Consider the following 49,443-nt stretch of genomic DNA (forward strand, 5'->3'; position numbering starts at 1 on the left):
TATCAAAATGGCTATATTGAACGATTTAATCGTACCTATCGTACTGAAGTACTCGATTTATATCTTTTTAACAACTTAGCGCAAGCAAGGAGAATAACTGAAGAATGGTTAACGATTTATAACACCGAAAGACCGCATGAGGCATTAAATAACATGACACCGATTGAGTATAAAACACTAAAACAAGCAGCATGATTTTCTACGTGAGTTGTGTAATAAGTTTGGGGTATTTACACAATAAACACACCATTAATAATTTTAACAGGAAGTTCAACCTCTTATTTTCACCATTAATAACAACTGGAACAGAATTAAAATGACTAGATATTAACTTATCGTAAGCTTCATCACTCACATTAGCCGTTGTATAGAAAGTGGTAAATAAATAATAGTTGCTTTGTGTTGGATTAATTAACCCTGAAGTATTAGATATCGAAGGTTTTACAATAAAATTTAATGATTGATCACCATAAGATAACGTATGTTTACCATACTCAAATGTATAATTAACACTTAGTTTTGCAGGAATTGTTAACTCTTTTCTATCAATCGTTATTTTTATTTCATTAACGGTAGGATTGTCAATCATACGATCAATAGAACTAGACAAAAGACTACCCGAATCAAAACAACCCACCAACGCTATGTGGTAAACTGACAATAAAGAATAGTTCGTTTTTTCACCGCATTAATTTTTATAAGCATGTAAAAGGGAAGAGAATATTACCGTAAATGGTATAAAAATCATTTAACTATAAATTTTTTATACCATTTGTCACAAATTTAAAATGAGGATGATGAGTATAAAATCATGTAACACTATCTATAATTAAATAAGCACAGCAGTAATTGATTGATTTTTACGATATAAGTAGAAAGCCCTATACGTATCGCCGACCGGTTTGCACCTAAACAACGCATGTTGCGAACAATTCTAATAAAAATTATAAACCGTGTCTAGTTTTTGAAGACCCTGCCATAATTGCTCATACCCCATTTAAGTGTACTTTACGAGATTAGTGGGCAGGGTGCAGTTGCACGCAATTCTAATATAAAGCTAAACCCTCGTGTCTAGCCGTGTACTAAATCACCCCAAGATTTTTGCTTTTTGCGCTTGAAACTCTTCTTCTGTGATGATACCTTTTTCTTTCAATGTTGCTAATTTTTCTAATCTCTCGTACGGGTCGTTATTTGCGTTTTGTTGTTGTATTTGCTGGGTGTTAGTTCCATTTTGTTTTACGGCTTCCATTGCTTCTTTAACCATGTTTGTAAACGGAATTACATTATCTTTATCTACATTTTCGACTGTGTACGTATGCCCGTCTGCCGCTATTACAATTTGACCAAATAATATTTTTGTTTGTCCGCCAACAGATGAGATGTGGCTTAGGTTTATCGCTATTTGTTTTAAACCAAAAAACATACCTTTATCTAAAAAAATCACTCGGTGATTTGTTAATATAATTAACCACGTTTTGCCATCCATGTGTCCAGACGATATTGCGATAGGCGTTTCATCAGGCATTGCAATTTCTGGAAAATGCAAAAACTCCTTTTTAGTAAAAAAACCACTATCTTTAGATAGCTTTTTTAATCGTTCAAATTCTGCTAATAGTTGCTGTTTTGTTGCTGTTTTATAATCAATCATTTTTTCCCTTTTTCGATGATTAAAGTTAGTTTGTCTTTAAGATACTACCTTGCAATAGCTGATATTCATCATCAGTAATCGCACCCTTTTCTGTCAAGTTTTCCAGCTATTAAAATAAAGCTAGTTTTTAATTAAACTCTCAACTCTTTAACATACTCCAAATCCAACCCAAGGGCTTCGGTTAAAAAGCGGCGTGGGCTGTATTCTTTTTCTGCATATTCAATATAAGATTCCAAGCTGTCTGTTTTAAATGTACGTTGATCGTTGCTGTCAAAACAGTAACCAGAAAAATAAACTTCGTTATATGAGTTTATTTGCACTTTATCTAATAATAATTCTCTTTTGCCATCGGAATATCCAAATGAAATTGAAAATAAGCCTGAACTCCAAATTGTGGTTAAGCTATTTTTAAATTTTTCAAAATCTTGTTCTTTCTGTTCGTATTCATTATTATCGGTATAGTTTGAATCGTTATATGAAGCAGTTTGAACTGAAGCTTTTTTAGTACAACAACAACAAGTCCTACATTTTTCAATTCGTCCATTTCTGTTGCCTTGTCCGAAGATTGCTCGACCTAACAAAATTAAACCACAAATAACAAATGAACAAAGAGAAACACCACCTAAAGTAACCATAATTGAATTAGGTGGTGAATCGTCTTTAGGAAAAGTAATGATATAGATGGCAAAAATTATTAAACTAAAAATAAAAACCTTTTTTACTGTGATCTTAGATTTTTTTGTAGACATTATTTATTTCCTATCAAATCAATTTAGTCTTTAATACATTAGATTTTTTATCAGTAACAATAGCGCCACGGCTTTTTAATGTTGCGATACGTTCTAATTTTTCTAATGCTTCATTTGTAACATCAATTGATTTTTTCTATTTTGATACCGTCAATGTTGGAGCGCCCTCGCCCGTACAAAACCATTGCGGATTTATTCCTGTATCCACAATACAACTCAAGACAAGATCATGTGGAAACGCACTCCTGTGGATTCTGTTCCCTATTACGCTCGCTGAGGCATTCATTAGATCTGCAATTCCTTTTATTGTTTTTTCATAAGCAATCATGATGCGTTCAATAATATTTCGAATATTTGAATCATATTCCATTTATAACCTCAAAAATATTAACAAATTGTTATTGAAACACAACAATGTGCTATGGCAATCCAAAAAACATAACAAATCGGATGGAAAGCAAGCACCAATAAACATCAATAAGTTTAAATATAGGATTATTAACCATAATTCCAAAAATTGCAATAGCACCACAAGTCCCTTTTGTTACTACACAAAAATTTGCTGAACTGACGGGTATACCTATAGCGTCAGTTAAAAACAAAATTCAAAGAGACGAGTTCCCGATCCGCAAAAAAAACAGTAAAGTGGGTAAAACAAGCAGAGAAACGTTTTTGAGTAATATGGTCGCTCTCACTATTGAGGGTTGCCGTGGTTTTAACGGCAATCTAACAAATGACATTAAAGGAGTGGAATAATGAGCTACGCAGTCTATTTAAGTTCGAAATACGCCGGCGTTTCGAAAATAATTTATATTCAAATATAATTGATGTTACTACGTGATATAATAGAGGTGTCAGGCGAAGAACAACAATTTTATTGAATTGAAAAATAAACGAGTCGCATATTGCCGAGTCAATAGAGATTTTTGTAAATTACGAGACGAGTTATTTTTGCTAGAGTACTGGGGAAAATATAACCCGCCCGCTTTTTTTGAAATAAGTCCATTGACAGAAAAATTATACAAACAACAAGGAATCAATACGCAAGCTCTGCTTGTTCACAAATATAGCACAACAACAGAACTTTATAACGATTTGAGGGGGAAGAGAGTGGCAGCATCTACAGATTTAAAAACATACAGAGTCTACGTATTAAAGCAAAGAAGAGGTGGTAGTGAAATTCTTTTAGAAACAAGGACTAATACTACCAACTTTGAGATAGCAAAAGCGGCTTTTTGGCAACTGTATCATCAACATTATGATAACAAACATCTTTTATTAATGACTTATAACAGTAAAAAAATTAATGTATATCGTTATCAATCGAAAACGGGTGACGATTGCTACATTTCTGCAGATGATGCGCTGAATAATGAATAGAGAAAAGCAACGGAAAAACGAACAAGCATATCGATCTCGTAATGCCGGAAGACCACGTCTATCTGGCACGTATTTGACAGAAGAAGAAAGCTTGTTATTAAAAGAATTGGCTGTCATTTGCGGTTCTCAAAAAGCCGCAATATTTGAAGGCCTAAAACTTTTAAAAGAAAAATTAAAAAAGTAAAAATAATAGTTAACCAGTGGCGCACGACATTGTGTCATGTATCCAGAGTTAAGGCATAACTCAACTGAACTGACTGATTCCAGAATTACTTAAAAGATTAATATTATGAAAGGTTTTAAATTCTCACATTACATTTAAAGAATGACTCTCAATGGCGTATCTATCGCTGTCTATTACAATTGCGATAGATCGGCTTATAGGCTGGCTACAAAAAAAGATGGGGCTAAAATTCGCTGCACAATCATAGTTAATTTAACAGCTAAGACATATGATGCTTTGCCGTGCGAGCCTTACAATAACATTGATAGATTTATTGCATGCGCTTCAATGTGCGGAGTTGCTTTTTATTTATCTAAATCAACAGCCATTTTACCGCCACTTATTATTTTTTGATAATTTACAACAGAAGAAAAGTTAAGATGAAATATTGATTTTATTGGTGCCAGTGGTCGGACTCGAACCGACACGCTTTTAAGGGCGGCGGATTTTGAATCCGCTGCGTCTACCAATTTCGCCACACTGGCACTAAACGTGAAAACAAGTAAACGTTGGCATTATACTGAGCTTTACTATATCTGCCAACAGATATTAGCTGTAAGGCATTTCATTTGCCTAAAAAACAAGCTACCACTTACGTTTCCAAGCAGGTAATTTTTTAAGAATGATATAAGCTGTTTGTTTAGCTACGGCTTTATCTACATTGTGATTATTGGCATATTGTAATGCAACTTCATACCATTTTTCGTCAAATGTTTTCATTGTGCCGTCTTTATGAGCACAATGCTTACAATAACTTTTCGACATATCAAGTAGCGGATAGTCACTAATTGCGGTCATTGGCATGCCACAGGCAATACACATTTTCATGTTTTAGATTCCAATTAGATTAAAAAGGTAGTTAAATAATTGCCTGCCTTATCTTGCTAAAAATCCTACGCCTAGTTAAACAAAATTACAAGATAGCATTAAAAATAGATACGTTTATCTTAAAAATTGAGCTCAATTTGTGATGTAACTGGATTTAATTGCTGATGCTGGTGTTGCTGTTGTGATAATAGATAACGTCGTCTTAACGCCCGTTGTTTGCACAAGCGTAAGATTTCTTGTTTTTGCCTATCATTAAAGGTTAACCATTTAAATCTTTCTTCTCTGGAACGATAACAGGTAATACAATAACCTTGTTTATCTGTTTGACAAACACGCTTACAAGGACTTGGAATATCAAAAAATTCTATTTGATCCAACTTATCATTTCCCCTTTAGGCGACACCAAAATTGACTAATGTTCTTTTAACCCTAAACCTTTACTTAGCACTTTAAAACAGCCATCGCAATCGTGTCTCGCAGCATGGAGTAATGTTTGCGTTGGTGCATGAATTAATTTATTGGTTAAACGATGTGAAAACTCAGCAAAAACATCATCAATATTGGCACCTTGTTTGATCGCATTTAAAGCTTTTATTTGTAGCTCACGTTTAATACTTTCAGCATTACTACGATACTGCTTAACATAAGCAACCGCATGTCTAGCCTTAAGCCAACTTATAAAATGTTCTGCTTGCTCTTGAATAAGGTATTGCGCCTCTTTAGCGGCAATGGCTCGTTGCTCTAAATTACTTTCAACTGTTTTTTGTAAATCATCAATAGTATAGAGGTGTACATTATCAAGTTGATTAACCTCTTCTTCAACATCACGGGGAACCGCTAAGTCAATAAATAACATTTGACGATAATTTCTAGCCTTCAAGGTTCGTTCAACCATACCTTTACCAATAATAGGTAGAGGGCTCGCTGTTGAACTAATCACAATATCAACATCCTTAAGTCGATTAGCAATATCAGGCAATGAAATGATTTCTGCATCAATATCAGAAGCAAGTTTCAATGCTTTTTCGCGAGTCCGATTGGCAATAACAACTTGATTAAACCCATGTGGCTTTAAGTAACGAGAGATAAGCTCTATCGTTTCCCCTGCCCCAACAAGCATAATATTTAAACTTGAGGTATCAACAAAAAGATGGCGAGCAACTAAACAAGAAGCATAAGCGACAGATGCAGTATTTGCACCAATATTGGTTTCACTACGAACCATTTTGGCTACATGAAATGTAGTTTGAAAAAGCTTTTTTAATTGAACAGACAAACACGCTTGTTGTTGAGCAAAACGATATGCTTGTTTAACTTGTCCTAAAATTTGTGGCTCACCAATGATCATAGAGTCTAAACCGCTTGCCACCGCCATTAAATGTTCAACAGCACCTTGTCCATCATGCCAATAAAGTGAATCTCGATAAAGATTAATATCAATATGATGAAATTGCCCTAACCAACTTTCGACTGACTGTTTTAATCTTAGATAATCAGTTGGATGTTCATAACTAAGATAAATTTCTGTTCGATTACAGGTAGACAAAATAGCACACCCTTCAACCAAAGGGTGTTGGTATAAGCTGTATAGCGCTTTATCGACAATCTCAGTAGGAAAAGCAAGCTTTTCTCTTAAAGAGACCGGCGCAGTTTTATGATTAACTCCAAAAATTGTAATTGACATTGCATCGCTTCTTTTTATAGGTTCTGTTAGGTATAATTATTTTATTAAGCGTTTCTTTAAAATTTGTATTATACATAAAAAACCACAAAGGTTCTTTTTCTTATTCCGACAATTATCAGTTATAATATTGCAATCTTTGAAACTAACAACTAAAGAGTTATTTCATGTCTAAAATTAAATATGCTTTTATTATCATGTTGCTTTTACTTATCAGCGCATGCCAAGCAACTAAATCACAAAATACGGCATCACTTGAACAACAATGGCAAGCACATCAACAAAATCTCAAGCAAATAAATGCATTCCAAGTTAAAGGCAGTATAGCTCATATAAGTGATAAATCTCGAAATTATGGTCGATTTTTAATTACCCAACAGTCAACAGATAATTACGAAGTCAAATTAACTACACCTGTTGGTACCAACATTTTGACGTTAAGCGTGGAGCCTGACAATGCTCAATTGGTTGATCAAAATGGTGGAAGCTATCAAGATGTCAATATTGAAAATCTTATGAAAAAAATATCTAACGTAAACATTCCGCTGAATTCTTTACATAATTGGCTAAAAGGATTTTCAGACAACGTAAATACAGACAAAATAGATAATGCTGGGCGATTAACTTCAACTGTATTTATGCAAAATAATAACAAATGGGCATTAAAAATTCCAAGTTATGCGACTTACACCTATAAAAATAAAAAGATTGACTTACCTGCAGCGATTGAGCTTACACATGATGATGAAGTTATCCGCTTAAAAATTAGTAACTGGATTTTACGATAACGGGTAATAGTTATGAAAAAATGGTTATCGCCAGCTAAATTAAATTTATTTTTGTATATTACTGGTCGTCGTGCTGATAATTACCATAATTTACAGACATTATTTCAATTTATTGATTACTGTGACAACTTATCATTTACCCTCCGCCAAGATGATCAAGTTAACCTATTGACATCATTTGCAAATATTCCAGATGATAAAAATCTAATCATAATTGCCGCAGAACGATTAAAATCTTATGTCAAACTAACAAAACTGGGAGTAGACATTGCCATTGATAAAAAGATTCCAATGGGTGGTGGTCTTGGCGGTGCCTCATCTAATGCAGCGACGGTATTAGTTGCGCTTAATCAGTTATGGCAATTAAATTTATCACTGGATGAATTAATTGAAATTGGCCGCACAATTGGCGCTGATGTGCCCATTTTTATTTATGGGCATGCTGCGTTTGCCGAGGGGATTGGCGATCAATTTTCCCCTATAGATATTCCTGAATATTGGTATCTAGTTGCTTATCCTAATATTGAAATATCTACAGTTAAGGTATTTAATGATCCTGAATTAACCCGTGATACGCCTATCCAGAATATAACTGATTTGCTTTCTTTACCGTTTAGCGAATTTAAAAATGATTGTGAAAATGTCGTTCGAAAACGTTATCCAAAGGTAGATAATATTATTACTTATCTTTCACAATATGGCACAACTCGATTAACTGGCACTGGAGCATGTGTTTTTACACAATGCGAATCTAAACAACAAGCTTTAGCGATTCAATCAAAGCTTAAAGCACTATCAGTTCATAGTTTTGTAACTAAATCATTAAACGTTTCGCCTTTATATGAAAGTTAAACAAACACTTTAATCAACAAATATCATTAACGGGTAAGGTGTTTTGTTAACAGAATCAAGATTTAAATATCTAGTAAGTCATATGCATTTAATATCCAGACTTCCAACGAAAAACGCTATAATGATAAGTGGTTTTATAAATTTCTTAGTGCTTTTTTATGAACTTTATTCAATTATCTTCTTTTTTCAAATTAAACTACCTACATATTGTATTTATTTGTGAAAATTGAAAGAGCTTACAAAGCATTTTTTACTATATATATTAACTTAACTATTGATGGCTTACATACTTATGACATTAATATATTAAGTTATAAGTATGGCTAGATTTCAGTATGATATTATGGTTTCGTTATTGCAACAAAAAAGATTGCAGGTATATAATGAAACATTGGCAACTCTTATAGAAAAGACTTAGAGAGCATTTAAATGAATCAGTTACAACAAAAACTTTCATTAATTAAAGACAGTATTCTTACCATTCCCAATTACCCAAAAGAAGGGGTATTATTTCGCGATATCACCAGTTTACTTGCTGATCCTATTGCATTTAAAACCAGTGTTGAGTTATTAATTGATCATTATCGTAATAAAAAAATTGATAAAGTCGTTGGTACAGAAGCTCGAGGCTTTATTTTTGCAGCACCAATTGCGCTAGCACTGGGGGTTGGCTTTATTCCCGTTCGTAAGCCTAACAAATTACCTCGTCACGTATTTAAAGAAGAATATCAACTTGAGTATGGTACAGATACTTTAGAAATCCACACTGATGCCATTAAACCCGGTGAACGTGTACTCATTGTTGATGATTTACTGGCTACAGGTGGAACAATAGCTGCAACGGCTAATTTAATTCGTAAGGCAGGGGGTATTGCCGAAAATGCCGCATTTGTAATAAATCTACCTGATTTAGGGGGTGAAACAAAATTAGCTGATATGGGGATTGATTGCTTTACTTTAGTTAATTTTGATGGTGAATAAGAATTATCATTAAGGGCACATTTGGTGCCCTTTTTTCATTTTAAATGCCGTTACCTCTTGTTCTTTCTTAAATAAAAATAATTAGTTAATTTTACTGCATACAAAATAATAAATATGCATTTCTTCCTTTCCTTTCATTTAAATTCAAATTTTCAATTAAAATAAGACATTAACAATAAATATTTAAAAAATGAATATAAATACACTTTTCTACTTGATAAGGTTTTAAAAGTGAATTATTATTCAATAATAAAGCATAATTAATCAATTGATTTAAAGAGGGATGAAATGAAAAAATTTAACCATATTATTGCAAGAACACCTGCCAAATCTCTTATTAATGGTTTAACCTCATCAAATTTAGGTAAGCCTGATTATCAAAAAGCTCTAGAGCAGCATAACAATTATATTCGTGCACTACAGCATTGTGATGTTGATATTACCATTTTGCCTCCTGATGAGCGCTTTCCTGATTCGGTATTTGTTGAAGATACAGTGCTTTGCACACCATATTGTGCCATTATTACAAGACCAGGTGCTGAAAGTCGCCGAGCAGAAACTGAAATCATATCAAGTACAATTGAGCGGTTTTATCCTAATAAAGTTGAACAAATTACCGCACCAGGTACCGTTGAAGCAGGTGATATTATGATGGTGGAAGACCACTATTACATTGGTTTATCAGCAAGAACCAATCAAGTTGGCGCTAATCAAATGATCGCTATTTTAGAAAAATACGGATTAACCGGCTCGGTTGTTGAACTCGAAAAAGTGCTCCATCTAAAAACAGGTTTAGCTTATTTAGAAAATAATAACTTACTAGCAGCAGGCGAATTTATCACTAAACCTGAATTTCAGAAATTTAATATTATTGAGATCCCAGAACAAGAAAGTTATGCCGCTAACTGCATCTGGGTAAATGATCGGGTAATTATGCCTGCTGGCTATCGAATAACTAAAGCTAAAATTGAGCAACTTGGTTATCAGGTTATTGAAGTGGATACCTCGGAATATCAAAAAATTGATGGAGGGGTAAGTTGCATGTCGTTACGATTCTAATCTATCGATATTAATCAAACCTAAAACCACATAATAAGACGACAAGATGAATACACCAGCAAGAAAAAAACTAGGCACCCTCCCCCTTACACTGTTGGTGGTGGGTAGCATTGTAGGAAGTGGGATTTTTAGCCTACCACAAAATATGGCCGAAGGGGCTGGGACTGGAGCTATTTTAATCGCATGGATAATAACCCTATTTGGCATGCTAATGTTAACACGCATATTCCAGTATTTATCGATTCGATTTTACAAAATCAACGATGGTTTATACGGCTATGTGCGAGAAGGCTTTGGTGACTATATCGGTTTTAATGCCGCATGGGGTTATTGGATATCAGCATGGATGTCGTGCACCAGTTACTTAGTTATTTTATTTAGTGCATTAGGATCTTTTGATTGCTTAAGCTTCTTTGGTCACGGCACTACGTTGCCAGCTGTTTTTACTGCTATTTTATTATTATGGATAGTACATTATTTTGTACTAAAAGGAATATATCGAGCTTTTTTATTAAACTGCCTTGTTACACTGGCTAAAATTGTCCCCATCAGTTTATTTATCGTTTGTATTAGCCTTGCATTTAAAATTTCGACATTCAAAATGGACTTTTGGGGAACACCGCAGTTAGGCTCAATGATAAAACAAGTTGAAAACACCATGCTCTACACCGTGTGGGTTTATTTGGGCATTGAAAGCGCAACGGTTTATGCGGCAAGAGCCAAAAATATCATCAGTATTAGCCGTGCAACCTTTTTTGGCTTTGCCATTACTAGCCTATTGCTTGTTTGCGTATCAGTATTATCTCTTGGTATTGTGCCACAACAAGAACTTGCCCAAATGAAAAACCCATCAATGGCTTTAGTGATTGAACGTGTCATTGGTAGCTGGGGAGCAACCCTAATTAATATTGGTTTAATTGTATCGGTTAGTGGTGGATTATTATCGTGGTTAATGCTAGCAGCTGAAATGCTATTTTTAAGTGGTCAGGGCAACCAGCACACCGTGCCAAAATGCTTTGGCAAGCTTAATAAAACCGGCACGCCTGCTAACGCATTATGGTTAACAACGAGCTTCATAACAATTTTGCTGATTCTTTCTCACTTTTACCAATCGGGCTATAATACCTTAATCCAGCTATCAACCTCAATGGTGCTCATCCCTTATTTACTTGCAGCACTTTTTGTTTTCAAATTAGCTATACAAAGGCGTAAAGTCTATTTAATTATAATAGGTGTATTTGGATCGACTTATGGAATATGGCTAATTTATGCTGGCGGTATATCTTACTTATTACTGTCGATGATACTTTATAGTATAGGGCTATTTTTTTACCTCTATGCTAGAAAGCAACGCTCTTTACCCGTATTTAGTTACTTTCACGACAAAGTGTATGCCTTTTTCATCATCACACTTGCGCTAATTGCCATTGTCTATTTTTATATATTACCAAATTAAATGGCCATTGAGATGGCCTCTGGGTGCTATTTTCGAAATAGGTAGAAATCAGCTAACAACTGCCTAAATGATTGCGAATAGCACCCATCATCATCTCGCATACAAAGTTGATCCTCAATGATCAAATCAGCTCGGCTTAATGAAAAAGCCATCAACGCCAACGAAAAATCTTTTTTACTCGAATACCTAACATTCATCACTTGAGTTAAATATAAAAAATTTGATTCACACAAAAATCTAAAATGATTTGATAGATGATAAGGCAAAACTAAGCAAAATTGCCCTTTTGGTGTTAATAATCGTTTAACAGCATTAATCAATTGCTGATAACTCAAACTCTCGGTATAACGAGCTAATTGCCTTTGTATATCTCGGCAATCTACAGCCGATTCAAAATAAGGTGGATTGCTTACAATTAAATCATAACAAGCTGGTTGATCAAGCCGAAATTGATTAATATCTGCGTGCTTGGCACAAATAGAATAAAATGAGGCTTGTTTGCTATTTTCATTACATTGTGCAATAGCATGATGATCAATATCAATTGCGTCAATCTTGCAATGCGTATTTTCTAACCGTTGAGCCAACATCAATGCAATTACACCACACCCCGTGCCAATATCTAACACTTTTTGTGGAATAACATCAATGGGAACCCATGCCCCTAATAAACAACTGTCAGTTGTAACTTTCATTGGGCTTTTATTGTGTGCAACAAAAAAACGTTTAAAGGTAAAACCGTCTTTTCTCAAAGGTGTTTGGTGGCTAGCTATCATGATTAAATTTCTTAAACAGTGGTTTATTTGATGCAATCGCATCAGCCCAACGAGTAGGTTCAGGTAATCGATAACCTCGTAAACATAAATTTACCCATTTTAATGCACTATCTTGACTTATTCGATGGCCAGCCGAAATAAATAAAGGATTACAATTATCTTTACTACACAATACCCAGCCAATTTGTTCTTGCTGATCTTGCAATGGTGTTACACTACCAGCCCGTTTTGACAATGGCTCAAACTGACCACATAATCTTTTTTTAGCTACACCAATTGTTGGCATATCTAGTAATAAACCTAAATGACTTGCAATACCTAAACGTCGAGGATGAGCAAAACCCTGTCCATCAACTAACAATAAATCCGGTTTCTGTGTTATTAGTTGCCATGCCTCAATAAGCGCAGGATATTCACGAAAAGATAAATAACCAGGAATATAAGGAAATTGCGTTTTTATTCGAGCGATATGATATTCCACAACATTAAAATCTGGATAAGTAAGAATAACAATAGCCGCTCGGGTAATATCACCACCATTTTCAAAGCCCACATCGGTTCCACCAATAAATTTAACGGATTGATTAAACGCATCTGTTAATTTAATTTGCTTGGCTAACGTCTGTTGAATTTGTTTTAATTGTTGTAAATTGATAGACATTTTAAATCTGCTGAGTATGATTAACCGCAATGAACCAATTGTAACAAATTAATATGCCATATACATTAGTAAATCCAATCAACTTAACAGAAGAAATCAAAAAAAGCCGTTTTATTGTTAATGCTGCACCAGTTACCACGGCCGAGCAAGCAACCGATTTTATTAATCAAATAAGCGATCTCAATGCAACACATAACTGTTGGGCTTGGAAAATTGGGCAGCAATACCGTTTTAATGATGATGGCGAACCGACAAGCACCGCTGGGCGCCCTATCCTTTCAGCTATTGAAGGACAAGATTGCGATCAAATTGTGGTTGTTGTAACTCGCTACTTTGGCGGAATAAAACTAGGTACTGGAGGGTTAATGCGAGCCTATGGCGGTGCAGCCAGTCACTGCTTACAACAAGGCGAACTTATTGAACTCATTGCCCGTATTACGCTTCAATTTCACTGTTATTATAGCGAATGGCCAATTATTGAAAATCGCCTAAAAGAACTTGGGGCCTTGATTGAACAACAAGATTTTGATGCCGAAGGTGTCAAAGTAGCTATAGGAATAACACAAGACAAGTCCCAATTATTACAAAAAACTCTCTGTGATATCACCCGTGGGCGCGTTATTATCGAGTTATAAAAAAGAGAAAAACTAGCTCACCCTTTCTACCTATACATATAGGTATCATCGAAAAAACGCCATTTTTCATTAACGTTATTGAGCTATTATTGAATTTAGCCAACACCCTCTTATTAAGGTTACTATATGAATAATATATTGTTATTCGATTTATTATCGTATACAGTTTGTTTTTTTAATGGAGAGAAGTCATGCGAAACAAAGGTATTGCTTATTTATTGTAGTTCTTTTTGGTTTTATGGGTATCCATCGTATGTATTGTGGTAAGTGGATAACAGGTTTTGTTTGGTTATTTACTTGTGGGGTTTTTGGAATTGGTTGGTTTTTAGATCTTTTCCTAACTAGTGGTATGGTTGATTATGCTAATTTAATTGATAATTCTAAATTCAATAAATCACAAAATGTTACAGTAAATGCATTCATCAATAGTGATAAATAATATAGGTAATTAAGCCACTCAAAATTGCTATTTTTACGCATTATATTAAATATGTCCCATTAAAACAGCATAACATATTGTATAAAATCGACTTTATGTTGTGTTAATGGTATAAAATCATACTAATAAAAATTTCACCTCTATCATCAAATTTAATTAAAAGCTTTTTTCAAAAATACGTAATAACTTTCTACTGACTATTTTAACTTTCTGTATAAAATTTTTAACAAAAAAATATTGCTTTTATAGATAAAAAGCAACATAAGGCACATTAACATATTTATTTAACATTACAATATTTTATGTTTTCTAATTTAAAGAGAAGATGAATTGACTTAAAAATAATGTGAGTTAACTAACAAAAATAAATATAAAAATTAGTCCATTTTACACATAAAAATCGTTCAGAAAAACCATTGATTTTATTTGATTTTTTAATTAGCGAAATACGGGTATATATTAGCAGGCAGACATGATCTATATAACAATAAAGAAAAATATTTAAACCGCCTACACGGCGGTAAACATGCTGCGTCTCTTGCTGCATGGGAAGAATTGTTTCTAAACCGCCTACACGGCGGTAAACTAGAATCGAATATACTATAAACGTTGTTTAATAAAAGGCAAATAAGATTTTTATCTTCAAAAACCCTTTTATTAGGCATCATTTTAACTATTTGTTTTTATTTACTTTAATTTATTGTTAAAAAAAAGGGTTGGCAAGGATTTTGGTAGGATGATAACAACCCATTTGGTCAGCATCCAGTATTATTAAACAATATTATCCTAATATTATTTGATAAAATAACAAACGATAGGCTTTTATCTTCTTTGTTGAAAAAATATCTTTTATTGCCTAAAACAAATAATAAAACTACAATAAAATTACTTTAATCACTTATAACAAAAGCTATGATTACTTATCAAGATGCCACATTAACCGATTTGCCTTTTATTGTTGATGTTTATAATTCAACAATTGCCGGTAGGCAAGTCACTGCCGACACGGAGCCGGTTTCTGTTGAGAGTCGATTAGACTGGTTTCACCAACATAATCCACATAATCGTCCAATTTGGCTAATAAAATACCAAGATCAACCTTGTGGTTGGATTAGTTTATCTTCGTTTTATGGTCGTCCTGCATTTTATAAAACTGTTGAGATTAGCTTATATCTTCATCAAGATTTTCGTGGTAAAAAAATTGGCCAATTTATGGTAGCTGAAATTGAAAAATTTGCCCAAAAAACTGGAATTGAGGCAATTTTTAGCTACGTTTTTGGGCATAATTTACCTAGCGTTAATTTATTTAAAAAAATGCAATATGAACAATGGGGCTTTCTTCCCAAAATTGCTGAACTTGATAATGTTCAGTGTGATTTGCTGATATTAGGTAAACGACTAAATTAAGCCTGCACATTGTTAATATGCCATTTATTATTAATATACCATTTAATGATACAAAACGATTTAAAAGGATTTTTTGATGAGCGCTTTAAATGACCTTAAATATTACGCAAATCAATCTAAAATCACTTCAACCTTGGTTGTTGTAAACATTTTTTGCTTTTTTGCATTTAGATTGCTTGATAGCCGAGGTTTTTCAACCTTGTATGAAAATCATTTTTTAATTGATTGGGGAGCCGATGTGGCAGAACTGACTTTTTCTGGTCAATATTGGCGTATGTTTACCAATTTATTTATGCACGTGGGTTTTACTCACTTAGCCATGAACATGCTGGCATTATGGAGTATTGGACCGATTTTAGAACAGCGTATACCTCGCATTGCTTTTATTGGTATTTATTTTTTCTCTGGTTTAGTAGGAAGCTTATCAAGCGATATTGCCACAATTCACCATAATGTAATTAGTTGTGGTGCATCAGGTGCTATTTTAGGTGTTATTACTGCATTATTAGCCTATAGCTTAGTGTTTAAAACCAATATACAAGAAATGCCAGTTAAGGCAATGCTACTAAGTTTAATTTTAACCGCTGGATTAGGATTATTGCCTTCAATTGATAATATGGCACATATCGGTGGTGCTTGTACTGGATTTGTTCTTGGTGGGCTAATTTCATTGTGTCTTAAAATTTTTAAATATCCAAGTAAGCTAGCGTTACTTATTATTAGCCTATTATTGATGACTACTGCATTGGCAATATATACAGTATATATGCATTATGCCTTACCTAATGGCTATTATATCTATAATTAATAATAAAAAACGCTGATGATAACCAATCAAACAGCGTTTTATTTAAGCTAACTGTTAAAAGCTATTTAAGATTCGAGCTGGCTCAATTTTACAAGCTCGTTTAGCAGGATAGTAGCTAGCAATTAAGCTAAGTAACATGGCAGTTATAAACACTATCGCCACATCAAAGAAGTTAATTTCAGATGGTAAAAAATCGATAAAATAGATATTACTGTTTAAAATTTTATGCCCCATTAATGATTCAAGGAACCCCATGATGTTGGAAAGTTGCCATGACAATATCACACCTAAAATAACACCAATTAAACTACCAATTAATCCAGAAATTACCCCATACCAAATAAAAATATGTTTGATTAATCGATTAGTTGCACCTAGTGTTTTCAATATGGCGATGTCACGTTGTTTGTCTTTAACAGCAATAACTAACGTTGATACAATATTAAAACAAGCAACACCGATGACCACAATCATTGCCAGATACATAATTTGTCGTATCATCTGAATATCGCGATACATAAAACCAAATGAATTTTCCCAGCTATTAAATGATAAGGTGTCATCTAAGCTCAATGCAGCTTGACCTATAATTTGATTAGCTCGGTATACATCATTGACATTAATCATTATCCCAGTGACACTGTCACCTATATTGAGTAGTTTTTGCGCATCAACTAAAGGCAATAGAGCAACGTTATTACTTAAACTACCACTTAAATCCAAAATACCAATAACCTGTAAGCGAACTCGCTTAGGTGGTTTGAGTTGAGTTGATCCACTTGCTGATACAGGAATTAATAAAGAAACCCAAGCCCCCTCTTTTACCGCTAAAGATTTTGCTAAACCAGAACCAATAATAACTTGTTGATTATCTGCCTTAAATTCTTGCCATTTATGATTGAGCACATAGTTAGGTAATGCACTAATTTGCTGTTCTTGCTCAGGATCAAGCCCTTGTACTTCAACAGCACCGAGTTTACTACCGTTTTCAATAAGCCCAGTAAAACTAACAAATGGAACGGCTGATACAATATTTTTATTTTCTGTAAGCTCTTGCTGTACATGGCGCCAATTCTCTAAATTGCCAGAATCAAGATACAATTGACCATGAGGCACAACAGATAACACGCGGTTATGTAGCTCTCGCTCAAAGCCGTTCATGGCACTTAACCCAATGATTAATGCCGCTATACCAATAGCAATACTTAATGTTGAAATGATAGATATTAATGACACCATGCCACTTTTACGGCGCCCTTTTCGAAATTTGATGGCGGTAATTAAAGATAAATTCATATTAGTTATCCATTAGCTTTTTATCTGATGATACGCTATCTGATGATACGCTATCAGATAGTTTGCCATCTCTCATCACCAACTGTTTATCAAGTTTACTGGCTAACTCTAGATCATGCGTAACAACTAAAAATGCAGTGCCATGTTCACGATTTAATTTAATCAATAGCTCAAAGATAGAATCTGCCGTTGATTTATCAAGATTACCCGTCGGTTCATCAGCCATAACTAAAGCGGGATTATTAATTAATGCTCGCCCTATTGCTACACGTTGGCGTTCACCACCAGACAGTTCAGAAGGACGGTGGTTAGCTCGTTTTACTAAGTTAACGGATTCTAACATTGCCCTAGCACGTTGTTTTGCTTCATTTGGCGAAACACCACCAATTAACAGTGGCATAGCTACATTTTCTAATGCTGTAAAATCAGGTAATAGATGATGGAATTGATAAACAAAGCCAATTTCTTGATTGCGTAATCGCGCTTTTTCTTGTTCAGATAATTGATTTAACTGCTGTGATTTAAAAGTGATATCACCTGAAGTAGGTTTATCAAGCCCACCAAGTAAATGTAATAATGTACTTTTACCTGAGCCTGAGCTACCAATAATGGCAAGTAACGACTTTGGGTAAATATCAAATGAAACATCTTTTAAAACTTCCGTTACCATTTTGCCTTCTTTATAAGTTTTATAAAGATTGTTTGCTGATAGTAATTTTTCAGAATTATTCATAACGTAAAGCCTCAGCAGGTTGAATATTGGCTGCACGGTATGCAGGATAAATAGTTGAAATTAACGATAACATAAGCAATCCAATAATAATTAAAATAATTTGCGATGGCTCAACGAGCGACGGTAGCAAAATACCCGCTAAAGATAAACCCAACGCTTGCATGATTTCATTTAAGTTGACTGCAAGTAACAATCCTAAAACACTCCCTAAGAGCGTGCCAATTATGCCGGAGCTTGCACCTTGAATAATAAAAATGAACATAATTTTAAATCGCGATAGACCTTGCGTTTTCAAAATAGCCACTTCACCTTGCTTTTCCATTACCAGTAAACTTAATGAAGTAATAATATTAAAAGCGGCAACAATAACAATTAAACTAATCAATAATCCCATGACATTTTTTTCCATTTTAATGGCTTGAAACAATTCGCCACGTTTCGCACGCCAATCATTAAACACTAACCCTTCTGGTAATGCGGTATTAGTGACCGATGCAATATCAAGGGGTTTGTCTAAGAATAAGCGCCAGCTAGTGATCATATTGGCAGGATAACGTAACAAATTTCTTGCATCAGATTGATTAACATAAATAAGAGATTGATTAATATCATGATTAACTGAAAACAGTCCAACCACATTAAACAAACGTTGCGAAGGAATGCGCCCAACTGGAGTTATTTGGCTTGCATCTGTCACCATTAATCGAATTTTATCACCTATTGTAACACCTAACTGATTGGCAAGCGTTTGCCCTAAAATAACATTATATTGTCCTGCTTGTAGATCCGACATTGAACCCATGTAAATATAATCACTTATTGGGTCTTCATCTTCCGGTTTTACCCCCATTAAAGTACTGACAGTAATACTTTGTTCGCTTTGTAATACTACATCACTAGTGACTAAAGGCGTAATGCGATTAACACCTGTAATCTTTTCAAAAGGCGAACTTAAAATGACATTGGGATCAATTCTTCCTTGATTAGAGGTAATTTGAGCTTGAGGAAAAAACTTTAAAATACTGTTTTGCATTTGATCTTCTAATCCATTCATCACAGATAGTACAACGATTAGACCAATAGAACCCAGCATAATTCCAATCATTGATAACCATGATACAAAACGACCAAAACCATCGGTTTTTTGCCCATATACATAACGCAAACCGATATAAAACACTAATGGGCGAAATATTTTTGACATAAACGTATATATTACCTGAAACTTTTTGACAAAGTTTTACGAGTTAAATGCAAGGTGCTTATCATACAGGATTAAACAGTTATAGAAAACAACCACGTACTTACGTTATAATCTAACCTATAATCTTGTAGCAATTTCAACGAACTCATCATGCCTAAAACACAAAATATTTCAACGTTAATACCTAAAAAATCAGGTGAAGTAAAACACATTGGGCAACTTGTTGGCTCATCTTTATCACAACTTTGTGCACAAATCGTAAATGTGCATGATGGCTTAGTTGTGATTATTACTGATGATATGCAACAAGCCTCGCGTATTGATGAAGAGCTAAAACAGTTCTCGCCTTTCCCTTCGATCTCTTTTCCCGATTGGGAAACATTACCTTATGATAGCTTTTCGCCACACCAAGACATCATCTCTGAGCGTTTGTCTTGCTTGTATCATTTAGCTCATCTAAAAAAAGGGGCTTTAATTTTACCCATCAATACATTAATGCAAAAAGTCTGCCCTAAAAGCTATTTAAATGGGCATGTGTTTATAATGAAACAAGGCTTACAAATTAGTCGAGAGAACCTACGTTTACAACTTGAAAATGCAGGATATCGTTCAGTAAGCCAAGTTATGGAACATGGTGAATACGCCACTCGCGGTGCCCTATTTGATATCTACCCGATGGGAAGTGATCACCCTTATCGAATTGATTTTTTTGATGATGAGATTGACAGCATTCGCACTTTTAATGCCGAAACTCAACGAACACTTGATGAAATAGAACAAATCCAATTGCTACCTGCTCATGAGTTTCCCTTTGATAAAGCAGCTATTGAGCTATTTCGAAGCCAATGGCGCGAAAAGTTTGAAGTCAGATTAGAGCCAGAAAGTATTTACCAGCAAGTGAGTAAAAATATTTTGCCAACAGGTATTGAGTATTGGCAAGCTCTGTTTTTCAGTGAGCCATTAACCTCGCTTTGTTCTTACTTTCTTGATAAGACACTCATCATCAATACCGCAAATATTGAACAATACGCTAATAAATATTGGCATGATATTCGTCAACGTTTTGATAGCCGTGGTGTTGATCCAATGAGGCCACTTTTAGAGCCTAACTTGATCTGGTCTAAAACTGATGAAATATTTGCTTATTTCAAACAATATCCACGCATGGTTTTAACCCACGAGCCAATTATTGAGTCAAATAGAAACATCAATCTACCTTATTGTGCTTTACCAGAAATAGCCATTCAAAGTCAGCAAAAAGATCCTTATTTACAGTTTGAAAAATTTATTGCAGATTTTACAGGAAAAATCATATTTTCGGTTGAATCAGAAGGACGTAAAGAAGCATTACAAGAAATTTTAGGACGAATTAGAATTCACCCAACACCCCTCAATCAACTTGACGAGCAACAAAGCAACAACAATCGTTTTTACCTAATGATTGGTGCCAGCGAACAAGGTTTTATTAATCAGCAAGATAATTTTGCATTTATTACCGAAAATGAGCTACTAGGCAGACGTATTATTCGTCGTAAAAAAGAACACAAGCAGGCCATTAATACTGACTCACTTATTCGCAGTTTAGCTGAGCTAACACCGGGTAAACCTGTTGTTCATTTGGAACATGGTGTAGGTCGATATGCAGGACTCACCACATTAGAAACAGGTGGCATTACAGCTGAATACCTTATATTACTCTATGCTAACAATACCAAACTTTATGTCCCTGTTGCGTCATTAAATTTAATTAGCCGCTATTCTGGTGGGGATGAAGAAAATGCGCCACTAAATAAATTAGGCACCGATACATGGAGTAAAGCACGGCAAAAAGCGGCCGAAAAAGTGCGAGATGTCGCAGCTGAACTACTGGATATTTATGCTGAACGTGAAAGCAAACCAGGTTTCGAGTTTAAACAAGATCGAGAACACTATGAGTTATTTTGCCAAGGATTCCCTTATCAAGAAACCGACGATCAACAAAATGCTATTGGTGCAGTCATTGGCGATATGTGTTCGCCTTATGCCATGGACAGATTAGTCTGTGGTGATGTTGGATTTGGTAAAACAGAAGTAGCAATTCGTGCTGCTTTTTTAGCGGTAATTAATCATAAACAAACCGCTGTTTTAGTCCCTACAACACTCCTTGCAGAACAACACTATGAAAGCTTTTGCGATCGTTTCGCCAACTGGCCAATTCGCATCGAAAGCCTATCTCGCTTTAAGACCGCCAAACAGCAAAAAGCTATTATTGAAGCACTTGGAGAGGGAAAAATTGATATCGTCATTGGTACACATAAATTATTACAAGAAGATATCAAATGGAAAGATTTAGGTTTATTAATTGTTGATGAAGAACATCGTTTTGGCGTACGTCAAAAAGAACGCATCAAAGCAATGCGAGCAAACATCGATATTTTAACCCTAACAGCCACCCCAATTCCAAGAACGCTCAACATGGCAATGACGGGTATGCGAGATCTTTCTATTATTGCAACACCACCAGCTCGCAGGTTAGCGGTAAAAACCTTTGTTCGAGAATATGATGATCTTGTGATTAGAGAAGCCATTTTGCGTGAGATTTTGCGTGGTGGTCAAATCTATTATTTACATAATGATGTATCAGATATCGAAAAAGTCAGCGAAGAATTAGCAAAATTGGTTCCCGAAGCACGCATTACCATTGGTCATGGACAAATGCATGAACGTGACTTAGAGCGCGTCATGAATGACTTTCATCATCAACGCTATAATGTACTAGTTTGCACAACAATTGTTGAAACAGGTATTGATATTCCTAACGCTAATACCATTATTATTGATCGAGCCGATAAATTTGGTTTAGCTCAGTTGCACCAATTGCGTGGGCGTGTTGGTCGTTCTTATCATCAAGCTTATGCATACTTATTAACACCTCACCCTAAATTGCTCAGCAAAGATGCTAAAAAGCGCCTTGAAGCCATTGCCTCGCTTGAAGATTTAGGTGCAGGATTTGCCCTAGCGACACATGATCTTGAAATTCGTGGTGCAGGCGAACTATTAGGTAGCGATCAAAGTGGACAAATTGAAACCATTGGTTTTAATCTTTATATCGAATTGCTTGAAGACGCCGTTAAATCACTCAAAGAAGGCAAAGAGCCAACCCTTGAATCATTACTCAACAACCAACAAACCGAAATCGAGTTACGTTTACCGACACTCATCCCTGATGATTTTATTCCTGATGTAAATACACGATTATCGCTTTATAAACGTATTGCAAGTATTAATAGCCTTGATGAGCTAACAGAAATTCAAATCGAAATGCGAGATCGCTTTGGTCAATTACCCGATGCGGTACTATTTTTATTGGAAACCACCAAAATTCGTTATCACGCCAATCAATTAGGCATCACAAAAATCGAATTTGGTGAAAAAGGTGGCTATATTGAATTTGGTAGCAATAATAAGGTATCGGTTGATTATTTAATTGAAATCATTCAAAAAGAACCGAAAAATTACCGTTTGGAAAGCGCCAATAGATTAAAATTACTTCGTTCACAATTACAATCAACAGAACGAATAGACTACATTAAAACTTTATTAAAAGCGTTTTCTGAGCATCAAGAACCAGCTCAATAAAACAAATATTAATTAAACCAAATAAGCGGAAAATCATGATAAAAAAAAGCATTATTACCACAGCAATTATTGCTGTATTAGGTTCAGGATACATAGGCGCATCTTGGCACACTGGCAATATGATTGAAGCTAATATCGACAATAAAATACAACAAATCACAAAACAAGTTGATAATTATCAAAATTTGTTTAACGTGGTGATTGAATATAGCGATTACCAAAAAGCTATTTTTTCAACGCAACTTCACCTTACCATTAAATTAGTGCCCAAAGATACCGATTTGCAACTTGAACAAGACAAAAAGCAAGCAGAAACAACTATTTTTAATGATGAAATTACAATTCATCATGGGCCATTTCCTATGATGGCACTAGCTGAAGGAAAATTTACACCACAAATAGCATGGATCAACTATGCAATGCCTGAAAAATCAGCGCCCGAGCTTTGGAAATTAGCGGGTAACCAATCGTTTATCACCGCCAATATGGGGATAAGTTATCACGAATATCTCACCATTAAACTGACTAATAAAGCGCTTAAACTGACTGATTCAGCATTCACTTCACATTTTGATGCTAATTATTTTATTCATGGTGGTTTAGATGTCTCTGATGGCAATGTTATAATTGAAAGCAATGAAGATTTTTCAAGTATCGTTGCCAAAGCCAATATTGATAAATTTAATTATTATGACAATCCTAAAGAACCAATAATTACTTTAAATAAATTCAACTTATTAGCTGAGCCTAGGCCAGAAAAAAAAGGCGTTAATTACACCATAAACGCTAATAAAATAGCCTTTCTGATCGATGAATATTCAGCATCACGCCTTACACTTGATCACCTAAAATACCAAGGGAGTTTAAATAATAAATATCAAGCTCCTAATGCGCATGTCACAATAGATAAAATAACATTTGAGCCTGACATTAACCAGTTTAATGACTCATCAATCATGATTGAAAAACTCACCATTGCAGAAGAAAATACCTTAAGCACGGTTAATACGATAGATGGTTGGTTAAAAGTAGACGCCCAATCAGTATTGTTTGGGCAACAACATTTAGGTAATGGTTCTTTAGATCTTAGCTACCAAGGTATTAATATTGCCATGATATTAAACAATTTTGATATAGACCTTTATGAAGCCGATGTTAACCAACAAGCACCAGCCAACATCAAATTGGCATTAAATAAACTACATTGGCAAAACCCAGCCGGTGATATTAATGCGAATTTTTTCTGTAACATATCTGGTGAATGGGCAGAACTACAACAACTCATGCTAGGTATTGATAACATTGATAGTTTAAAGTTAAAAATTGAGGCGCCATTTAATGTATTAGCCTATTATTTAGCGCAAATAAAAAACCCCAATGCAAACAAAATTACCCAAGAACAGCTAACCAACGCCTTTGCGACATTAAAAACGAATGCAAAAAAGCTATTTGGTAAATCAAAAATGTTTACGTTTAATAAAGATCAAAATGAAGGTTATTATTCTGATATCAAATACACTAAAGGAGATCAGAACGTGACCGTAAATGGACATCTATTAGATAAAAGAGATTTTTTTGAAAATTTTTTATAATTTATTTTTTTAAAACACAATAATAATGAATAAATTAAATTGCTAACGTGATTGCATTGACTGATTGTATCGATATTTAAATGCAAATTTAATCATGCCTATTTAGGCACTTTACATTCGTATATAAACAAGGCATGTAAACTAAATAGAAATAAATATAGAAATAAATATTTTTCAATATATTAAAAAAATATCGCCTATAAGGTATAAATCGATTAAAATTATCAAAATAATATATTAAATTTAGCAAAAATAACTAAGAGACTCATAATGAAAAAAACAACACTTGCAATAGGAATCGTTGCTGTATTAGGCGTTGCCTACGTAGGCATAGCATGGCAAACAGGTAATATCATTGAAAATAATATCGATAATCAATTAGCACAAATAACAGCCAAAATTAACGAATTTCAAGATGATTTTACAGTGTCAGTAATGAAAAGCAATTATGAAAAAAATATATTTTCAACTAAATTACATTTAACTGTAACAGTATCACCTCAAAATACCTTAGATGAAAATGCTAAGCCTAAAACCTTATTTGACGATGATATAACCATCCACCATGGTCCTTTCCCTATTGCAGCGCTTGCTAAAGGGACATTTGCCCCACAAAAAGCTTGGCTAGAATACGAAATGACAGAACAAAGCAATCCAACACTTTGGAAACTTGCTGGTAATCAACCATTTATTGCTGGACATATAGGAATAAGCTATGGCGAATATATCACGCTTAAATTAGCCAATAAAGCAATTCAAGTCACACAAAGCGAAATACCCACCATCGATAATGGCTTACTCAATGTAAGTAATGGGAGTTATACCTTCAGTGGCTATGCGGATGCTACCGACGTGAAAGCTAAAGTGCAATTGGATAAATTAGATTACATTTCAGATGATAACAATTATAGTTTGAAAGATGTTAATGTATCGCTAAAACCACTTAACACACTAGAAGACTTTGAATACCAATTTAATATTGGACATGCTAAATACACGCTAGATGGCATAACAAAAAGTACGGTTAATATTGATAATTTCCAATCAAAAGGTAATTTTAACTACAAAAACCAAAATGGTGATACACAAAGTAGCATCGATAAATTAGCATTCACCTTTGCTATCGCTTCATTTTCAAAAGTTCAACCGGTCGTAATCAATAACATGATTGTAAACCAAAAAAGCACATTAAATAATGCTAATACCGTAGATGTTTCATTATTTAGTAGCATAGATTCAATTCTGTGGGGACAACAAAATCTAGGAAAAGTATCATTAGACTTTAATTTCCAAGGTGCCGATAAAGATCTATTTTCTGATCAATTTAGCCTTGAAGACTTTGATGAAATTATTGATAGCAGTCGCCCAGTTCATACAAAATTTTCACTAAACAAATTTAATTGGCACAACGCGGGTGGAGATATCAATTTCAATTTTGTGATGGATGTAAAAGATATAGGCAAAGATGCATTAGAAAATAATAATGTTGATAAAATAGATCATTTAAAACTACAGCTTAGCGCACCATTTGATGTATTAGGACGTATTTCAGCACAAATAGAACATCCAAATACCGATAACGTCACACCAGAACAAATTAATAAAGCAATCTCGAATCTAGACATGATGAGCATTTTATATAATTCACCAATAGTTAATTTCAGTAAAGACGGTAAACAAGGTATATTCACCGACATTGAATATTCTCGTGCCCTTGACAACGTCAAGGTAAATGATAAGACAATGACTAAAAAAGCATTTTTAAATAGTCTTTAGTAAATTATCAATATAAATTCAATTAACTTCCTAATTATTCCGCCAGTTTTATTGGCGGAATGTGATTTAAACTAACCGAATAAAACATTCTTATGAATACTCAGGTCAACGCATCAAATAAAAACCAGTTCAAACGAACCATGAAAACTAGGCATTTAATTATGCTATCACTCGGTGGTGTAATTGGTACTGGTTTATTTTTTAATACTGGATATATTATTGCAACCGCTGGTGCTATCGGCACAATTATTGCTTATTTAATTGGCGCACTAGTGGTTTATTTAGTTATGTTATGCCTTGGAGAGCTAGCGGTTGCCATGCCCGAAACAGGCGCTTTTCACACTTATGCATCACGTTTTATTAGCCCAGGCACAGGTTATACTGTTGCGTGGCTATATTGGCTAACTTGGACTGTTGCACTGGGCTCAAGCCTAACTGCAGCAGGTTTATGTATGCAATATTGGTTCCCTTCTGTTTCAATCTGGATTTGGTGTTTAATATTTTGCATTGTGATCTTTAAATTAAACATTATAACTGCACAATTTTTTGCTGAAAGTGAATTTTGGTTTTCAATTATCAAAGTGCTTACTATTGTCATTTTTATTATTGCTGGTGCAGCAGCCATTTTTGGCATTATCCCAATGAAAGACAACATGCCAGCCCCATTTTTGCACAATATTACCGATAATGGTTGGTTTCCTAACGGCATCACTCCGATTATTATGACGATGGTATCAGTCAATTTTGCCTTTTCAGGTACTGAATTAATAGGCATTGCAGCAGGCGAAACCCAACAACCAGAAAAAACCATCCCATTAGCTATCAAAACCACTATTTTACGGCTTATTATATTCTTTATTGGCACAATTTTTGTTCTTGCGGCTCTTTTACCAATGGAACAAGCAGGCGTGATAAAAAGCCCTTTTGTCACTGTTTTTGAAAACATTGGCCTGCCTTATGCTGCTGATATGCTTAACTTTGTGATTTTAACTGCAATTTTATCTGCTGCTAATTCAGGCCTTTATGCATCAGGACGTATGCTATGGTCGCTATCCAATCAAGGAACATTACCCAAATGCTTTAGCAAACTGACCAAAGATGGTATTCCCGCATTTGCTATCACAATGAGTATGTTAGGCGGATTACTTGCATTGCTCACAAGCGTTATCGCTCCTAATACCGTATTTGTGGCATTAACAGCTATTTCAGGCTTTGCCGTTGTCGCTGTTTGGTTAAGCATTTGCGCTTCACATTACTTTTTTAGAAAGCAATTATCTACAACCGAACAAAACACACTAAAATATAAAGCACCATTTTATCCACTTGTGCCAATTTTAGGTTTTATTTTATGTTTGATTGCCTGCATTGGCTTAGCTTTCGATCCTCAACAACGCATAGCGCTTTATTGTGGTATTCCATTTGTGATTGTTTGCTTTATTGCCCACCACTTTACCCAAACCTACCAAAAGCGAGTGACAAAATATGACCAATAATAATTTAATTCACTCGCTCTTAAAGCAAAAAAAACACATTATTATTGATGGCGCGCTGGCTAGTGAACTACAACGCCGCGGATGCGATCTTAACGATAGTTTATGGTCGGCAAAAATATTAATTGAAAAACCAGAATTAATCCGCCAAGTCCATTATGATTATTTTAAAGCTGGTGCGAATTGCGCAATCACCGCCAGCTATCAAGCCACGCCATTAGGATTTTCCCAAAAAGGCATTGCGCTTGATGAATCTATCAAACTAATTAAAACCAGCGTTGAACTTGCAAAACAAGCTAAACAACAGTATTTAACGGATACCAAACAAAACAAACTTTTATTAATAGCCGGATCAGTGGGGCCTTACGGCGCATATCTTGCCAATGGTTCAGAATACACAGGCGATTATCATCTTGATAAAGAGGCTTTTATTGCTTTTCATCAAGACAGAATTCAAGCATTGATTGAAGCGAAAGTTGATATTCTTGCTTGTGAAACCCTACCTTCATTTGCAGAAATCAAAGCATTAACTACACTTATCGCACAATTCCCGACAATGGCATGTTGGTTTTCATTAACGCTAAAAGACTCAAAGCACCTTAGTGATGGCACACCATTATCACAAGTTATCAACTATTTAAACAATATCGAGCAAATTGTCAGTATTGGCATTAACTGTATTGCATTAGAAAACGTCACCCCAGCATTAGAGGTACTAAATAAACTTACCACTAAGCCGCTAATAGTCTACCCAAATTCAGGCGAACAATACGATCCAACTACCAAACAATGGCATAAAAACCATCAACATAATTGTACGTTTAGCAATCAATTACCGACTTGGATTAAATTAGGGGCTAAATTAATTGGCGGTTGTTGTCAAACAACACCGAGTGATATTAAGCAAATTGTAGCGTTATTAAAGGGAGATTGATTTTTATAAAAATAAAAAGCTAATAAAATCAATACGTTTTCTGACTGATTTTTTAAGAGTAAAAAGATTTTATTTTGAGAGATAGTGTGGTTTTGAGCAATTTGGTTGCTTACGCAACCAAATGCTTTAGTTTAGTTTACCCGCCCGCTTCGTAAGTTCGGAGTTTACTTTTGACAATGCAATTATTCACTAGCGACTTAACCCTATTTGCGCTATCTCCTCACGTCCAAGGATTAAAAAATAAGGACTAAGGTCTAAGGGACGAAGCGCAAACAACAAAACGATTGCTTTTCGGTTCGCCCTTGCTGACTTCACCAATGTTCGATAACACATCGAACTGAGAGCTACCCGCCGTGTCACTAGTCCAGCAACCGTAGTAGGTAAAACGAGCACTCGGGTAAGAGCCCATGCTACCCCACTCGGTGAAAAAGCCAGCATTAATGTGGCGCTGGTAATAATTATCTGAAGAAGAAGGAGTAGCACCAATGAAGCCATCACCATACAAATCACTCGCATTAGTTAAATCTCTTACCCTAGGCAGACTATAACCTATGCTATTACACCAAGCTTCTTGATTAGAAGCCGAATCATATTTACTTCCACGGTTGACGAACCACTGCTTTAATACAAATCCATACTTGATAACGGCGTTACCACCACTATCTCGGCCGACTAACTCGAATGTTGCAGGTAAAGACGGGCGAAGTATATTACCTGGAGAACTTGAATTCCACTCCGTTGAAGTAGCGTGAGGGCCAATTAAAGTGACGCGTACGCTTGTACCTGATAGATCAGGCGTCATTATTGCAGTAATGCCACTATGGGTGACAGAATCCCATGATAACGGTTCACTACCAACAATATCTAAATCAAAGAACAAATAATGTGCCCCAGTAGTAGGAAAGTTTAAATCATAAGATGATGGGTTAGTAGACTGAACGAGAAAACCCTTCTCAGGATTCCATATGGATGGTGGCCCCGCATTCTCTCCATTACCATATTTTAAATAAGGACGTACAAAGCTCACCTGCGGTGATACCTTTGGGCTAATATAATAGGTTGCGCTACTAGCGTTAAAGGGACTACTATTAGGAACACCGTAGCGTGTACTTAAAGTGCCACTAGTATTGGCTAATGTTACTTTATAAGGAGCATCATGTGCTGTTAATACCTTATTACGCGCTACTAATTGGTTATTTTTATCCGTAATTGAGACGGTTAGCGCTCCAGTCGCACTAACCTCATTAACGCCTTGACCGTCACCATCATCATCACGCCAATAATTATTAGGCGGGCCGATAAGTGAGTTTAAAGCGATTGAATTGGTATTAACTGGCACAAACATGTCAATGTTAGCAAAACTCTCACCAACATTAGGTAACCTGATAGGATTCTTGGCACTTGAAGTATTTGTTTGAGGAGTAAAAACTCGATCGTCTGATAACTTGATACTTAACAACATATCCATATTTGTGGCCTTTGTCCGCCCACCGTCGAATGTCAAATACGGCGCACTACCCTCTATAATGTTCGTGCTTTTTGCCGATAGTGCCTGTGCAGTCAATGAACATAACAACAGCCACGGTAACAATAACCATTTTTGCCTTAACGAAAAGTTTAATGTTGTGGGTTTAATTAAATTGCATATATAAAAGTAATTTTTGAGACTAGCTAAAAGATTGAAGACCAAGAACAGCCAATACTGAGGACTAAAAGAATACTGCATTACGTTTTTCCTATTACATAATGTTTTGTTTTATTTTATATTAATCACTTATTCTGCGTATAATATCGCTTGTTCGATCCGTTTTTTGATCAAATAAATTATAATTACTAAAATTTTTTTCGCTACTTTTTTGTGTATTTTTAGATTGTTTTTTGTAAATTTTGTTTATAAAAACAGCACAAATTTTAGAAAGGTTAAAACGCTAGTGTTTTGTGTTTTGAGTGCATCGACAAATTCTTGGGATGAAGTATTCTATTATCATTATTTTAAGAGCATTTTACATTTGCCAATAAAACTTGTTCTTCTTGCTATTGATGAAAACGCCCGAAAATCTCCCTCAAAATAAACATTTTCCCCTTAAAAAACAGTCAGAAAACCCATTGATTTTATTGAAGTTTTTATTTTATTTTTTTATAAAAATCAACGTTTTTTATCGACAAAGGCTAACGCCCTGCCTTATTCGGTATCAGAATGTGCTACCAGCAAAGCGAGTTTAGCACGCTAAACAAGGATGTTTGGCGAGGATTACTTGATTGGGAATAATTTTGTCAGAAATAAATCAGGGCTGGTGCGTTAACTCAAGTGGCAACGGTGGTCTAAATTCTCCCAAAAAAAGTTGAACATCTGAGTATAACGAAAATGCCCTTGAAAAGCCAAGCATCATGGATGATACGAGTAACTATAAGTAGACCACATTTTGCACCATGTGTGAGTACTGGAGGATTTCGCATAAAATGCCTTGCTAAACGCCATCATCAGTTGCTTATTATATCCTCAAATCTTAAAACATCCGAAACCAAAATCCACCCCAAAAAAGTCTTTTTACCCTTAAAAAATCATTCAGAAAAACCATTGATTTTATTGAAGTTTTTATTTTTATAAAAATCAACAGCTTTTGCCTACAAAGGCTCATGCCGTGCCCTATTCGACATCAAAACATGTCATCGACAGTATAAGAGCTGTTTTGATTGCTTTTTACTCAAACCAAATCATTGATGCCATTCTGCCAGTTCTGTTTTCACGGCGGTACGAAAAGAATTTATCTTGCTCAATATAAGTGCAATAATCGCCACCAAAAATTTGCGTTATTCCCATCATTTGTAAGCGCTGTTTAGCAATTAAATAAAGGTCGGCTAGGTACTTTTGTTCTGTAGGATTGATTAATTTGAACGCAAATTGTGCTTTTTTATCGACTTTTTCAAATTGCTGTTTGACTTCAATACCGACTTCAAACTTTTTGGCACTGATAGTAGGGCCTAACCAAGCAATGATATTTGCTGGCGAGCTGGCAAATTTCTTAACCGTTTCTTCTAATATGCCATTACATAATCCTCGCCAACCTGCATGGGTTGCGGCGACTTCGTCACCATTTGTTGTGCAAAATAATACAGGCATACAGTCTGCGGTTAGTACTACACTAACTTGTTTGGGTTGATTAGTATATGACGCATCGGCTTCAAGTGTTTGATTCAAATCGATGTTAGCTGTTGGCGGTTGTAATGGCATTTGTGAGATATCAAGTACTGTGGTGCTGTGGGTTTGTATTAGCCAATGCGGTTCGCTAGGTATTTGTTCCGCTTGCATAATGCGACGGCGATTTTCCGCAACATCTTCTACGTTATCCCCCGTTCGATCACCCATATTTAAACTTGCAAATGATGCTAAGCTAACACCGCCACTACGTGTTGTAGTAAAGGCACGAATATTTTTTGGCGCCGTCCAATATGGGTAAATCGATTTAATCATATTTATCACCAATCAAGTTCATCTTTATGTTGTTCAGTATCTTGTTGCAATGCTTGAATCAATTTTTGCATATCATCAGGAATAGGCGCATGCCATTCCATCAGTTCACCTGTAATTGGGTGGAATAATCGCAACATGGTAGCATGTAGTGCTTGCCTATCAAAATCACGAAGCGTTTGAATAAATAAGTCGCTAGCACCTTTTGGCGGCCTTGGACGCCCACCATAAAGAGGATCGCCAATTAATGGGTGCGCAATATGGGCCATATGAACTCGGATTTGATGAGTTCGCCCTGTTTCTAGTCTTAAGCGTAAGCGTGTGTGCAAGCGATATTTTTCCATCACTCGATAATGTGTAACAGCGGGTTTGCCAGTTGGAAAAACAGCCATGTGAGTTCGTTTAGTTGGATGACGTGTGATAGGCTGATCCACTGTGCCACCTGCGGTTATAATACCCATAGCAACAGCTTCGTATTCGCGCGTGATTTCGCGTAGTTGGAGCGCTTCAACTAAGTGCGTTTGAGCAGTAATAGTTTTAGCAACAACCATTAAGCCCGTGGTATCTTTATCAAGCCGATGCACTATTCCCGCGCGTGGCACTCGGGATATTTCTGGATAATGGTAGAGCAAGGCATTGAGCACTGTACCATTAGGGTTACCTGCGCCAGGATGTACCACTAAATCTCGAGGTTTGTTGATCACTAAAATATCGTCATCTTCATAAACTACATCGAGTTTTATATTTTCAGGTTGGTGATGGTTTTCTTCTTCAATTTCGGCATTGATTATTATTTTTTCACCACCCAGTACTCTTTCTTTGGGTTTATTGACGATCACATTGTTGACAGTGACTTTATTATTGACAATCCAATCTTTTATTCTAGATCGTGAGTAATCAGGGAAAAGTGCTGATAATGCTTGATCTAAACGCATTCCTAGCTGGTTTTGTTCTATTTCAGTTGATAATTTTAACTCGTGCATGTGTAATTTATCTATTTTAAGCTGTTTTGTTTTAGAGTATTATATACCAATCATAGCTTTTAATGTTTAATTATATTTGGATTAAAACTGAATGAAATTGCGTTTACACTCTTTGTTAGCTATCGCTTTAAGTGGCATGTTAATTGGATGTACATCATCTAAACCTGATGTTGAAAATGTGCCTGAAATTGAGCTTCATAATAAAGCGAAATCAGATCTTGAAAATGGTAATATTAAATCCAGTATTGCTATATTAGAGGCTATGGACAAAAATTATCCATTTGGTCCTTATTCTCAACAAGTACAACTTGATTTAATTTATGCTTACTACAAGTCTGCCGATTTTCCGTTAGCGATTGCCTCAATCGACCGATTTTTAAAATTAAATCCAACGCACCCTAATGTAGATTGGATTATTTATATGCGTGGCATTTCAAATATGGCACAAGACGATAATATGATTCAAGGCTGGTTTAATGTTGATCGCTCAGACCGCGATGCAGATTATGCAGCTGCTGCATTTAAAGACTTTAATTACTTAGTATCTAGTTTTCCAAACAGCCCCTATACTGCCGATGCACAAAAACGCCTTGTATTTTTGAAAAACAGATTAGCCCGCTATCAGTTGAAAATAGCGCAGTTCTATACTAAACGCGGTGCTTATGTAGCGGTAATTAATCGTGTGACAGATATGTTAACGATGTTCCCTGATACCGACTCGACTAAAAAAGCATTGCTATTAATGCGTAATGCTTATAATGAACTAGGCTTAGTGAACGAAACCCAAAAAGTTGATACACTGATCCAAGCAAATCTTCACAACATGCCGAAAGAAGAGCAACGTTCATTCTTATCATATTTTACTAGCATTTTTAATGGCGGTTAGGCTGTTTTGAATTTGACAGCCCACCAATTGATAATTTTACCTAATATTAATTGCTATTTACATTTTATTAAATAGCAATTGTTTTTTCTGGTTATAACCAATCAGCTTAAATGACTATAGCTTATTAATTAGATCTCAGCAAAAATATCTTCTTTAACTTATCACTTATTATTCTAAATTGATTGTAGTGATTTAAATTCATCATGACAAAAATCAATGCACCAATTCATATATCATTTGTAAAACGAATCAATAACCAATACAATTAGCGACATATTTTTATTAGCAATAATAGATAGGACATTAACTCGTCATGCAAGAACAATATCGCCCTGATGAAATCGAAGCCACTGTACAAAAACACTGGCAAGAAAATAAAACCTTTCACGTTACTGAAGATCCATCAAAAGAGAAGTACTACTGCTTATCAATGCTCCCTTACCCTTCTGGGCGCTTGCATCTTGGCCATGTTCGTAACTATACCATTGGTGATACCATTTCACGTTATCAGCGCTTAAACGGAAAAAATGTACTACAACCTATCGGTTGGGATGCGTTTGGTTTGCCTGCTGAAGGTGCTGCTGTTAAAAATAATACTGCACCTGCAAAATGGACTTATGAAAATATTGCTTATATGAAAAAGCAATTACAGCTTTTAGGCTTTGGTTATGATTGGGATCGTGAAGTGACCACTTGTCGTCCCGAATACTATAAATGGGAACAATGGTTCTTCACTAAACTATTTGAAAAAGGCTTAGTTTATAAAAAAACCTCAGCAGTTAACTGGTGCCCTAACGATCAAACGGTTCTTGCTAATGAGCAAGTGGTTGAAGGTTGCTGCTGGCGTTGTAACACCCCTGTTGAGCGTAAAGAGATCCCGCAATGGTTTATTAAAATTACTGCTTATGCCGAAGAATTGCTTAATGATCTAGACACATTAGAAAGTTGGCCAGAGCAAGTTAAAACCATGCAACGCAATTGGATTGGTCGTTCTGAAGGGGTCGAATTTGATTTTGCTGTTGAAAATTACGCTGATAAGTTACGCGTCTACACAACACGCCCTGATACGTTAATGGGCGTTAGCTTTGTCTCCGTTGCCGCAGAGCATCCGCTTGCTCAATTAGCAGCCAAAAACGATCCTAAAATTGCCGAGTTTGTCGCTGAATGTAAAAACACTAAAACAGCCGAAGCCGATATGGCAACCATGGAAAAGAAAGGTATTGCGACTGGTTTTTATGCTATTCACCCTTTAACAGGCAAAAAAGTCCCTGTTTGGATTGCCAATTTTGTGTTAATTGAATATGGCACTGGTGCAGTAATGGCGGTTCCAGCCCATGACGAGCGTGATTATGAGTTTGCTTCTAAATATAACTTGCCAATTAACTCCGTTATTTTAAACCAAGACGGCAATGCACCTGATGTATCTGAGCAAGCCTATACTGAGCATGGGATCCTATTTAATTCTGGTGAGTTTGATGGCCTTAATTTTGAACAAGCATTCAATGCCATTGCTGATAAGCTAATAGGATTGGGTATTGGTCAACGTAAAGTTAACTACCGTTTACGCGACTGGGGTGTTTCACGCCAACGCTATTGGGGGGCGCCAATTCCAATGGTGACACTTGAAGATGGTACAACCATCCCTACTCCAGCAGATCAATTACCAGTTATTTTACCTGAAGATGTCGAAATGAATGGCATTACTAGCCCGATTAAGGCCGATCCTAACTGGGCAAAAACAACTGTAAACGGACAAAACGCACTGCGTGAAACTGATACTTTTGATACTTTTATGGAATCATCTTGGTATTATGCTCGTTATACTTGCCCACACTATGACAAAGGCATGTTAGATGAAAACGCGGCAAACTATTGGTTACCTGTTGATCAGTATGTCGGCGGCATTGAACATGCTATTATGCATTTACTTTATTTTAGATTCTTCCATAAATTAATGCGTGATTTTGGTTTGGTATCATCAGACGAACCAGCAAAACGCTTGCTATGCCAAGGCATGGTATTAGCAGATGCATTTTACTACACAAGCCCAACGAATGAACGTATTTGGGTCTCACCAACTGAAGTCACCATTGAACGTGATGAGAAAGGACGTATTGCTAAAGCCATTGACAGTAAAGGTAATGAGCTTGTTCATGCTGGCATGACGAAGATGTCAAAATCGAAAAATAATGGTATCGATCCACAAGAAATGGTTGAAAAATACGGTGCGGATACCGTTCGGTTGTTTATGATGTTTGCTTCGCCTGCTGATATGACACTGGAATGGCAAGAGTCTGGCGTTGAAGGTGCTAACCGATTTATTAAACGTGTCTGGCGTTTAGTTTACGAACATGCCCAAAAGGGACAAACAGCTAAACTTGATATTGCAAGTTTAAATAGCGAACAAAAAACATTACGTCGTGAATTACATAAAACCATTGCGAAAGTGAGTGATGATATTGGCCGTAGACAAACCTTTAATACGGCTATTGCTGCTGTGATGGAGTTTATGAATCGCTTACAAAAAGCGCCACAAGAAACCGAGCAAGATCGAGCTCTAATGGATGAGGCATTAAATGCAATTGTTCGATTACTTTACCCTATGATGCCTCACGCCTGTTTTGTTATGTGGCAAGCTTTAGGCCATAGCGAATCGATCGATAACACTACATGGCCTATCGCTGATGAATCGGCAATGGTTGAAGATGAAAAGCTCATTGTTGTGCAAATTAATGGTAAAGTTCGCGGTAAATTTACTGTGCCAGCTAATGCCGATCAAGATTTTGTTATGGCACAAGCAAAACAAGAGCCTAACATCCAAAAATATTTGATCGATGTTGCTATCCGTAAGGTGATTTACGTACCGGGTAAATTGTTAAACCTTGTTGTTGGTTAATATTGTTTGATAACTCAATTTAGGCGGTTATAAGTATGAGAAAATATTTAGCATTCATTATGTTATTAACAATATCCTTAACAGGATGTGGATTTCATCTGCAGCATGAGCCAGAAGTACCTGAACGTTTCAAAACGATGTCTTATGTAAGTTATGATCCTTATGGCCGCCTGTCTCGCGATATTAAAGAGTTATTGCACGATAACCAAGTGACTCTAGCCAATAATAATGCTTCAGAGCCATTGCCATCGCTAAGAATGATAAGCGAAAATCTAAGTCGCAATACCATTTCGATTTATCAGGATGGTAAAGCTGCCGAATATCAATTAGTCTTAGCTGTTGAAGCACAAGTTGTTATTGCTGGTCAACAGACATACCCAATTAGTGTTCGTGTATTTAGAACGTTCTTTGATAATCCATCTGAAGCACTAGCGAAAACGGTCGAGCAAGATTTAATTGAAAACGAGATGTTTAAAGAGGCTGCTAAACAAATTATTCGTAAATTAAAATCAATTGATGCGGTAAATTAACGTTATCATGATTAAAATTAGTGCCGATCAAATTAGCCATAAATTAGGATCACCTTATTATTTGATTTTAGGTAGTGATCCTTATTTACAGCATTATACGCAAACTGAGTTACGAAACGCTTTTAAACTTGCTGGCTTTGATGAACAGCTTACGTTTGTTATTGATAATCAAACTGATTGGATAGCCATTTTTGATTGCTGTCAAGCAATGAATTTATTTTCAAGCAACACTTTGCTTCTGCTTGATTTTGGTGAGAATTCATTAAATGCAGGCATTACCGCTAAACTTAATACGCTCAGCGAGATTTTAACGCCTGATATTGCACTGATAATCACGCTCAATAAAATGACTAAAACACAAGAAAATGCAATTTGGTATAAAGCTTTATCGGATAAATTAGTCGTTGTCAATTGTGCCACTCCTGATACCTTACAACTACCACAATGGGTTAAAAATCATTTACAGCAACAACAAATTGCTATTGAGCCTAAAGCAATAGATCTACTTTGCTATTATTATGAGGGCAATTTGCTTGCATTAACGCAAATTATTGCACAGCTAAAATTGTTGTATCCCGATCACATCATTTCTTATGACGAAGTCGAAAGTAATATTAATGATTCAGCAATATTTACGCCCTATCATTGGACTGATGCATTAATGGCCAATAAAACAAAAAGGGCTATGCATATTTTACAGCAGTTAAAGATGAATGAATTTGAGCCATTAATCTTGTTGCGGATTATTCAACGTGAGCTAATACTGATCATTAATTTAAAAAAAGGATTACAGCAAAAAACTTTAAAACAGGTTTTTGATGAATATAAAATTTGGCAAAATAAAAGAGCGATTTATACCAATTATTTAAATCGTTGCGATATTAAAAGCGTGTTTAATTTACTAGCCAAACTGACTGAAATTGAAATCAGTCTAAAACATGATAATCAAATTCAAATATGGGACGAAATATTTAATTTATCGATGCAATTTATGGGGTTAGATAGATGTTGAGCGCATTACTAGGAGGGACTTTTGATCCAATCCATTATGGACATCTTCGCCCTGCTATTTCATTAGCAAACGAAGTGGGGTTAAAGCAAATTAGTTTATTGCCTAATCATATTCCACCTCATAAACCTCAACCCGAGGCCAATACTGAACAGCGTTTAGCAATGTTAAAATTAGCTATCGAAGATTTGCCTTTATTTGCGTTAGATGTAAGAGAGATCGTTCCTAAAGCATCAAAACGCCCTTCTTACACTATTGAAACACTTCAAGCGTGGCGAGAAGAAAATGGAAATAGTAATGGACTGGCGTTTATTATGGGGCAAGATTCATTATTGAGCTTGCCAACTTGGAACAAATGGAAAACACTGCTCGATTACTGCCATTTGTTAATTTGCCGTAGGCCAGGTTATGCACAAAATACCAATAACATTGAGCTACAACAATGGATTGATGAACATAGCACAACCAAAGTTCAACAATTACATGACTCTCCTCATGGTTATATCTTTTTTGCGCATACACCACTTGAAGATATTTCAGCAACGGAAATTAGGCGAAATATTAACAACCAAGCACGTTGTGAAAAGTTATTGCCACCTCAAGTATGGCACTATATTCATCAACAAAGACTTTATAACGTAAAGAAATAGTAGAAAGGGCTTTACATCTGACAGTTTTTTCGGCATTATTTCGCCGCTGTATTTATATATTCTAAACTCAGTTTTTTTGTGTTTATACTTAGCTTGTTAGGCTTCTCATCAAATACCGATAAGGTAAGATGAAAGTGTAACATTATTGTTTTGTCATCAAGCACTTTACATGGCAAATCAATTAAGTATATTTAATTTGTATTTATTATTAAGAGGCCCCAATGGCAAAAGAAGATAACATTGAAATGCAAGGTACCATACTTGATACACTTCCAAACACGATGTTTCGTGTTGAACTTGAAAATGGTCATGTCGTTACTGCACATATTTCTGGTAAGATGCGAAAAAATTATATTCGTATTCTCACTGGCGATAAAGTTACTGTTGAAATGACGCCTTACGATCTATCTAAAGCACGTATCATCTTCCGTAGTCGCTAATATCGTTATCTAAATAACCTATTTAAAAATATAACGGTTTATTTATCTCTTTTTTAATAAAAAATCCGTCGACCTTTGTCGACGGATGAGTGATAAATTTAAACAAGCGATTTAATCTTCTTTAGAAAAGTTCATTTGATCGTATTTAATCCATTTTGTCTTTTTGACTATTTTGTAACTAAAATAAATCACTAAAAATAGCGGTAAACCAATATAGGTTGCAATCACGCCATTCCAGTCAATGGTGTCTTGTAAGAATGCTTCGTAATTCTGACCTAAAGTAATAATCAAACATAGTACAAAAGCAAAAATAGGCCCCAATGGGAATAAGTTTGAGCGATATGGTAATTTATTAAGATCATGACCTTGAGCCATATAACCTTTTCTAAAACGATAATGGCTAATGGCGATACCAAGCCAAGCAATAAAGCCCGTCATACCCGACATGTTCAGCAACCACAGATAAACTTCTTGATCTTTGTACATAGAGGTTAAGAAACAAAGCATAGCGACAAATGTCGTGACTAGTAGCGCCACTCTAGGCACCCCTGATGACGATAATTTTCCAAAAATTTTCGGAGCCTTACCTTCTTTAGCTAAGGCATAAAGCATTCGAGTTGACGCATACAATCCTGAATTACCAGCAGAAAGAACTGATGTCAAAATAACAGCATTCATTAATGCCGCAGCTGACAGTAACCCTGCATTTTGGAATACTAAAGTAAATGGGCTTACACTAATGTCGGTTTCATTATTGCGCAACAAATTAGGATCAGTATATGGAATAATTAAACTAATGACTAAGATTGCAAAGATATAAAATAACAAGATTCGCCAAAATACTTGTTTCATTGCTTTAGGAATGTTTTTTTCTGGAGAGCTTGATTCACCCGCAGCAATACCTATTAGCTCTGTGCCTTGGAACGAAAACCCAACCACCATAGCTACGCCAATCATTGATGAAAATCCACCAACAAACGGAGCGTCACCTACTTGCCAATTGTGCCAACCTGCACCTTGCGCTCCACCCAAAATACCGACAATCATGAGCAACCCAACAGCAATAAAAATAACAACAGTGACAACTTTAATTAGTGAAAACCAAAATTCTGCTTCACCAAAGCCTTTAACCGAAATATAGTTAAGGCAAAAGATAATGCTTAAAAATAGAAAGCTCCAAAGCCAACTATAACTGCCTAAATCTATCCAATATGAGATTACCAATTGCGCTGCAACTAAGTCAACCGCAACAGTAATTGCCCAGTTGTACCAATAATTCCAGCCAATAGCAAAACCAAATGCCTCATCGACATAACGTGATCCATAAGTTGCAAATGTTCCTGAAACGGGAAGGTAAGCAGCCAATTCACCCAAACTTGTCATTAAAAAGTAAACCATTAAGCCGATAATGGCATAAGAAAGTAGTGCCCCTCCTGGGCCTGCCTGCGCAACTGTTGCACCAGATGCAACAAATAATCCTGTACCAATGGAACCACCAATGGCAATCATGGTTAAATGACGAGCCTTTAAATCTCGTTTTAATTTATTTTTCATAGCAATATTCTTCTTTATTAAAGAGAGTCAATTTTATAGCGTATACGTATTTTCAGCACGTTACATTCTTAGCTGTCAACTGGCAGCTCAAAATTTATATTAATCATTACAGATAAAATAAAATGCGCAGAAGTGTATCAAAAAAAAAGCATGACGAGATAAATAATTTTAATAATAAATCTCATTTGTTAAATAGAAGCAATACTTACCCACGTGTAAGTTGTTCTAATTGAGTTAAATAATCCAATGCTTGCTCACGATTATCACCGCACATCTCGTAACAGGGTTGTAACCGCTCACAAACCGATGGTCTTGATGCAAGCCCGAATAGCTGGCATTTAAAATCTTCACCTAAATGAATACAAGCAATACCAGCTATTTTACCATTAGGCATACTAGGAATATGAGAAGAAATTGATGGTGCAATACAACAAGCACCACAATTTTCTCGACATTGAAATAAATTTGCCATCATTTTTCCTTTAATTTAAAGCTTATTAATAAATTTAGTTGGTGACAATAACAAGTTAGCGTTAAAATAGCGAGTTAATTTTTTAACTCTATTTTTAATAATCGCGAAGAAAATATTATGGCTAAAGCAAATGAAATAAAACGTGGCGATGCAGTCACCTATAATGGCAAATTATTACTCGTTAAAGATATTGATGTTCAAAGCCCTAGTGCTCGTGGTGCCAGTACGCTTTATAAAATGCGTTTTACTGACGTCAAAAATGGCGGCAAAGTCGAAGAACGATTTAAAGGAGATGATATCCTCGAAACCATTGAACTGTCTCGCCGTCCTGTTAGTTTTTCTTATGTTGATGGGGATGAATATGTGTTTATGGATAATGAAGATTACACATCATTTATTTTCAAAAAAGAACAAATTGAAGATGAGCTTTTATTTATTCCTGAGGGCGGAATGGATGGAATTCAAGTATTAATGGCGGACGACGAAGTCATCGCATTAGAGCTACCACAAACTGTCGATTTAGAAATTGTTGAAACTTCGCCAAGTATTAAAGGCGCTTCAGCAAGCGCACGAACTAAACCTGCAACATTATCAACGGGTCTTGTTATTCAAGTTCCTGAGTATATTGATAATAATGAAAAAGTCAAAATTCACATCGCTGAGCGTCGCTATATGAGCCGAGCGGAATAACTAATAAGATTGTGATGAATACATATAATCAAAATAAACTACATAAACGATTGCGTCGCCTAACGGGCGAAGCAATCGCTGATTTTAATATGATCGAACAAGGCGATCGTATTATGGTTTGCCTATCAGGTGGTAAAGATAGTTATACTTTGCTTGATATTCTTATTAATTTAAAAATCAGTGCCCCAATAAATTTCGAATTAATTGCGGTTAATTTAGATCAGAAACAACCTGGTTTTCCCGAACACGTTTTACCAGAGTATTTAAATTCGCTTGGTATTGAGTATAAAATCGTCCAAGAAAATACCTATGGCATTGTTAAAGAAAAAATCCCTGAAGGCAAAACAACTTGTTCTTTATGCTCACGCCTTCGTCGGGGAATTTTATATCGCACTGCGACCGGGCTTGGCGCAACTAAAATTGCGCTTGGGCATCATCGTGATGATATATTAGAAACACTGTTTTTAAATATGTTCTATGGTGGCAAACTTAAAGCAATGCCCCCTAAGTTAATGAATGATTCGGGTGAACATATCATTATCCGACCGCTGGCTTACTGTAAAGAAAAAGATATTGCTAAATATGCGCAAATTAAGCAATTCCCGATTATTCCTTGTAATCTTTGTGGTTCACAACCCAACTTACAAAGACAAGTCATTAAAGAAATGCTAAATGAGTGGGATAGGAAGTTTCCTGGCCGGATAGAAACCATGTTTCGAGCCACACAAAATATCACCCTATCCCATTTATGTGATACTAATTTATTTGATTTTAAAGGGATTCAAAAAGGTGATAGTGCTATCAATGGTGGTGACATCGCTTTTGACCGCGAAGATATCGCACCAATCAGCTTTGATGCTTCAGATCTTGAAGATCAGGATCTGATTTTGTGGAAAGAAGCAAAATAGTGGCTTAATACTTAATATTGTAGACTCACACCGCTTCCTCATGAATGCCACTAATGTGGCATTTATTTTTATTAATATCACTCAACATGTTTTAAAACTTTACCGTTGTGAAGAAATTTTAGTGAATATATACGTAGATAATACATGCGATTGAGTAAAAATCTTACAAATTCAGTTGCTCTGTACAAAGTAATAGTTTTAAAAAGTTTATTGGATTATTTGAAATTAAGCCTTTTTAAAAACAATTATTTAATCTATCCATTACTGGCAGCTAAAATTTTCAGCCATTAATAATATTAAAACAACATTTTTCACAAATGCTTGCAAAATCCCCCTCCTTTAGTATTTTATTATTGCTTTATTTCATGGCGAAATAATCGAAAATAACAAGCTTCTTTATTTTCATTACTATAAAATATTACCTAATCAAATATCGCGGTTCAAAGGTAAACAATTCATCCCCCATGATGAGCTTTCTCATTCTAGCCGTTGCGAGGGTATCATGATAAATGACTTAAAGCTTTTCTCCGCTTTTGACTACGAGCCTCGTCTCATCGTTGAAAGTAACAAAATAATAATATTTTACTCACTACATTAACCACTTACGCCAGCTTTGATTAACAATATTTTTTACTTGACTGAATTGCGAATCATCAACAGTACTTGGTAAAGCTTGTAATGCCAATTGATGAATTTTATTGCGCATGTCAATATAAGCTTGTGTTAGTTGCTGGGCTTCGTTGCTATCCATAATTTGGTAATTTGTTGCGAGTTCTAAAATACGAACGTTGTCGCTCCATGTTGTCATTTTTGGGTATTGATAAGCATAATTAAGTACAAGATATTGCGATAAAAATTCAATATCACCAATCCCCCCTTCATCAATTTTTAAATTAAACAAATGCGTGTGTGATGTGCTAAGGTGGGTTCTCATTTTTTCGCGCATTTGCCGAACTTCTGTTTTTAAGGTATTTTGATCTCGCTTTTTACAAAGTATATTATGACGAATTTGGTTAAAACGTTTTATTAATTCGCTTTCGCCATATACGGCTCTGGCTCGTACTAATGCTTGATGTTCCCAAGTCCAAGCTTCATTCATCTGGTAATCCTCAAATGAATTTAAGCTACACGCAAGTAACCCAGCATTTCCCTGAGGGCGGAGCCTTACATCGACTTCATATAAAATACCAAAGCTAGTACGTACATTAAATAGGTGAATAATTCGTTGTACTAAACGCAAATAAAATTGACGACTGTCGATCTGTTTTTCGCCTTTGGTCATGCTGTTTACTGGGCAATCGTGTAAAAAGACTAAATCAAGATCGGAACCATAACCTAGCTCCCAGCCACCTAATTTGCCATAAGCAACAACAACTAATCCTTTGTCATTAGCAGATAAATGTTCTGGCTGACCATAACGGGCGGTTATTTGATTCCACGCCATTTGTATAACAAAATCGAGTAATGCTTCGGCCACATAGGTTAGGTGATCACTGACTTTCATGGTGGTTAATACATGTTCAACATCTGCGGTAGCAATATGGAGTAATTGCATTTGCTTAAATTGTCGTAATGCTTCAAGTTGTTGTTCTTCATCATCCACTTGAATACGAAGTAAATATTGATAAAGTTGGCTTTTATATTCGTGTGGTGCAATCGTTTGATGTAGCGAATTAACATCAATAAGTTCATCAAGCAATATGGGGTAATGAGCGAGTTGATCACTGATCATTGGTGATGCACTGCATAAGCGAATCACCTGTTTTAATGCGACTGGATATTCTAGTAATAACTCTAAATAGGTAGTACGACTAACAATATTAACTAGTAAAGGAAAAATTCTCGATAAAATGACTATTGCTTGTTTTTCACTACAAATGGATTCTAATAATCTAGGCATCAATTGATCGAGTATTTCACGCCCCCTTACACCAATAGTACGTTTACCGATATCATCACGAAATTGTATAAGCATTTGCCAAAGTTGATTTACATCATCATCTGAATAAGATGGCAGTATTGCTTTTACATCATTTATTTGTAGATCGGGTACCCAAAGATCATCGAACTGATCATTGTATTGTTTTGCCGTGGATAATGTCGATTCATGCTCACCAATAAGCTGATTAAATATTTTGCGATTAGCTTGCATGCGCTTAGTTAAGTCACGTTGAAAATCAGCCCAGTTAGCCAATCCCATACCACTAGCTAGGCGTAGCTGATCAAGTTCATCATCTGGCAAGGTTTGAGTTTGTTCATCGTTAATAGCTTGCAGTAAGTTTTCACAACGGCGTAAAAAAAGATAGTTTTCACGTAATGCGGTTACTTCATCAGTGTTGAGCAATGATTCTTGTTCAATAACCTGTAAAGCCGTGAGCAGTGAACGGGTTTGTAACCCCACTACTCGCCCACCACGTATAAGCTGAAAGACTTGCACAATAAACTCAACTTCCCGAATTCCTCCAGCACCAAGCTTAATATTATTTTTTAAACTGCGACGACGTACTTCACGTTCAATCATGCTTTTCATATTACGCAATGACTGTAAGACGCTAAAGTCGATATAACGGCGATACACAAAGGGTTTTAGCATTTGGTAAAGTTCATTAACATAAGGCGATTGCTGATCTCCAAGTATTTTAGCTTTAACCATTGCATAACGCTCCCAATCACGACCTTGCTCTTGGTAGTAGTCTTCCATAGATGAAAAACTTAACACCAAAGGTCCGCCATCGCCTAGCGGGCGCAAGCGCATATCAACACGATAAACAAAACCATCTTCGGTAATTTGATCAAGAGCTTTAATTAAGCGTTGCCCTAATCGAGTGAAGAATACACTATTATCAAGCTCTCGTCGCCCACCTTGCGTTTGCCCATGTTCTGGGTAAGTAAAAATCAAATCAATATCAGACGAAAAATTAAGTTCTCCACCACCAAGTTTACCCATCCCTAAAATTATCAAGGGTTGTAATTTACCTTGTGCATTACAAGGAGTGCCCCACTCTTTACAACTCAGTTCATAAAGCCAATCTCGAGCCGTAACAATGATCACTTCTGCCAACTCGCTTAATTGTAATAAAATTTGCTCATCACAACTGATATGGGTTAATTGAGACCATGCCAATCGAACTAAAATATAACGCCTAAATTGCCGTAATTCTTTCATCAATTCAGTTTCATCCGAAACTAAGGTTAATTTTTTAGTTAACCAATTTTGGTAATATTGTCGTTCGTCGGCTTTCGGTAGATTGTTTGCTATCTCAGAGAGCCACTGTGGGAATCGATAAAAAGCATCCACCAAAAAATCACTTTGTACTAAAATATCAAGATTAGCTTGCACTTCATCTGGCTGGCATTGTTTAAGTTGCGAGATAACTTTTTGCTTTTGTTGTTCAAGCAAAAGGCAAAGTGGTAGATTAAATTCCGACATGGGCAAACTCTCTTAGAAATATTGTTACTAAAAGTAAAATCACCAAAATAAGCCTCTATTATAAATAACTTTTGTCATTGATATAGTATTTATATAAAAAATAAAAGTTTGTAGAAAAATAGTGACGTATGCTTTTTATTGTTATTTTATCAAAAGATCTTAAAGATAATTCACTATATATTGAGTATCTTATTTAAGATTCGTTATTTACTTCAAGTGGTTAATTTTGATTTAAGGCAGGTAATTATTTTTACCATTTAAACGGTATAGACATATTGAATGTTTTTTACAAAATAGGGAATCCCTCATAATTAATAGATAGCTAATCATCAGGTAATTTATTCGCTACTTTTGGGTGTACTATTTTGTAAGATGAGCTACATCAATGGAGCTTATTTAATAAAAGAAAAATCTTAAAATTCTATCGTATCAATGTTCAATACGATAGAATGATGATCTTATTTGCTAAAAAATATCTTTACTACTTTGCGAACAACGAGCCAACCAATCAAACATAACACAACAAAAAATGCTATAATATAAGAGAATGCAATAGCTAAAATTTGTTTATCATTCAATGATTCAACCATCTTATCAAGCCATCCCAAATTCATAAAATAGGTATTGATAAAAAAAACAATTATAGATAGTAGCAAGGTTACACTAAAAGCAATAGCAGAACTAAAAGCTAAATTTTTTAGTTGAAGTTTAGACCCGACAGAAGTAAATTGTTTGCGTAAAGCAATGTAGCCAACGGTATTACATATTAGTAAAAAAATTGAATGAAAACTCATCGCAAAAATATCTGATTCGAAAAGAAAATCAGGAAGTAAAAAGTAATTCAAAAAGAATAAGACAATAACCAAATAATAAAAATTAAATAACAAGATAAATAAAGATAAATGAATTTTTTGACTATACTTTGTAGGCAATGCAATCATTTCCAGTTCCGTTACAAAAACCGAATGCAATAGTTTTATCCCTAAACAAATCCCCATGAATATCCAAATATAACTAACAAACCGCAATATTCCTATATAAAACCTATAGGTATAAAAGAAGTATGATTCCAACAAGTAACTATTCAAAAACACGCCTGTCTGCTGGGCAAATATAATTTGATAAGCATATAAACCAATGATTATCAAAAGTACTATTGTAAATGCATATAAAAGATTATTTGCGTTGACTCGATAAATAAAATATTGGTTTAATACTATTGCTGAAGTAATAAAAACTAGAACCAGATTCGCTAATTGATTAAAAGTATTAGTTAAAATTAGGGTATTTAATAATGATATACTATAACTATTTGAACTAAATAAAGCCAATACTTCATCGCTGTGAAAATCACTATTAACAAAAAGCAAACATCCAATCGTAAAGATGCTATCAAGAATCCAATAAAAGAGTACAAAAAAGAACGGTAATTTAAAAAAAGAGAATTTCATCTATTTTTAGTCCATTAATTAAGAGTCAGATTCGCAATCAATGCCAGTTTTAACCTTGTGTTCAGTTCACTAAAAGCAAACTTTTCTATTGAGTTAAAAGACAATAATGCCTCTTGCCATTGAGTAAATTCAGGTTCAAGAGATAAGTTTTTATCAGCTAATACATTACTAATCTGCTTTAAAGTTTGTTGATAAAAATTTAAGTTGTTAGTTTCTAACGCATATTCTTCATTTTGTTGCCAAAAATTGAGCAGTTGCGTTAAATTTTGATTCATTTTAATATCAAACTGACAGCTTTTCAATGGTGAATTTTTAAGCAACAAATAACCTCTAGCGGCTTTACTTTGTGAAAAAAGATGTAAATGAAATCGACTTAATTCAAGCGCAAAATTGAGCAAATCTTGTTTATTACCCTGTTTGAGTTCAAGTTCGACTTCTTGAATAATTTTAACCTTTTGGTTTGACTTAATCTCTCCTTGATCTAAAGCGACTTCAATTTCACTACTTGCAAACGAAATCAACCAAGTTTGACGTTTGAAATCAGTACTAAACAATGGCAATAAATTTTGTTGTAACTGGGCAATATTACAATTATCAGGTAATGCCGCATGTGGTAATAGTGTTAAATCAGGTTCTGAGTTAGGTAAGTTGACATTAAATTCTATTCGTTCATGTAAACCAGCCACTGATTTTCTATCTCGCTTTAAGGTAATTTCAAACTTTTTTTGGTGATTTTCTTCACATCCTCTTACACGCAGACCACAATGGTTATTACGTAAATAATGATCGTTTGTGTCATAATAAGTATTAGTCAAGTTGAATTTTGTAGAACGTCGTTTGACTGATGATATTGCCGAAAATTCGGCTTCGTCACTATCAGCCCATTGTTCCAAAAAACATTTTAAATTAGCAATATCGTTGTCATTGATTTCAAATTTTAATTCGATTTCGTTACTCATTATTCTGTTTTATCTTAGTTATTTTGCTATATGATATATTGAACAGTTAAAGAAATATACTTAATCATTAATTAAAAAATTGAATCTTGGAGTTGAGTTAAA

General features: G+C 35.2%; 44 protein-coding genes, 1 tRNA gene and 1 pseudogene. 25 read left to right on the top strand and 21 right to left on the bottom strand.

What is annotated here, in order from left to right:
- Positions 1-195, top strand: a 195-nt coding sequence (locus A9G45_RS04690; protein ID WP_141673607.1) for an integrase core domain-containing protein, incomplete at its 5' end; no start/stop codon positions are given.
- Between the two features lie 4 nt (positions 196-199).
- On the opposite strand, the gene A9G45_RS04695 is transcribed toward A9G45_RS04690, so the two are convergent.
- From A9G45_RS04695 to A9G45_RS14940, 4 genes are all read right to left on the bottom strand, one after another.
- Positions 200-610 (bottom strand): hypothetical protein, encoded by a 411-nt coding sequence (locus A9G45_RS04695; protein ID WP_141673608.1) that lies wholly within the window; start codon positions 608-610, stop codon positions 200-202.
- A 477-nt stretch (positions 611-1,087) separates the two neighbouring features.
- The gene (locus tag A9G45_RS04700) at positions 1,088-1,648 is read right to left on the bottom strand and encodes a PH domain-containing protein (protein WP_065567524.1); all 561 of its coding nucleotides are present in this window, start codon (positions 1,646-1,648) and stop codon (positions 1,088-1,090) included.
- Between the two features lie 131 nt (positions 1,649-1,779).
- Positions 1,780-2,397 (bottom strand): hypothetical protein, encoded by a 618-nt coding sequence (locus tag A9G45_RS04705; RefSeq protein ID WP_065567525.1) that lies wholly within the window; start codon positions 2,395-2,397, stop codon positions 1,780-1,782.
- A gap of 136 nt (positions 2,398-2,533) precedes the next feature.
- A complete protein-coding gene (locus A9G45_RS14940; RefSeq protein ID WP_065567526.1) occupies positions 2,534-2,767 on the bottom strand; it encodes a helix-turn-helix domain-containing protein in 234 nt (77 codons plus the stop codon).
- 581 nt (positions 2,768-3,348) lie between these two features.
- Here A9G45_RS14940 and A9G45_RS04715 point away from each other — a divergent pair.
- Entirely contained in the window at positions 3,349-3,777 is a 429-nt protein-coding gene (locus A9G45_RS04715) for a hypothetical protein (RefSeq protein ID WP_065567527.1), read from the top strand.
- Positions 3,770-3,961: a hypothetical protein gene (locus tag A9G45_RS04720; RefSeq protein WP_065567528.1), complete on the top strand. Its 192-nt coding sequence runs from the start codon at positions 3,770-3,772 to the stop codon at positions 3,959-3,961. The genes A9G45_RS04715 and A9G45_RS04720 overlap by 8 nt, the downstream gene beginning before the upstream one ends.
- Before the next feature lie 437 nt (positions 3,962-4,398).
- Here A9G45_RS04720 and A9G45_RS04730 read toward each other — a convergent pair.
- The 4 genes from A9G45_RS04730 to hemA all read right to left on the bottom strand — a co-directional run bounded on the left by A9G45_RS04730 (position 4,399) and on the right by hemA (position 6,512).
- Positions 4,399-4,485: transfer RNA gene (locus A9G45_RS04730), tRNA-Leu, on the bottom strand.
- A 100-nt stretch (positions 4,486-4,585) separates the two neighbouring features.
- Complete coding sequence (locus A9G45_RS04735) at positions 4,586-4,828, bottom strand: zinc ribbon domain-containing protein (protein WP_065567530.1); 243 nt, start codon at positions 4,826-4,828, stop codon at positions 4,586-4,588.
- 119 nt (positions 4,829-4,947) lie between these two features.
- Entirely contained in the window at positions 4,948-5,205 is a 258-nt protein-coding gene (locus A9G45_RS04740; RefSeq protein WP_065567531.1) for a DUF1289 domain-containing protein, read from the bottom strand.
- A gap of 35 nt (positions 5,206-5,240) precedes the next feature.
- Positions 5,241-6,512, bottom strand: coding sequence for a glutamyl-tRNA reductase (gene hemA / locus A9G45_RS04745; protein ID WP_065567532.1), 1,272 nt, complete (start codon positions 6,510-6,512; stop codon positions 5,241-5,243).
- A 164-nt stretch (positions 6,513-6,676) separates the two neighbouring features.
- On the opposite strand from hemA, the gene lolB reads away from it, so the two are divergent.
- The 5 genes from lolB to A9G45_RS04770 all read left to right on the top strand — a co-directional run bounded on the left by lolB (position 6,677) and on the right by A9G45_RS04770 (position 11,645).
- The gene (gene lolB / locus A9G45_RS04750; protein ID WP_065567533.1) at positions 6,677-7,297 is read left to right on the top strand and encodes a lipoprotein insertase outer membrane protein LolB; all 621 of its coding nucleotides are present in this window, start codon (positions 6,677-6,679) and stop codon (positions 7,295-7,297) included.
- A gap of 12 nt (positions 7,298-7,309) precedes the next feature.
- Positions 7,310-8,149, top strand: a complete 840-nt coding sequence (gene ispE / locus A9G45_RS04755; protein WP_065567534.1) for a 4-(cytidine 5'-diphospho)-2-C-methyl-D-erythritol kinase — start codon at positions 7,310-7,312, stop codon at positions 8,147-8,149.
- Between the two features lie 429 nt (positions 8,150-8,578).
- Complete coding sequence (gene apt, locus A9G45_RS04760; protein WP_065567535.1) at positions 8,579-9,130, top strand: adenine phosphoribosyltransferase; 552 nt, start codon at positions 8,579-8,581, stop codon at positions 9,128-9,130.
- 288 nt (positions 9,131-9,418) lie between these two features.
- On the top strand, positions 9,419-10,189 hold the full coding sequence (ddaH, locus tag A9G45_RS04765) for a dimethylargininase (RefSeq protein ID WP_065567536.1): 771 nt from the start codon (positions 9,419-9,421) through the stop codon (positions 10,187-10,189).
- Positions 10,190-10,235: 46 nt separating this feature from the next.
- Complete coding sequence (locus A9G45_RS04770; RefSeq protein ID WP_065567537.1) at positions 10,236-11,645, top strand: basic amino acid/polyamine antiporter; 1,410 nt, start codon at positions 10,236-10,238, stop codon at positions 11,643-11,645.
- 26 nt (positions 11,646-11,671) lie between these two features.
- Here the strand turns inward: A9G45_RS04770 and A9G45_RS04775 are convergent, their stop codons facing one another.
- Together A9G45_RS04775 and nfi are read right to left on the bottom strand one after the other, a co-directional pair.
- Positions 11,672-12,421: a tRNA1(Val) (adenine(37)-N6)-methyltransferase gene (locus A9G45_RS04775; RefSeq protein WP_065567538.1), complete on the bottom strand. Its 750-nt coding sequence runs from the start codon at positions 12,419-12,421 to the stop codon at positions 11,672-11,674.
- Positions 12,411-13,076 (bottom strand): deoxyribonuclease V, encoded by a 666-nt coding sequence (nfi, locus tag A9G45_RS04780; protein ID WP_065567540.1) that lies wholly within the window; start codon positions 13,074-13,076, stop codon positions 12,411-12,413. Before nfi ends, A9G45_RS04775 begins: the two co-directional genes overlap by 11 nt.
- 59 nt (positions 13,077-13,135) lie before the next feature.
- Between nfi and A9G45_RS04785 the strand changes: the two genes are divergently transcribed.
- The 4 genes from A9G45_RS04785 to A9G45_RS04800 all read left to right on the top strand — a co-directional run bounded on the left by A9G45_RS04785 (position 13,136) and on the right by A9G45_RS04800 (position 16,371).
- On the top strand, positions 13,136-13,717 hold the full coding sequence (locus A9G45_RS04785; protein ID WP_065567539.1) for an IMPACT family protein: 582 nt from the start codon (positions 13,136-13,138) through the stop codon (positions 13,715-13,717).
- 178 nt (positions 13,718-13,895) lie between these two features.
- Positions 13,896-14,156 carry an NINE protein gene (locus tag A9G45_RS04790; RefSeq protein ID WP_141673610.1) on the top strand — a complete coding sequence of 87 codons (261 nt, stop codon included), beginning with the start codon at positions 13,896-13,898 and terminating at the stop codon, positions 14,154-14,156.
- A gap of 912 nt (positions 14,157-15,068) precedes the next feature.
- The gene (locus tag A9G45_RS04795; RefSeq protein WP_065567039.1) at positions 15,069-15,563 is read left to right on the top strand and encodes a GNAT family N-acetyltransferase; all 495 of its coding nucleotides are present in this window, start codon (positions 15,069-15,071) and stop codon (positions 15,561-15,563) included.
- 76 nt (positions 15,564-15,639) lie between these two features.
- Entirely contained in the window at positions 15,640-16,371 is a 732-nt protein-coding gene (locus tag A9G45_RS04800) for a rhomboid family intramembrane serine protease (protein WP_065567040.1), read from the top strand.
- A gap of 54 nt (positions 16,372-16,425) precedes the next feature.
- On the opposite strand, the gene lolE is transcribed toward A9G45_RS04800, so the two are convergent.
- From lolE to lolC, 3 genes are read right to left on the bottom strand one after another with little or no spacing between them, the layout of a single operon-like run.
- The gene (gene lolE, locus A9G45_RS04805) at positions 16,426-17,667 is read right to left on the bottom strand and encodes a lipoprotein-releasing ABC transporter permease subunit LolE (RefSeq protein WP_065567041.1); all 1,242 of its coding nucleotides are present in this window, start codon (positions 17,665-17,667) and stop codon (positions 16,426-16,428) included.
- Between the two features lies 1 nt (position 17,668).
- Complete coding sequence (gene lolD / locus A9G45_RS04810) at positions 17,669-18,400, bottom strand: lipoprotein-releasing ABC transporter ATP-binding protein LolD (protein WP_065567042.1); 732 nt, start codon at positions 18,398-18,400, stop codon at positions 17,669-17,671.
- A complete protein-coding gene (gene lolC / locus A9G45_RS04815) occupies positions 18,393-19,595 on the bottom strand; it encodes a lipoprotein-releasing ABC transporter permease subunit LolC (RefSeq protein ID WP_065567060.1) in 1,203 nt (400 codons plus the stop codon). Before lolC ends, lolD begins: the two co-directional genes overlap by 8 nt.
- Positions 19,596-19,754: 159 nt before the next feature.
- Here lolC and mfd point away from each other — a divergent pair, with 159 nt between their 5' ends.
- The 5 genes from mfd to mmuM all read left to right on the top strand — a co-directional run bounded on the left by mfd (position 19,755) and on the right by mmuM (position 29,014).
- The gene (gene mfd / locus A9G45_RS04820; protein ID WP_065567043.1) at positions 19,755-23,222 is read left to right on the top strand and encodes a transcription-repair coupling factor; all 3,468 of its coding nucleotides are present in this window, start codon (positions 19,755-19,757) and stop codon (positions 23,220-23,222) included.
- 35 nt (positions 23,223-23,257) lie between these two features.
- Positions 23,258-24,814, top strand: coding sequence for a DUF945 family protein (locus A9G45_RS04825; protein ID WP_065567044.1), 1,557 nt, complete (start codon positions 23,258-23,260; stop codon positions 24,812-24,814).
- Between the two features lie 270 nt (positions 24,815-25,084).
- Positions 25,085-26,590, top strand: coding sequence for a DUF945 family protein (locus A9G45_RS04830; RefSeq protein ID WP_065567045.1), 1,506 nt, complete (start codon positions 25,085-25,087; stop codon positions 26,588-26,590).
- A gap of 92 nt (positions 26,591-26,682) precedes the next feature.
- Positions 26,683-28,083 (top strand): S-methylmethionine permease, encoded by a 1,401-nt coding sequence (gene mmuP, locus A9G45_RS04835; protein WP_065567046.1) that lies wholly within the window; start codon positions 26,683-26,685, stop codon positions 28,081-28,083.
- Positions 28,073-29,014 carry a homocysteine S-methyltransferase gene (mmuM, locus tag A9G45_RS04840; protein ID WP_065567047.1) on the top strand — a complete coding sequence of 314 codons (942 nt, stop codon included), beginning with the start codon at positions 28,073-28,075 and terminating at the stop codon, positions 29,012-29,014. Before mmuP ends, mmuM begins: the two co-directional genes overlap by 11 nt.
- 247 nt (positions 29,015-29,261) lie before the next feature.
- Here the strand turns inward: mmuM and A9G45_RS04845 are convergent, their stop codons facing one another.
- From A9G45_RS04845 to rluD, 3 genes are all read right to left on the bottom strand, one after another.
- Positions 29,262-30,482 (bottom strand): hypothetical protein, encoded by a 1,221-nt coding sequence (locus A9G45_RS04845; RefSeq protein ID WP_065567048.1) that lies wholly within the window; start codon positions 30,480-30,482, stop codon positions 29,262-29,264.
- Positions 30,483-31,715: 1,233 nt separating this feature from the next.
- Positions 31,716-32,483 (bottom strand): peptidoglycan editing factor PgeF, encoded by a 768-nt coding sequence (gene pgeF / locus A9G45_RS04850; RefSeq protein ID WP_065567061.1) that lies wholly within the window; start codon positions 32,481-32,483, stop codon positions 31,716-31,718.
- Positions 32,484-32,491: 8 nt separating this feature from the next.
- On the bottom strand, positions 32,492-33,466 hold the full coding sequence (gene rluD, locus A9G45_RS04855; RefSeq protein WP_065567049.1) for a 23S rRNA pseudouridine(1911/1915/1917) synthase RluD: 975 nt from the start codon (positions 33,464-33,466) through the stop codon (positions 32,492-32,494).
- 91 nt (positions 33,467-33,557) lie between these two features.
- On the opposite strand from rluD, the pseudogene bamD reads away from it, so the two are divergent.
- From bamD to infA, 6 genes and pseudogenes are all read left to right on the top strand, one after another.
- A pseudogene (gene bamD / locus A9G45_RS04860) lies at positions 33,558-34,280 on the top strand (outer membrane protein assembly factor BamD); the annotation flags it as partial.
- Between the two features lie 385 nt (positions 34,281-34,665).
- The gene (gene leuS / locus A9G45_RS04865; protein ID WP_065567051.1) at positions 34,666-37,248 is read left to right on the top strand and encodes a leucine--tRNA ligase; all 2,583 of its coding nucleotides are present in this window, start codon (positions 34,666-34,668) and stop codon (positions 37,246-37,248) included.
- A gap of 35 nt (positions 37,249-37,283) precedes the next feature.
- Positions 37,284-37,778: an LPS assembly lipoprotein LptE gene (gene lptE / locus A9G45_RS04870; RefSeq protein ID WP_065567052.1), complete on the top strand. Its 495-nt coding sequence runs from the start codon at positions 37,284-37,286 to the stop codon at positions 37,776-37,778.
- A gap of 7 nt (positions 37,779-37,785) precedes the next feature.
- Complete coding sequence (holA, locus tag A9G45_RS04875) at positions 37,786-38,790, top strand: DNA polymerase III subunit delta (protein WP_065567053.1); 1,005 nt, start codon at positions 37,786-37,788, stop codon at positions 38,788-38,790.
- Positions 38,784-39,437 (top strand): nicotinate-nucleotide adenylyltransferase, encoded by a 654-nt coding sequence (gene nadD, locus A9G45_RS04880; RefSeq protein WP_065567054.1) that lies wholly within the window; start codon positions 38,784-38,786, stop codon positions 39,435-39,437. Before holA ends, nadD begins: the two co-directional genes overlap by 7 nt.
- Positions 39,438-39,658: 221 nt before the next feature.
- Positions 39,659-39,877, top strand: coding sequence for a translation initiation factor IF-1 (gene infA, locus A9G45_RS04885; protein WP_025315083.1), 219 nt, complete (start codon positions 39,659-39,661; stop codon positions 39,875-39,877).
- Between the two features lie 111 nt (positions 39,878-39,988).
- Here infA and A9G45_RS04890 read toward each other — a convergent pair whose 3' ends face one another.
- Together A9G45_RS04890 and A9G45_RS04895 are read right to left on the bottom strand one after the other, a co-directional pair.
- Positions 39,989-41,431 (bottom strand): amino acid permease, encoded by a 1,443-nt coding sequence (locus A9G45_RS04890; RefSeq protein WP_065567055.1) that lies wholly within the window; start codon positions 41,429-41,431, stop codon positions 39,989-39,991.
- Positions 41,432-41,636: 205 nt separating this feature from the next.
- On the bottom strand, positions 41,637-41,903 hold the full coding sequence (locus A9G45_RS04895) for a YkgJ family cysteine cluster protein (protein WP_065567056.1): 267 nt from the start codon (positions 41,901-41,903) through the stop codon (positions 41,637-41,639).
- 117 nt (positions 41,904-42,020) lie between these two features.
- Between A9G45_RS04895 and efpL the strand changes: the two genes are divergently transcribed.
- Together efpL and ttcA are read left to right on the top strand one after the other, a co-directional pair.
- Positions 42,021-42,593 (top strand): elongation factor P-like protein EfpL, encoded by a 573-nt coding sequence (gene efpL / locus A9G45_RS04900; protein WP_065567057.1) that lies wholly within the window; start codon positions 42,021-42,023, stop codon positions 42,591-42,593.
- A gap of 14 nt (positions 42,594-42,607) precedes the next feature.
- Positions 42,608-43,501: a tRNA 2-thiocytidine(32) synthetase TtcA gene (gene ttcA, locus A9G45_RS04905; protein ID WP_065567058.1), complete on the top strand. Its 894-nt coding sequence runs from the start codon at positions 42,608-42,610 to the stop codon at positions 43,499-43,501.
- 589 nt (positions 43,502-44,090) lie between these two features.
- Here ttcA and glnE read toward each other — a convergent pair.
- From glnE to A9G45_RS04920, 3 genes are all read right to left on the bottom strand, one after another.
- Positions 44,091-46,931 (bottom strand): bifunctional [glutamate--ammonia ligase]-adenylyl-L-tyrosine phosphorylase/[glutamate--ammonia-ligase] adenylyltransferase, encoded by a 2,841-nt coding sequence (gene glnE / locus A9G45_RS04910; RefSeq protein ID WP_065567059.1) that lies wholly within the window; start codon positions 46,929-46,931, stop codon positions 44,091-44,093.
- A 458-nt stretch (positions 46,932-47,389) separates the two neighbouring features.
- Positions 47,390-48,382: a hypothetical protein gene (locus A9G45_RS14085; RefSeq protein ID WP_141673612.1), complete on the bottom strand. Its 993-nt coding sequence runs from the start codon at positions 48,380-48,382 to the stop codon at positions 47,390-47,392.
- A 14-nt stretch (positions 48,383-48,396) separates the two neighbouring features.
- Positions 48,397-49,341 (bottom strand): CYTH domain-containing protein, encoded by a 945-nt coding sequence (locus tag A9G45_RS04920; protein ID WP_065567465.1) that lies wholly within the window; start codon positions 49,339-49,341, stop codon positions 48,397-48,399.
- Positions 49,342-49,443: the final 102 nt, after the last annotated feature.

The sequence above is a fragment of the Gilliamella sp. HK2 genome (assembly GCF_001690265.1).
Lineage (GTDB): Bacteria > Pseudomonadota > Gammaproteobacteria > Enterobacterales > Orbaceae > Gilliamella > Gilliamella apicola_C.

What these genes read in the sequence shown, in the direction of transcription:
- A9G45_RS04705 (WP_065567525.1), bottom strand. Translation starts at nt 2,397, where the DNA reads ATGTCTACAAAAAAATCTAAGATCACAGTAAAAAAGGTTTTTATTTTT.
- apt (WP_065567535.1), top strand. Translation starts at nt 8,579, where the DNA reads ATGAATCAGTTACAACAAAAACTTTCATTAATTAAAGACAGTATTCTT.
- lolB (WP_065567533.1), top strand. Translation starts at nt 6,677, where the DNA reads ATGTCTAAAATTAAATATGCTTTTATTATCATGTTGCTTTTACTTATC.
- mmuP (WP_065567046.1), top strand. Translation starts at nt 26,683, where the DNA reads ATGAATACTCAGGTCAACGCATCAAATAAAAACCAGTTCAAACGAACC.
- efpL (WP_065567057.1), top strand. Translation starts at nt 42,021, where the DNA reads ATGGCTAAAGCAAATGAAATAAAACGTGGCGATGCAGTCACCTATAAT.
- mfd (WP_065567043.1), top strand. Translation starts at nt 19,755, where the DNA reads ATGCCTAAAACACAAAATATTTCAACGTTAATACCTAAAAAATCAGGT.
- A9G45_RS04770 (WP_065567537.1), top strand. Translation starts at nt 10,236, where the DNA reads ATGAATACACCAGCAAGAAAAAAACTAGGCACCCTCCCCCTTACACTG.
- A9G45_RS04720 (WP_065567528.1), top strand. Translation starts at nt 3,770, where the DNA reads ATGAATAGAGAAAAGCAACGGAAAAACGAACAAGCATATCGATCTCGT.
- A9G45_RS04795 (WP_065567039.1), top strand. Translation starts at nt 15,069, where the DNA reads ATGATTACTTATCAAGATGCCACATTAACCGATTTGCCTTTTATTGTT.
- mmuM (WP_065567047.1), top strand. Translation starts at nt 28,073, where the DNA reads ATGACCAATAATAATTTAATTCACTCGCTCTTAAAGCAAAAAAAACAC.
- A9G45_RS04830 (WP_065567045.1), top strand. Translation starts at nt 25,085, where the DNA reads ATGAAAAAAACAACACTTGCAATAGGAATCGTTGCTGTATTAGGCGTT.
- glnE (WP_065567059.1), bottom strand. Translation starts at nt 46,931, where the DNA reads ATGTCGGAATTTAATCTACCACTTTGCCTTTTGCTTGAACAACAAAAG.
- ddaH (WP_065567536.1), top strand. Translation starts at nt 9,419, where the DNA reads ATGAAAAAATTTAACCATATTATTGCAAGAACACCTGCCAAATCTCTT.
- A9G45_RS04735 (WP_065567530.1), bottom strand. Translation starts at nt 4,828, where the DNA reads ATGAAAATGTGTATTGCCTGTGGCATGCCAATGACCGCAATTAGTGAC.
- leuS (WP_065567051.1), top strand. Translation starts at nt 34,666, where the DNA reads ATGCAAGAACAATATCGCCCTGATGAAATCGAAGCCACTGTACAAAAA.
- infA (WP_025315083.1), top strand. Translation starts at nt 39,659, where the DNA reads ATGGCAAAAGAAGATAACATTGAAATGCAAGGTACCATACTTGATACA.
- A9G45_RS04845 (WP_065567048.1), bottom strand. Translation starts at nt 30,482, where the DNA reads ATGGATATGTTGTTAAGTATCAAGTTATCAGACGATCGAGTTTTTACT.
- A9G45_RS04800 (WP_065567040.1), top strand. Translation starts at nt 15,640, where the DNA reads ATGAGCGCTTTAAATGACCTTAAATATTACGCAAATCAATCTAAAATC.
- ispE (WP_065567534.1), top strand. Translation starts at nt 7,310, where the DNA reads ATGAAAAAATGGTTATCGCCAGCTAAATTAAATTTATTTTTGTATATT.
- A9G45_RS04790 (WP_141673610.1), top strand. Translation starts at nt 13,896, where the DNA reads ATGGAGAGAAGTCATGCGAAACAAAGGTATTGCTTATTTATTGTAGTT.
- A9G45_RS14940 (WP_065567526.1), bottom strand. Translation starts at nt 2,767, where the DNA reads ATGGAATATGATTCAAATATTCGAAATATTATTGAACGCATCATGATT.
- A9G45_RS04775 (WP_065567538.1), bottom strand. Translation starts at nt 12,421, where the DNA reads ATGATAGCTAGCCACCAAACACCTTTGAGAAAAGACGGTTTTACCTTT.
- nadD (WP_065567054.1), top strand. Translation starts at nt 38,784, where the DNA reads ATGTTGAGCGCATTACTAGGAGGGACTTTTGATCCAATCCATTATGGA.
- A9G45_RS04785 (WP_065567539.1), top strand. Translation starts at nt 13,136, where the DNA reads ATGCCATATACATTAGTAAATCCAATCAACTTAACAGAAGAAATCAAA.
- lptE (WP_065567052.1), top strand. Translation starts at nt 37,284, where the DNA reads ATGAGAAAATATTTAGCATTCATTATGTTATTAACAATATCCTTAACA.
- lolE (WP_065567041.1), bottom strand. Translation starts at nt 17,667, where the DNA reads ATGAATTTATCTTTAATTACCGCCATCAAATTTCGAAAAGGGCGCCGT.
- A9G45_RS04825 (WP_065567044.1), top strand. Translation starts at nt 23,258, where the DNA reads ATGATAAAAAAAAGCATTATTACCACAGCAATTATTGCTGTATTAGGT.
- ttcA (WP_065567058.1), top strand. Translation starts at nt 42,608, where the DNA reads ATGAATACATATAATCAAAATAAACTACATAAACGATTGCGTCGCCTA.
- A9G45_RS04700 (WP_065567524.1), bottom strand. Translation starts at nt 1,648, where the DNA reads ATGATTGATTATAAAACAGCAACAAAACAGCAACTATTAGCAGAATTT.
- rluD (WP_065567049.1), bottom strand. Translation starts at nt 33,466, where the DNA reads ATGCACGAGTTAAAATTATCAACTGAAATAGAACAAAACCAGCTAGGA.
- A9G45_RS04920 (WP_065567465.1), bottom strand. Translation starts at nt 49,341, where the DNA reads ATGAGTAACGAAATCGAATTAAAATTTGAAATCAATGACAACGATATT.
- hemA (WP_065567532.1), bottom strand. Translation starts at nt 6,512, where the DNA reads ATGTCAATTACAATTTTTGGAGTTAATCATAAAACTGCGCCGGTCTCT.
- A9G45_RS14085 (WP_141673612.1), bottom strand. Translation starts at nt 48,382, where the DNA reads ATGAAATTCTCTTTTTTTAAATTACCGTTCTTTTTTGTACTCTTTTAT.
- A9G45_RS04890 (WP_065567055.1), bottom strand. Translation starts at nt 41,431, where the DNA reads ATGAAAAATAAATTAAAACGAGATTTAAAGGCTCGTCATTTAACCATG.
- A9G45_RS04895 (WP_065567056.1), bottom strand. Translation starts at nt 41,903, where the DNA reads ATGGCAAATTTATTTCAATGTCGAGAAAATTGTGGTGCTTGTTGTATT.
- lolD (WP_065567042.1), bottom strand. Translation starts at nt 18,400, where the DNA reads ATGAATAATTCTGAAAAATTACTATCAGCAAACAATCTTTATAAAACT.
- holA (WP_065567053.1), top strand. Translation starts at nt 37,786, where the DNA reads ATGATTAAAATTAGTGCCGATCAAATTAGCCATAAATTAGGATCACCT.